This window comes from Halomonas gemina (assembly GCF_023554995.1).
Taxonomy (GTDB): domain Bacteria; phylum Pseudomonadota; class Gammaproteobacteria; order Pseudomonadales; family Halomonadaceae; genus Halomonas; species Halomonas gemina.
In genome coordinates this window covers 1-54,806 of the sequence record NZ_JAMJPK010000009.1, presented here as the reverse complement: position 1 = coordinate 54,806, position 54,806 = coordinate 1, and the positions used below count along the sequence as shown (strand labels likewise).

The window sequence follows — 54,806 nt, the reverse complement described above, 5'->3', positions numbered from 1 at the left end:
CGCTGGAGGAGGGCCGGCTCGACCCCGCCATGACCCTCGGCGCCTGGCTGGATGCCAACGGCTTCGGCGATGACTTCCAGCACCACTACCTGCTGCCCATGGGGGCGGCGATCTGGTCGGCCAGCATCCGCGACCTGCGCGACTTCCCGCTGCTGTTCTTCGTGCGCTTCTTCCGCCACCACGGCCTGCTGTCGGTCAGCGACCGGCCCCAGTGGCACACCCTGGTGGGCGGCTCACGCCGCTATATTCCGGCGCTGACCGCGCCCTACGCCGACCGCATCCACCTGGCCACCCCGATACGCGGCATCCGCCGCCACGCCGACCGGGTCGAGGTGCGCAGCTCGGACGGCGTCCAGGCCTTCGACCAGGTGGTGCTGGCCTGCCACGCCGACCAGGCGCTGGCGATGCTCGACGACCCGAGCGCCGCCGAACGCGAGATCCTCGGCGCCCTGCCCTACGCCGACAACGAGGTAGTGCTGCATACCGACACCCGGCTGCTGCCGCGCCGCCGGCGCGCCTGGGCGAGCTGGAACTACCGCCTCGATGGCCGCGGCGACGACGCCCGGGTCTCGGTGACCTACGACATGAACATCCTGCAGCGCATCGACGCCCCGCACACCTTCTGCGTGACCCTCAACGATAGCGCCGCCATCGACCCGACGAAGGTGCTGGGCCGCTATACCTATGCCCATCCCCAGTTCACCCTGGCCGGCCAGGCGGCCCAGGCCCGCCACGGCGAGATCTCGGGGCCCGAACAGCGCACCCACTACTGCGGCGCCTACTGGCGCAACGGCTTCCACGAGGACGGCGTCTGGAGTGCGCTGCGCGTGGCCCGGGCCCTGGGCTGCGACGAGGACGACCGCCGCGAGACACAGCCGGCCATCTCAGAGCCTCTCGCCGAGGAGCGCGTGGCATGATCCGCTCGCCGCGCTCGCGCATCTATCGTGGCACCCTGCGCCATCGCCGCTTCCTGCCGCGCCCGCACGCCTTCGAGTACGGCCTGTGGATGGCTTGGCTCGACCTCGACGAGCTTCCGGAGCTGTTCGACGGCGTGCCCGGCTTCAGTGCCCGGCGCCCGGCCCTGGCGCGCTTCCGCCGCGAGGACTACCTGGCCCCCCACGACCGCCCCCTCAAGCAGGCGGTGCGCGAGGAGCTCACGCGCCAGCTGGGCAGCGCCCCGGACGGGCGCATCTGCGTGCTGACCCAGCTGCGCACCCTGGGGCTGGGCTTCAACCCGGTGTCGCTCTACTACGCCTTCGATGCCCGCGGCGAGCTGCGCGCCGTGCTCGGCGAGGTGAGCAATACGCCCTGGGGGGAACGCACCCGCTATGCCTGCGCCGTGGCGCCTCGCCGCCATGGCCATGTCGCCGAGTTCGACAAGGTCATGCATGTCTCGCCCTTCAACCCCATGGACATGACCTACCGCTGGCGCTTCGACACCCCGGGCAACGCCCTGTCGATGCACATGGAGAACTGGAAGGACGGCGAGCGCCACTTCGACGCCACCCTGACCCTGCAGGCCCGCCCGGCGACCCGCGGCGTGCTGCTGGCCACCCTGGCCCGCCAGCCGTGGATGAGCCTCAAGACCCTCGCCGGCATCCACTTCGAGGCGCTGCGACTCTGGCTCAAGCGCATTCCCGTCCATGACCACCCCGGCCAGGACCACCCTTCACGTAAGGAGAGCTCGTCGTGAACACCCTTCGCTCCGCCACTGCCCGCCCCCTGGCTCCCGAGGGCGACCGGCTGACCCGCTGGCTCAAGCCCCGGGTGCTGGCCCAGCTCGACCGCCTGGAGGGCGGCAGCATCACCCTGATCGACGGCCACCAGCGCCACCGGCTGGGCCAGGGAGGGCCGCTGCGGGTCACCCTGGTGGTGCGCCACCACCGGGCCTGGAAGCGCCTGGCCCTGGGCGGCACCGTGGGGGCCGCCGAATCCTACATGGAGGGCGACTGGGATGCCGACGACCCGGTGGCCCTGGTGCGGCTGTTCGCCGTCAACCTAGAGCGGGTCAACAAAGAGATCGAGAACGGCTCCGCCCGCCTCGGACGCTGGCTGCTCGGCGCCCTCTACGGCCTGCAGCGCAACAGCCTGCGCGGGTCGAAGCGCAACATCGCCGCCCACTACGATATCGGCAATGCGCTGTTCGCCACCTTCCTCGACCAGGACCACCGCATGTACTCCAGCTCGGTCTTCCCCCACCCCGAGGCGAGCCTGGAGGAGGCCTCGACCCACAAGCTCGAGCTGATGCTCGATAAGCTCGATGTCCAGCCCCATCACCACCTGCTGGAGATCGGCACCGGCTGGGGCGGACTGGCCATCCATGCGGCGAAGACCCGCGGCTGCCGCGTGACCACCACCACCATATCCGCTGAGCAGCACGCCTTCACGGCACGGCGCATCGAGGAGGAGGGGCTGAGCGAGCGCATCACCCTGCTCCAGCAGGACTATCGTGAGCTGTCCGGCCAGTATGACCGGCTGATCTCGGTGGAGATGATCGAGGCGGTGGGCCACCAGTACCTGGGCACCTACCTGGCGACCCTGGACCGGCTGCTCACCGATGACGGCCTGGCGATGCTGCAGGCGATCACCATCCGCGACCAGCGCTACGAGGCGGCCAAGCGCGAGATGGACTTCATCAAGCGCTACATCTTCCCGGGGGGGTTCCTGCCGTCGCACCGCGCCATCCTCGACGGCCTGACGCGCCACACCTCGCTCAACGTCATCGACCTGGACGAGATCGGCCTGCACTACGCCCGCACCCTGCGCGAGTGGCGCCATCGCTTCGAGGCCAGCCTGGAGACCGTGCGCCGGCTCGGCTATGACGAGCGCTTCATCCGCATGTGGCGCTACTACCTCTGCTACTGCGAGGGCGGCTTCCTGGAGCGCACCATCGGCACCTGCCAGCTGCTGCTGGCCAAGCCCGGAGCGCGGCCGGCCCCGCTCACCGGGGCGGCGTGATCCGCGCGATGGCCACCCTGTCCGACGGTCCCGTGAAGCTGCTGGTCAACCTGGCCGCCTTCCAGGCCGGCTGGTTCGCCTGCGTGCTGGGCGGCTCGCGGGTCGGCCTGCTGGTGGCCGCGCTGATCCTCACCCTGCACCTGGCCTGGCTGGCCCGCCCCGGGGAGTGGCGCTGGCTGGCGGGCTTCGCCGCGCTGGGGCTGGTGGTCGACGGCGGCCTGACGCTGGCCGGCGGCTTCACCTTCGCCGAGGGGACGCCCCTGCTCGGGGGCATGCCGACCTGGCTGTGGCTGCTGTGGCCACTGTTCGCCACCCTGATCCACCACTCGCTGGCCTGGCTCTGGCACTACCCCTGGCTGGCCGCGCTCGGCGGCGCCACCAGCGGCCCGCTCTCCTACTATGCCGGCGCCCGCCTCGCCGGGGTCGAGCTGGCTCCCTGGCTGCTGCCCGCCGAGGCCATGGCCTGGGCATTGATCTGCCTGGCCCTAAGCAGACACCTAGGTAAGACTGCGGCCCTGGCCAGGCGGGTCCGCTGAGGCCCGACCTTCCTTCCCCCCGCCCGCGGCGTGCATTCATCATGTGTGGACAGTAGACTAGGCACAGCCGCCCGGCGGCCCCAGGCCGCTCTCGGCACACAATAATCTCGACTCTCGGAACGATTCAGTGACCAAGCAACACTCCTTTGATCGCGAAGAACTGCTGGCCTGCTCACGCGGCGAGCTGTTCGGTCCGGGCAATGCCCAGTTGCCGGCCCCCAACATGCTGATGCTCGATCGCATCATGCACATCCACGAGGAAGGCGGCGATCACGGCAAGGGCGAGCTGATCGCCGAGCTGGATATCCACCCCGACCTGTGGTTCTTCGACTGCCACTTCCCCGGGGACCCGGTGATGCCCGGCTGCCTGGGCCTGGACGCCATGTGGCAACTGGTGGGGTTCTATCTGGGCTGGCTCGGCCATCCCGGCCGCGGCCGGGCCCTGGGCTGCGGCGAGGTCAAGTTCAGCGGCCAGATCCTGCCCGAGGCCAAGAAGGTCACCTACCGCATCAACATCAAGCGCATCATCACCCGGCGCCTGATCCTGGGCATGGCCGACGGCACCGTATGCGTCGACGGCCGCGACATCTACCAGGCCAACGACCTGCGCGTCGGCCTGTTCACCTCCACCGCGAATTTCTGAACAGGAGGCTCCCATGCGACGAGTGGTAGTCACCGGCCTGGGCATCGTGTCTTGCCTGGGCAATGACGCACAACAGGTTCTGGAGGCGCTCAGGAACGGGCGCTCCGGCATTCGCTTCAAGGAAGACTATGCCGAGCGGGGCTTCCGCAGCCAGGTGGCCGGCAGCGTCGATATCGACCTGGACGCCCTGATCGACCGCAAGCTGCGCCGCTTCATGGGTGACGCCGCGGCCTTCGCCTACGTCTCCATGGCCCAGGCCATCGAGGACGCCGGGCTGGCACCGGAGATGGTCTCCAGCGAGCGCACCGGGTTGATCGCCGGCTCCGGCGGTGCCTCCAGTGCCAATCAGGTGGAGGCCGCCGATCTGATGCGCGAGAAGGGGCTGCGCCGCGTGGGTCCCTACCGGGTCACCCGCACCATGGGCAGCACCGTCTCGGCCTGCCTGGCGACCCCGTTCAAGATCAAGGGCGTCAACTACTCCATCTCCTCGGCCTGCGCCACCTCGGCCCACTGCATCGGCAGTGGCGTGGAGCAGATCCAGATGGGCAAGCAGGACGTGGTCTTCGCCGGCGGCGGCGAGGAGGAGCACTGGACCCTCTCCTGCCTGTTCGATGCCATGGGGGCGCTCTCGACCCACTACAACGAGTCCCCCGACAAGGCCTCCCGGCCCTATGACCAGGCCCGCGACGGCTTCGTCATCGCCGGCGGCGGCGGCATGCTGGTGCTCGAGGAGCTAGAGCACGCCCGGGCCCGCGGCGCGAAGATCTATGCCGAGGTGACCGGCTACGGTGCCACCTCCGACGGACACGACATGGTCGCGCCCTCCGGCGAGGGGGCGGTGCGCTGCATGCGCCAGGCCATGGCCACCGTCGACGGCAAGATCGACTACATCAATACCCACGGCACCTCGACGCCGGTGGGTGACGTGGCCGAGCTCAAGGCGATCCGCGAGGTCTTCGGCGACTCCACGCCGGCGATGAGCTCCACCAAGTCGCTGACCGGCCACTCCCTGGGCGCCACCGGCGTACAGGAGGCGATCTACTCGCTGCTGATGATGGAGAACGACTTCATCGCCGCCTCCGCCAACGTCGAGACCCTCGACGAGCAGGCCGACGGCTTCGATATCGTCACCCGGCGCCGCGACGGCGTGTCGGTCGAGCGGGTGCTCTCCAACAGCTTCGGCTTTGGCGGCACCAATGCCTGCCTGGTGCTGGAGAAGTGCCGCGACTGACCCGTCGCACTACAGCCGCAACGCAAGAGGCGCCCCATGGGGCGCCTCTTGCGTTGTCGGGTCGGCCAGCGTCAGGCCAGGGGCTTCTCGGTGGCCGGCGGTGCCGCCGTGGCCGGGCGCGGCACCTCGGAGATCTCGGCCAGCCGAGCCTCGATCCACGCCTCCACCTCGACCAGAACCTCCTCCGAGGTACGCCCGGCGGTCTCGATGGGCTCGCCCACCTCCAGCGACAGGCGTCCCGGGCGCTTGACCCAGTCACGCCCCGGCCAGCGCTCCCCGGCATTGTGGACCACCGGCACCACCGGCACCCCGGCGCGGCAGGCGATCACCGCGCCGCTCTTGTTGTAGCGGCGCCGGCTACCCGGTGCCACCCGGGTCCCCTCGGGAAAGATCAGCACCGAGAGCCCCTCCTCGAGCCGTATCTTGCCCTGGGTGAGCACCTGCTTCATGGCCCGGGCGGGCTTGCTGCGGTCCACGGCGATAGGGTGCAGCAGGCGCAGCCCCCAGCCGAAGACCGGGATGTTCAGCAGCTCCCGCTTTAGCACCGTGCAGACCGGCGGATGCAGCAGCTGCAGGTAGACGGTCTCCCACTCGGACTGGTGGTTGGCGAGGATCACGCAGGGGCCGTCGGGCAGGCGCTCATGGCCGCGGAAGTCATAGCGCACCCCGCAGACCAGGCGGAACCAGGCGATGATGAAGTGGTTGTAGAGGTTGAGCAGGCGATAGCGGGAACGCAGCGGCAGGAAGGGCGCTGGCGGCAGGAAGAGCAGGCCGCAGACCAGCATGGCCAGGAAGTAGCCGGCATAGAAGACCAGGCTGCGGATCATGTTCATCGGGACATCGACTCCTCTGCCGCCTCGCCGTCATCTCTGGCCAGGCACCAGGTATCCAGCATGCGTCCGACCTCCAGGCGCCAGGGCTTCTGGTGGACGCCGAACACGTCCAGCACCCGCCGGCAGTTGAGCACACGACGCAGCGGCTGGTCGTGATGGTGGTTCAACGCCTTGACGCTGCCCAGTTCGACCCGCTCGCCACGCCCCTCGAGCCGCGTGGCGAGCTGGGTACGCACCATGGAGACGAAGGTGTAGGCGCTCACCGGCTCGGTGCCGGCCAGGTGGTAGCTGCCCCAGGCCTCGGCTCCGCAATACTGCTGCTGGAGCATGCCGATCAGCGCCATGGCCACGGCATCCGCCGAGGTCGGGCAGAAGATCACGTCGGACTCGGCCCGCACCTCGCCGCCATCCACCAGGGTGTCGAGCAGCTCGCTGAGCCAGGCCTGGCTGCCCTCCAGGGCGAACAGCGGCCCCAGGCGCACGATCAGGTGCCGGGGGTACTCGGCACGGATCCGGTCGCCGGTGCGGATCAGCCGCCTCAGGCTGTCATCGCGGGGCTCGGGAATCACGTGCTCGTCGATGGGCACCTCGAGGCCGTCCTCGTAGAGCTGGTCGGAGACGCACCACACCAGCGGGATGTCGGCCTCGCGACACGCCTCCATGCAGGCCTCGACCGCCTCGGCATGGGCCGTGACGGTCGCCGGCTCGGCAGTGATCGGCCGCGATAGCGGCGGGATCACCAGCGCATCCGGGCGCAGCTCCTCGAGCAAGCGGGGCCCGGGGGTCAGGCCCGGCTCGATGGTGAGCTCGGTGTCGCTGCGCCGGTTGGCCTCGCGGGCCAGCGCCAGGCTCAGGCAGTGCCCGGCCTCCAGGATCAGCAGCTTCACGGCACCTCCTCGGCTGGCCCCTGCTTAGAACGGGATCTCGTCATCGAAATCGTCGAAGCTGCCCGGGTCCGGGGCACCGTAGTTGCCGCCCTGCTGCTGGCCGCCACCCTGCTGCGGCGGGGCCGGCTGCGGGGCAGGACGCTGGGGCTGGCCACCACCGAAGTTGCCACCCTGCGGCGGGGCGTTGCCGTAGCCGCCCTGCTGGGGCGCCGGGTTGCCGCCGAAGTTGCCGCCCTGCTGAGGCTGACCGCCGTACTGGCCACCCTGCTGGCCGCCGAAGTCGCCGCCGCCGCGGGAGTCGAGCATCTGCATGTCGTTGGCGACGATCTCGGTACTGTACTTGTCCTGGCCGTTCTGGTCCTGCCACTTGCGGGTCTGCAGGCGGCCCTCGATGTAGACCTTGCTGCCCTTCTTGAGGTACTGCTGGGCGATCTCGGCAGTCTTGTTGAACAGCACGACCCGGTGCCATTCGGTGCGCTCCTGGCGCTGGCCGCTCTGCTTGTCCATCCAGGTATCGGTAGTGGCCAGGTTGAGGTTGGCAACGGCGGTGCCGGAGGGCGTGAAGCGCACCTCGGGATCCTGGCCCAGGTTGCCGATGAGTATGACCTTGTTGATGCCACGGGCCATGAGGGACTCCTTGCTGTCATGAATACGTTGTAAGGATCATACGCGGCTCAGGCGCCGCTGTGGTGATTCCCGGAACCGGTAAGGCGGGACAGGGCCTGCTCATCGAGGCGCTGGCGGTCCACCTTGAGGTAGGCCAGGCGCTCCTCGGGGACGACCAGCACGTCCTCCACCCCGGCCACCTCGGCGAAACGCGCCATCAGGGTGTCCAAGGCATCATCCTGCTCGTTGTCGTCCAGCGCCACCACCTCGCTGGTCAGGTGGCGAGGTGGCGCCATGCCGGCCATCACCGCCAGCCAGGCCAGGCCCAACAGGCCGCAGCCGACGAAGACCGCGGAGAGCCCCCACTGCTGCACCAGCGCCCCCCCCAGCACACCGCCCAGGAAGGCTCCCAGGAACTGGCCGGTGGAGTAGATGCCCATGGCGGTGCCCTTGGCCCCGGCCGGGGCCAGCTTGCTGAGCATCGACGGCAGGGTGGCTTCCAGCAGGTTGAAGGCGATGAAGAACAGCAGCAGCCAGCCGAACAGCGCCGGGAACCCCTCGCCCAGGCCGGCCAGCCCGAACAGGCTCAGGGTGATGGCGGTGATCGCCGACAGGCACATGGCCTTCATGCGCCGCCGCTTCTCGGCGATGATCACCAGCGGCACCATGGCCAGGAAGGCCAGCAGCATGATGCCCAGATAGGTGAGGCCATGGCGCTCGACGGCAATGCCCGCCTCGAGCAGCCGGAAGGGCACGGCGACGAAGATCGCCATCAGCACCAGGTGCAGGGCGAAGATCGAGATATCCAGGCGCCACAGGTCGCCGCGCACGAGGATGCCGCGCAGCTGGCCGCGGTCCATGCCCACGTCGCGGTGACGCACCCGACGCGGCGCCGGCGGCACCAGCTTCCACAGCACCGCCAGGCCCAGCGCCGCCAGCGCCGCGGTGAACCAGAACACCCCGGCCAGGCCGAAGCCCGCGGCGAGCCAGGGGCCGAGCACCATGGCCACGGCGAAGGCCACGCCGATGGATAGCCCGATGGTGGCCATGGCGGCGGTGCGTACCTGCTCGCGGGTCTGGTCGGCGAGCAGCGCCATGATCGCCGCGGCCACCGCACCGCTGCCCTGCAGGCAACGCCCCAGGATCACCCCGCCGATGGAGTCGGCGCCGGCGGCCACCACGCTGCCGAGCAGGAACAGGACCAGCCCCGCGGCGATCACCGGCTTGCGCCCCAGGCGGTCGGAGAGCAGGCCGAAGGGGATCTGCAGCAGCGCCTGGGTGAGGCCATAGACCCCCAGCGCCAGGCCGACCAGCAGCGGCGTCGCTCCCCTCAGCTCATCGGCATACAGGGCCAGCACCGGCAGCACCATGAACAGGCCCAGCATGCGCGTGGCATAGAGCCCCGCGAGCCCGGTAATGGCCCGACGCTCGGTGGCTAACAGCAGTCCTGAGACCTTTCGCATGGCGGTTCGAACTTCCGTGGACGGACCCTCGGGCCCGGAGGTGGACCGCATATTCTAGCGGCTCGCCGGCCTGCAGGGAAAGCCGATGGCAAGCCGTGCTTTGCCGCCGGTGCGACCCGCCCCGTATAATCGAGCTTTTGCCGCGTCCGGCGAGGTGGGAATGGACACAATTCTGGTCAGGGGTGCCCGCACCCACAACCTGAAGAACATCGACGTCGATCTGCCCCGCGACAAGCTGATCGTGGTCACCGGGCTTTCCGGCTCGGGCAAGTCATCGCTGGCCTTCGACACCCTCTATGCCGAGGGCCAGCGCCGCTACGTGGAGTCGCTCTCCACCTATGCGCGCCAGTTCCTGTCGATGATGGAGAAGCCCGACGTCGACCATATCGAGGGGCTCTCCCCGGCGATCTCCATCGAGCAGAAGTCCACCTCCCACAACCCGCGCTCCACCGTGGGCACCATCACCGAGATCTACGACTACCTGCGCCTGCTGTTTGCCCGCGCCGGCACCCCGCGCTGCCCGGAGCACGGCGAGGACCTCGAGGCCCAGACCGTCTCGCAGATGGTCGACCAGGTGCTGACCCTGCCCGAGGGCAGCAAGCTGATGCTGCTGGCCCCGGTGGTCAAGGGACGCAAGGGCGAGCACCTGCAGCTGCTCGCCGAGCTGCGCGCCCAGGGCTTCGTGCGTGCCATGGTCGACGGCCAGGTGCTGGAGCTCGACGACATCGCCCCGCTGGACAAGAACAGGAAGCACGACATCAGCGTGGTGGTCGACCGCCTCAAGGTGCGCGAGGGGCTGGAGCAGCGCCTGGCGGAATCCTTCGAGACGGCCCTCAACCTGGCCGACGGTACCGCCGTGATCCACTTCATGGACGGCGAGCAGGAGGAGATCGCCTTCTCGGCGCGCTTCGCCTGCCCGGTGTGCGGCTACTCGATCGCCGAGCTCGAGCCGCGCATGTTCTCGTTCAACAACCCGGCCGGCGCCTGCCCGACCTGCGACGGCCTGGGCGTGCAGCAGTTCTTCGACCCCGACAAGCTGATCAGCCATCCGGAGCTGTCGCTGGCCGAGGGGGTGATCAAGGGCTGGGACCGGCGCAGCGTCTACTACTTCAACCAGCTACAGGCCGTGGCCGACCACTACCGCTTCACCCTGGAAACGCCCTGGCAGGACCTGGCACGCCATGAGCGGGATATCATTCTCTACGGCAGCGGCAGTGACGACATCGCCTTCAGCTACGTCAACGACCGCGGCCGCAAGGTGACCCGCGAGCACCCCTTCGAGGGCGTGCTGCCCAACATGCAGCGTCGCTATCGCGAGACCGAATCGAGCATGGTGCGCGAAGACCTGGCGCGCCACATCGCCGTCCAGCCCTGTCCCACCTGCCACGGCTCGCGGCTGCGCCGGGAGGCACGCCACGTCTACATCGACGACCGCACCCTGCCGCAGCTGGTCCGCCTGCCCATCGGCGAGGCACTGAGCTACTTCGGCGAGCTCAGCCTGCCCGGGCGCAAGGGCGAGATCGCCGTCAAGATCGTCAACGAGATCCACGCCCGCCTGGAGTTCCTGGTCAACGTGGGGCTCGACTACCTGAACCTGGAGCGCAGCGCCGAGACCCTCTCCGGCGGCGAGGCCCAGCGCATCCGCCTGGCCAGCCAGATCGGCGCCGGCCTGGTGGGGGTGATGTACATCCTCGACGAGCCCTCCATCGGTCTGCACCAGCGCGATAACGATCGCCTGCTGCAGACCCTGGAGCGGCTGCGCGACCTGGGCAACACCGTGATCGTGGTCGAGCACGACGAGGAGGCCATCCGCGCCGCCGACCACGTGCTCGACATCGGCCCCGGCGCCGGCGTCCATGGCGGGCGCATCGTCGCCCAGGGCACCCCCCAGGAGATCATCGCCGCACCCGACTCCCTCACCGGCCAGTACCTCGCCGGCACCCGGCGCATCGAGGTTCCGCCGTGGCGCATCCCCGGCAACCCGGAGAAGGTAGTGCGCCTCTCCGGCGCCACCGGCAACAACCTCCAGAATGTCACCCTCGAGCTGCCGCTGGGACTGTTCGTGTGCATCACCGGCGTCTCCGGCTCCGGCAAGTCGACGCTGATCAACGGCACGCTGATGCCCATCGCCGCCCGCGAGCTCAACCGCGCCACCAGCCTGACGCCGGAGGCCCATGAGCGCATCGAGGGGCTCGATCACCTCGACAAGGTGATCGACATCGACCAGAGCCCCATCGGGCGCACCCCGCGCTCCAACCCGGCCACCTACACCGGCATCTTCACGCCGATCCGCGAGCTGTTCGCCGGCACCCAGGAGGCGCGCTCACGGGGCTACAAGCCGGGCCGCTTCTCCTTCAACGTCAAGGGCGGGCGCTGCGAGGCCTGCCAGGGCGAGGGCATGATCAAGGTGGAGATGCACTTCCTGCCGGACATCTACGTGCCCTGCGACGTCTGCAAGGGCAAGCGCTACAACCGCGAGACCCTGGAGATCGCCTACAAGGGCAAGAGCATCCACGAGGTCCTGGAGATGACCGTGGAGGAGGCCCTGGCGTTCTTCTCGCCGGTGCCGGCCATCGCCCGGCGGCTGCAGACGCTGCTCGACGTGGGGCTTTCCTACATCCGCCTGGGGCAGAGCGCCACCACGCTCTCCGGCGGCGAGGCCCAGCGCGTCAAGCTGGCCAGGGAGCTGGCCAAGCGCGACACCGGCAAGACCCTCTACATCCTCGACGAGCCGACGACCGGCCTGCACTTCGAGGATATCCGCCAGCTGCTTACCGTGCTGCACCGGTTGCGCGACCACGGCAACACCATCGTGGTGATCGAGCACAACCTGGACGTGATCAAGACCGCCGACTGGCTGATCGACCTGGGCCCGGAGGGCGGCTCCGGGGGCGGACGCATCATCGCCGAGGGCACCCCCGAGCAGGTAGCGCGCATCGAGGCATCGCACACCGGCCGCTTCCTCAAGCCGCTACTCGAGCGGACCAAGGCCAGCAAGACAGAGCCGGAAACCACCGCCTGACGGCGAGCCGAGAGCTTTACGCTTGAAGTCGTCAAGATGGCGAGCAGCGCCGGGGAAGCTGCGATTTAGGTCGCCGAGGCAGACCCTACAATAAAAAAAAACCGGCTCCCCGAAGGGAGCCGGTTTGGCGTGCCACTGGCGGAGGCCCGGTCGAGGATCACTCCTCGGCGACGGCTTCCTCGACGACCGGACGGTCGACCAGTTCGACGAAGGCCATGGGGGCGTTGTCGCCGGTGCGGTAGCCGCACTTGAGGATTCGGACGTAACCGCCCGGACGCTCGGCGTAACGCGGACCCAGCTCATTGAAGAGCTTGCCGACCGCTTCCTTCGAGCGGGTGCGGCTGAAGGCCAGGCGACGATTGGCAACGCTGTCCTGCTTGGCCAGGGTGATCAGCGGCTCGATGACGCGACGCAGTTCCTTGGCCTTGGGCAGGGTTGTCTTGATCACTTCATGCTCGACCAGCGAGACAGACATGTTCTTGAACATGGCCTGGCGGTGCGAGCTGTTGCGATTCAGGTGACGACCACTCTTACGATGACGCATGGTTGTGATTCCTTACCAAACTGGGGCTCGAGTCGAGGCTCACGCGGAGGCCTTGTCGTCCTTCAGGCTTGCCGGCGGCCAGTTCTCCAGCCGCATGCCCAGGGAAAGACCGCGGGCGGCCAACACGTCCTTGATCTCGTTCAGGGACTTCTTGCCGAGATTGGGGGTCTTCAGCAGCTCCACCTCGGTGCGCTGGATCAGATCCCCGATGTAGTAGATGTTCTCGGCCTTCAGGCAGTTGGCGCTGCGAACGGTCAACTCGAGATCGTCTACGGGGCGCAGCAGGATCGGATCGATATGATCCTCTTCCTCCACCACTTCCTGTTCCTTGTCGGCTTCCAGGTCGACGAAGGCGGCCAGCTGCTCCTGCAGGATGGTCGCGCTGCGACGGATCGCCTCTTCTGGATCCAGGGTGCCGTCGGTTTCCAGGTTGATGATCAGCTTGTCGAGGTCGGTGCGCTGTTCGACACGCGCGGCCTCGACGCTGTAGGAAACCCGGCGCACGGGGCTGAAGGTAGCATCCAGCTGCAGGCGACCGATGGCACGCGACTCGTCGTCGGCATCGCCACGCACGTCCGCCGGCTCGTACCCGCGGCCGCGAGCGACCTTGAGCTGCATCTTCAGCTCGGCGCCCTCGTTGACGTGGGCGATGACATGCTCGGGATTGACGATCTCGACATCATGGTCGAGGGCGATGTCCCCTGCAGTCACGACGGCCGGCCCCTGCTTGTTCAGCGAGAGCACTGCCTCGTCGCGGCTGTGCATCCTGAGCGCCACGTCCTTGAGGTTCAGGAGGATTTCGATGACATCTTCCTGGACGCCCTCGATCGCGCTGTACTCGTGTTCGACACCAGCGATCTCGGCCTCCACCACGGCACAGCCGGGCATGGACGAGAGCAGGATGCGACGCAGGGCATTCCCCAGCGTGTGGCCGAAGCCACGCTCGAAGGGTTCGAGCACGATCTTCGCGTGGTGTGCGCTGATCTCTTCGACCTTGATGTCGCGAGGACGGAGAAACTCTGTCACTGAACGCTGCATATGAACACCTTTCAGGCTGCCAAACGGATTGTCGGTACTCTCCGGCCGCTCCCCGCGAACGGGGAGCGGCACGACGCGGACGCCGCTTACTTGGAGTACAGCTCGACGATCAGGTTTTCGTTGATGTCGGCAGACAGGTCACCGCGTTCGGGCAGGGCCTTGAAAGTGCCTTCCATCTTCTTGGCATCGGTCTCGACCCAGACCACGTCGCCGCGGTTGGCGGCGATGGCCAGGGAAGTCTGGATGCGCGCCTGGTTCTTCGCCTTCTCGCGCACGGCGACCACGTCACCGGGCTTGACCTGGTAGGAGGCCACGTTGACGGTCTTGCCGTTGACGGCGATCGCCTTGTGGCTGACCAGCTGACGTGCCTCGGAACGCGTGGAGCCGAAGCCCATGCGGTAGACGACGTTGTCCAGTCGGGATTCGAGAAGCTGCAGCAACAACTCGCCGGTCGCGCCCTTCAGGCGGGCCGCCTCCTTGTAGTAGTTGCGGAACTGCTTCTCGAGTACGCCGTACATGCGACGTACTTTCTGCTTCTCGCGAAGCTGCAAGCCGTAGTCGGAAAGACGCTGACGGCGCTGGCCGTGCACACCCGGGATCTGCTCGGATTTGCACTTCTTCTCGAAGGGGGTGACACCGCTCTTGAGGAAGAGGTCGGTCCCCTCACGACGAGACAGTTTGCACTTCGGTCCAATGTAACGAGCCATGAATCTGTCTCCTTAAACGCGGCGTTTCTTCGGCGGACGGCAGCCATTGTGGGGGATGGGCGTCGCGTCGGTGATGCTCTGCACGCGGAAGCCGGCGGCATTGAGCGCGCGCACGGCGGATTCACGGCCAGGACCGGGGCCCTTGACCAGCACGTCGACGTTTTTCACACCATACTCGGCTGCAGCGGTCGCTGCACGCTCGCTTGCCACTTGAGCAGCGAACGGGGTGCTCTTGCGAGAACCACGAAAACCCGAACCACCGGCAGTCGCCCAGGAAAGGGCGTTGCCCTGGCGGTCTGTGATCGTAATGATCGTGTTGTTAAAAGAGGCGTGGATATGCGCGATGGCATCCACTACCTGCTTTTTAACCTTTTTACGGTTGCTACGCGGGTTAGCCATGTTGATGTCTATTCCTGTCTTTACGCCAGAACGTGCGTGTTATTTGCGGATCGGCTTGCGCGGGCCCTTGCGGGTACGCGCATTGGTCTTGGTACGCTGACCACGCAGCGGAAGACCACGACGATGACGCAGACCACGATAGCAACCCAGGTCCATGAGACGCTTGATGTTAAGCGTGACATCACGACGCAGGTCACCTTCCACGGTGTACTTGCCGACTTCGGACCGCAGGGTGTCGATCTCTTCAGATGACAGCTCCTGGATCTTGGTGTTCGGCGCGATGCCGGACGCGGCACAGATATCCTGTGCGCGAGTGCGGCCAATCCCGAAGATATAGGTCAGCGAGATCGCCGCATGCTTGTTGTCCGGGATATTGACGCCTGCAATACGGGCCATCAGCTTACTCCGAAATTTGAGCGGCTTGCTCGATTAATCATCTACAAAAGGCGCAACAGCATACCCCTTTCCTCGCTCGAGGACAAGGGATATGCCGGCACCCGGTTCAGTGCAGCGTGGGGATCAACCCTGGCGCTGCTTGTGCCGCGGCTCGATGCAGATGACGCGCACGGCGCCATTGCGACGAATGATCTTGCAGTTGCGGCACATTTTCTTCACGGAAGCTCGAACTTTCATCGTTCCATCTCCAAAGTTGGCTCGCGCCGCGAGCCGAGGCCCGGCTCGCGACGCACCAAATCGCCAGCGGCGCCTCAGCGCATGATGCCGCCGCTACCGTAGCCTTTCAGGTTGGACTTCTTCATCACCGACTCGTACTGGTGCGACATGAGGTGCGACTGCACCTGGGCCATGAAGTCCATGATGACCACCACCACGATCAGCAGCGAGGTACCGCCGAAGAAGAACGGCACGTTCCAGGCCACGATCAGGAACTGGGGCATCAGGGAAACCGCAGTGATGTAGAGGGCACCAAACAGGGTCAGACGGGTCATGACCTTGTCGATGTAGCGAGCGGTCTGCTCGCCAGGGCGAATCCCCGGCAGGAAGGCCCCTGACTTCTTGAGGTTGTCAGCGACATCCTTGGGGTTGAAGACCAGCGCTGTGTAAAAGAAGCAGAAGAATACCACCGCCGCGCCGAAAAGCAAGATGTACAGCGGCTGACCCGGGCCCAGGGCCTGGGAGGCACGCTGCAGCCATTCCATGCCGTCGCCGGCACCGACCCACTGCCCCAGCGAGGCCGGGAACAGCAGGATGCTCGAAGCGAAGATCGCCGGAATCACGCCCGCCATGTTGACCTTCAGCGGCAGGTAGCTGCTCTGGCCAGCATACATCTTGTTGCCCACCTGGCGACGCGGGTAGTTCACCGTGAGGCGACGCTGGCCGCGCTCGATGAACACCACGAAAGCCACGGTGGCCACGCCCAGCACGGTAAGGGCCAGCAGCGGCAGGACGTTCCAGGCCCCTTCGTTGCGGGCCAGCTCGAAGGCCTGCCCCACGGCGCCCGGAAGGCCGGCGACGATACCGGCGAAGATCAGCAGCGAGATGCCATTGCCGATGCCCTTCTCGGTGATCTGCTCGCCCAGCCACATCAGGAACACCGCCCCGGTGACGAAGGTCACTATGGCGGTGAAGTAGAAGCTGAAGTCGGCCGTGTAGGCGATCCCCTGGCTGGCCAGACCCACCGACATGCCGGTGGCCTGAATCAGGGCCAGCAGCACGGTGCCGTAGCGCGTGTACTGGCTGATCTTGCGGCGGCCGGCCTCGCCTTCCTTCTTCAACTGCTCGAGATGCGGCGAGACCGCGGTCATCAGCTGCATGATGATCGACGCCGAGATGTAGGGCATGATGCCCAGCGCCATGATGCTCATGCGCTCCAGGGCGCCACCCGAGAACATGTTGAACATGCCCAGGATGGTGCCCTGCTGCTCCCTGAACAAGGCAGCAAGCTGGTCAGGATTGATACCGGGAACGGGGATGTGGGCACCGATACGGTAGACCACGATGGCGAGGAGCACGAAGCGCAGACGCGCCCAGAGTTCACCCAGACCGCTGCCCATCGCCGGCATGTTTCCTGACTTGGCCATTTAGTCCTCTACCTTGCCGCCGGCGGCTTCGATCGCGGCACGGGCACCCTTGGTGACCTTGATGCCGCGGACCGTGACCGCCTTGTTCAGTTCGCCGGACAGGATCACCTTGGCATGCTTGGTGGCGTCCTTCAGCACGTTGGCTTCCTTGAGGGTGTCCAGGGTGACTTCGTCACCCGCGACCCGGGCCAGCTCGGCCAGGCGGACTTCCTCGGAAACCAGCGACTTCGCAGAGGTGAAGCCGAACTTGGGCAGGCGCCGCTGCAGCGGCATCTGACCGCCCTCGAAACCGGGCTTCACGCTGCCGCCGCTGCGCGACTTGAGGCCCTTGTGGCCACGGCCGCCGGTCTTGCCCAGACCGGAGCCGATGCCACGGCCGACGCGCTTCTCGGCGTGCTTGGAACCCGGTGCCGGGCTCAGGCTATTGAGTTTCATGGATTACTCTCCCTCAACACGCACAAGGTAGTTGACCTTGTGGATCATGCCGCGGACGGCAGGGGTGTCTTCCAGTTCAACCGTGTGACCGATGCGACGCAGGCCGAGGCCCTTCATGGTGGCCTTGTGCTTGGCCAGTACGCCGATGGTGCTGCGGGTCTGGGTAACCTTGATCGTTGCTGACATGGTGCTTACCCCGTGATCGCTTCGACAGGCAGACCGCGCTTGGCGGCCACGTCTTCCGGCGACTGCAGGGAGGCCAGACCATTGACGGTCGCCCGCACCACGTTCACCGGGTTGGTGGAGCCGTAGCACTTGGCCAGGACGTTATGCACGCCAGCCAGTTCGAGCACGGAGCGCATGGCACCGCCGGCGATGATCCCGGTACCCTCGGAGGCGGGCTGCATGTACACCTTGGAGGCGCCGTGACGGGCCTTGACCGGGTACTGCAGGGTGCCACCGGTGAGGTTCACCTTGACCATGTTGCGACGCGCCTGGTCCATGGCCTTCTGGATCGCCACCGGCACTTCACGTGCCTTGCCGCGACCGAAGCCCACACGACCGTTACCGTCACCCACGACGGTCAGAGCGGTGAAACCGAAGATTCGGCCACCCTTGACCACCTTGGCGACACGGTTGATCTGCACGAGCTTTTCCTGCAGATCGCCGCTTTGCTGTTCATTCTTCGCCATCGTAAAACCCTTTAGAATTCCAGGCCGCCTTCACGAGCGGCGTCGGCCAAGGCCTTCACACGACCGTGGTACTTGAAGCCGGCACGATCGAAGGCCACCTGGGTGATGCCAGCCTGCTTGGCGCGTTCGGCAATCAGTGCGCCCACCTTGGCGGCGGCGTCGGCATTGCCGGTCGCACCCTCGCGCAGGGCCTTGTCCAGCGTGGAAGCGCTGGCGAGGACCTTGCCACCATCCGGCGAGATGATCTGCGCGTAGATGTGGCGGGGGGTACGGTTGACGCACAGGCGATACACGCCCAACTCGCGGATCTTGGCGCGAGCACGGCGGGCACGACGGAGACGAGATTCTTTCTTCGCGTTCATAACCCTGCCTTACTTCTTCTTGGCTTCTTTGCGACGCACCTGCTCGTCGGCGTACCGAACACCCTTGCCCTTGTAGGGCTCGGGCGGACGGAAGGCGCGGATTTCCGCAGCACACTGGCCGAGCTGCTGCTTGTCCGCGCTTTTCAGCACGATGACGGTGTTCTTGGGCGTTTCCGCCGTGACACCTTCAGGCAGCGTGTAGTCGATCGGGTGCGAGAAGCCCAGTGTAAGATTGAGCGTCTGGCCCTTGGCCTGGGCACGATAACCGACGCCGATGATTTCGAGGCTCTTGGTGAAGCCCTCGCTGACACCGGTGACCAGGTTCTGGACCAGGGCACGGGTGGTACCGACCATTGCCCAGCTCTTGGCGGACTCGCTCGGCTGGAAGGTCAGCTGCCCCTCTTCCTGGCCGATCACCACATCGGGGTGAACGGTCTGGGACAGGGTGCCCTGGCTGCCCTTGACGGACAGCTGGTCACCGTCGAGCTTGACCTCGACGCCTGCGGGCAATTTGACCGGATATTTGGCTACGCGGGACATTCCAAACTCCTAGAATACGGTGCAGATGACTTCACCACCGACACCCGCCTGACGCGCCGCCCGATCGGTCATCACCCCATTGGAGGTGGTGACGATGGCGATGCCCAGACCTTCGGCGACCTTCGGCAGCGCGTCCTTGCCCTTGTACTGGCGCAGGGACGGCTTGGAAACTCGCTGCAGGTGCTCGATGACCGGCTTGCCCTCGAAGTACTTGAGGGTCACGGTCAGCTCGGGCTTGGCGGTCTCGCTGACGGCGAAGTCGCTGATGTAGCCCTCTTCCTTCAGCACGCGGGCCACCTCGACCTTGAGCTTGGAGGACGGCATGGAAACCGTCTCCTTGGTGGCCATCTGCGCATTGCGGATACGGGTAAACATATCCGCCAGAGTGTCTTGCATGCTCATTTACGTTGCGCTCCTGATGATTCTACGTGGCGTTACCAGCTGGACTTCTTGAGTCCGGGCACGTCGCCACGCATGGCGGCTTCACGCAGCTTGTTGCGGCCGAGGCCGAACTTGTTGTAGTAGCCGTGCGGACGACCAGTGATACGGCAGCGGTTGCGCTGACGCACCGGGCTGGAGTCGCGCGGCAACTGCTGCAGCTTGAGCTGCGCGTCGAAGCGCTCTTCGTCAGAAGCGTTGACGTCCTGGATGACCGCCTTGAGCTCGGCACGCTTGGCGGCGTACTTCGCCACCATCTTGGTGCGCTTGAGCTCGCGCTCTACCATGCTTTTCTTTGCCATGATCCCACCCTTATTTCTTGAACGGGAAGTTCAACGCGCTGAGCAGCGCGCGACCTTCTTCATCGGTTTTGGCGGTGGTGGTGATGGTGACATCCAGACCACGGATCCGATCGATCTTATCATACTCGATCTCAGGGAAGATGATCTGCTCACGCACCCCCATGGAGTAGTTGCCACGACCGTCGAAGGACTTCGGGTTGAGACCACGAAAGTCACGAACGCGGGGGATCGCGATATTCACCAGGCGATCGAGGAAGTCCCACATGCGCTCGGAGCGCAGGGTCACCTTGATCCCGATCGGCCAGCCTTCACGCACCTTGAAGCCCGCGATGGACTTGCGTGCCTTGGTCACCAGCGGCTTCTGACCGGAGAGCTTCTCCAGGTCGCCGATGGCATTGTCGATCAGCTTCTTGTCGCTGGTCGCTTCGCCGATACCCATGTTCAGGGTCACCTTGGTGACTCGCGGTACCTGCATCACGTTGGCGTAGCTGAACTGCTCTCGGAGTTGAGCCACCACCTCGTTCTGATAACGTTCTTTCAAGTTCGCCATTTTGCTATCCGACTCGCGTTAGGCGTCGATCTGCGACTGCGTCGACTTGTAGATACGTACCTTGGTACCGTCTTCCTGAACCTGGAAGCCGACGCGATCCGCCTTGCCGGTCTCCTGGTTGAAGATGGCCACGTTGGACGCGTGAATCGGTGCCTCGCGCTCGACGATACCGCCCTGGTTGCCCGCCATCGGGTTAGGCTTGGTGTGACGCTTGATCATGTTCACACCGGACACCACGAAGCGGTTTTCGAGAACCCGCTTGACGGTGCCGCGCTTGCCCTTGTCCTTGCCGGCGATGACGATCACTTCATCGTCACGTTTGATTTTTTGCATATCCGCCTCGCTCCTTACAGCACTTCAGGCGCCAAGGAAATGATCTTCATGAACTTCTCGTTGCGAAGCTCACGCGTCACCGGCCCGAAGATACGGGTACCGATCGGCTGATCGTTGGTGTTGTTCAACAGCACAGCCGCATTTCCATCGAAGCGGATCAGCGAACCGTCGTTACGACGGACGCCACTACGGGTGCGAACCACCACCGCCTTGAGGACCTGGCCCTTCTTGACCTTGCCACGCGGAATGGCTTCCTTCACCGTGACCTTGATGATGTCACCGATGCGAGCGTAGCGACGGTGAGAACCGCCCAACACCTTGATGCACTGCACCCGGCGCGCTCCGCTGTTGTCGGCGACATCCAGCATTGTCTGAGTCTGAATCATCGGTTTTCTCCAAACCTAATCTGACTGCACTGGATTGACCGGCCTGAGCCGATCAACCCTTGGCCTGTTCGACGACTTCGATCAGGGTCCAGGCCTTGTTCTTCGACAGCGGACGGCATTCCTGAATGGACACCGTGTCGCCGGCCTTGGCCTGATTCGACTCGTCGTGGGCGTGCAGCTTGGTGGAGCGCTTGACGTATTTGCCGTAGATCGGGTGGCGCTCACGACGCTCGATCATCACAACGATGGACTTGTCCATCTTGTCGCTCACCACCTTGCCGGTGAGCGTACGGGCTTTCTTCTCTTCGGCCATCTCAGTCACCTGCCTTCTCGTTGAGCACAGTCTTCACGCGGGCAATGTCCCGACGAACCTGCTTGAGCAGATGAGTCTGGCTCAGCTGACCGGTGGCCTTCTGCATGCGCAGGTTGAACTGCTCGCGGAGGAGTTCGAAGAGCTGCTCCTGGAGCTGCTCGGCTGACTTCTCACGAATTTCCTGGGCTTTCATCACATCACCGTCCGTTTCACAAAGGTGGTGGAGACCGGGAACTTCTGGGCAGCCAGGGCGAATGCCTCGCGAGCCAGCTCCTCGGAAACGCCTTCGATCTCGTACAGGACCCGGCCCGGCTGGATCTGCGCGACCCAGTACTCGACGGAGCCCTTGCCCTTACCCATGCGGACTTCCAGCGGCTTCTTGGAAATCGGCTTGTCCGGGAAGACACGGATCCAGATCTTGCCGCCACGCTTGACGTGACGGGTGATGGCACGACGACCTGCCTCGATCTGACGGGCGGTGACACGGCCCCGGCCAGTGGCCTTGAGGCCATACTCGCCGAAGCTTACCTTGCTTCCGCGATGCGCCAGGCCACGGTTGCGGCCCTTCTGCATCTTGCGGAACTTCATACGCTTGGGTTGTAACATCGACTCGCTCTCCCCTTACCTGGAACCTTTCTTCTTGGAGGGCGCGGCCTGCGGCTGTTTCGCCTTGGCGCGGACCTCCTCGATGCCCCCGAGGATTTCACCCTTGAAGACCCAGACCTTGACACCGATGATGCCGTAGGTGGTCTTGGCTTCGTAGGTGGCGTAGTCGATGTCCGCGCGCAGGGTATGCAGCGGGACGCGACCTTCGCGGTACCACTCGGTGCGGGCGATTTCCGCGCCGCCGAGACGACCGGAGAGCTGCACCTTGATGCCGCCGGCGCCCAGGCGCATGGCGTTCTGCACCGCACGCTTCATGGCACGACGGAACATCACGCGACGCTCGAGCTGGCCGGCGATGTTCTGCGCGACGAGCTTGGCGTCGAGTTCCGGCTTGCGGACTTCCTCGATGTTGACGTGCACGGGCACGCCCATCATCGCGGTGACGTCACGACGCAGCCGGTCGACGTCCTCGCCCTTCTTGCCAATCACGATGCCCGGACGGGCGGTGTGAATGGTGATGCGGGCGTTATTGGCCGGGCGCTCGATATGAATGCGGCTCACGGAGGCATTCTTCAGGCGCTCTTCCAGGAAGCGACGCACTTCGAGGTCGCTGTTCAGCTTGTCGGCATAGGCGCCGCGCTCGGCATACCACACCGAGGTATGGTCCTTGACGATACCCAGGCGAATGCCTGTGGGATTGACTTTCTGACCCATCTGGTCGACTCCTACTTCTCGGCTACCTTGACGGTGATGTGGCAGGTGCGCTTCAGGATGCGGTCCGCACGGCCCTTGGCGCGCGGACGGATGCGCTTGAGCGTCATGCCCTCATCGACGCAGATGGTCGAGACACGCAGCTCGTCGATATCCATGCCGTCGTTTTCTTCCGCGTTCGCGATGGCGGACTGCAGCACCTTCTTGACCAGCTTCGCGGCCTTCTTCGGGGAGAAGGTCAGCAGGTCGAGCGCCTCGGCGACCGGTTTACCGCGCACCTGGTCAGCCACCAAACGGGCCTTCTGGGCGGATAAACGAGCGCCACGCAGCTTTGCTGTGACTTCCATCTCTCAATCCTCTCTGGCTTACCGTTTGGCTTTCTTGTCCGCCACATGACCGCGATAAAGGCGGGTAGCAGCGAATTCGCCCAGTTTGTGGCCAACCATTTCCTCGGATACGTGCACCGGGACGTGTTGGCGACCGTTATGGACTGCAATGGTGAGCCCGACCATGTTGGGCAGGATCATCGAGCGACGCGACCAGGTCTTGATCGGTTTGCGGTCGCTCTTCTCCACTGCAGTCTCAACCTTCTTCAGCAGATGAAGGTCAATAAAGGGACCTTTCTTCAGTGAACGTGGCACAGCCGTTACCTCTTGATGTCTTGGCGTTGGATCTTATTTCCGGGCCTTGCGGCGACGGATGATCAGCTTGTCGGTGCGCTTGTTCTTGCGGGTCTTGTGGCCCTTGGTGGGGATGCCCCACGGAGACACCGGGTGACGTCCGCCACTGCTGCGGCCTTCACCGCCGCCGTGCGGGTGATCCACCGGGTTCATGGCCACGCCGCGAACGGTCGGGCGCACCCCTCTCCAGCGCTTCGCACCGGCCTTGCCAAGCTGACGCAGGCTGTGCTCGGAGTTGCTCACTTCCCCCAGGGTCGCGCGGCACTCGGCCAGCACCTTGCGCATCTCGCCGGAGCGCAGACGCAGGGTGGCGTAGTTGCCTTCACGGGCGACCAGCTGGGCGCTGGTGCCGGCGCTGCGTGCAAGCTGGGCGCCCTTGCCGGGCTTGAGCTCGATGCAGTGCACGGTGGAACCCAGCGGGATGTTGCGCAGCGGCAACGCATTGCCCTTCTTGATGGGCGCGTTGACGCCGGACTCGAGGCGGTCGCCGGCGCTCACGCCCTTGGGCGCGATGATGTAGCGACGCTCGCCATCGAGGTACTTGAGCAGGGCAATGTGTGCGCTGCGGTTCGGGTCATGCTCCAGGCGCTCGACGGTGGCCGGGATGCCATCCTTGGTGCGCTTGAAGTCGATGATCCGGTAGTGATGACGGTGCCCACCGCCCACGTGGCGGGTGGTGATGCGACCGTAGTTGTTACGGCCACCGGACTTGGACTGCTTCTCGAGCAACGGCGCGAAGGCGCGGCCCTTGTACAGTTCCTCACCAACGATCTTGACGACGTGGCGACGACCGGCGGATGTGGGTTTAGTCTTGACGATTGCCATGATCCGTACTCCTGCCCTTATTCGGCGCCAGAGAAGTCTTCAAGCGTCTCGCCGGCGGCCAGTGTCACGTACGCCTTGCGATAACCCTTGCGGTGACCCAGACCCTGCGCGGTGCGCTTGGTCTTGCCCTTCATGTTCAGCACCTGAACACGGTCGACCTTCTTGCCGAACAGCTCCTGGACGGCAGCCTTGATCTCGGGCTTGGTCGCGTCGCCTGCCACCTTGAACACGTACTGGTTGCGCTCGGCGGCCATGGCGGCCTTCTCGGTCACGTGCGGACCGAGCAGAACCTTGAATACACGCTCCTGGTTCATGCCAGCTTCTCCTCGAATTTACGCAGAGCAGAGACGGTGACCAGCACCTTGTCGAAGGCGACCAGGCTCACCGGGTCGGCGGCGGCGACGTCCACCACATCCACGTTGGGGATGTTGCGGGCGGCGAGGTACAGGTTCTCGTCGACTTCCTCGGTGACGATCAGCACCTTCTCCAGGCCCAGCTCCTCGAGCTTGGCGACCAGCTGCTTGGTCTTGGGGGCCTCGACGGCGAAGCCATCGACGGCCACCAGGCGCTCCTGGCGGACCAGCTCGGAGAGGATCGAGCGCATGGCCGCACGGTACATCTTGCGGTTGACCTTCTGGGAATGGTCCTGCGGACGGGCCGCGAAGGTCACGCCGCCGCTGCGCCAGATCGGCGAGCGGATGGTACCGGCGCGGGCACGACCGGTGCCCTTCTGGCGCCACGGCTTCTTGCCGCCGCCACGCACGTCGGAACGGTTTTTCTGGGCACGGGTACCCTGGCGACCACCGGCCAGATAGGCGGTGACGACCTGGTGTACGAGGGCCTCGTTGAATTCTTTGCCAAAGGTGGCATCGGATACTTCGACAGTACCGGCGCCTGCACCTGCAAGATTCAGATTCATCGGTAAGTTCCCCTTCAGCCTGCTTTGACGGCGCTGCGCACGATGACATCACTGCCGGTGGCACCGGGTACGGCACCCTTGATCAGCAGCAGGTTGCGTTCGGCGTCGACACGGACGACTTCCAGGCTCTGCACGGTGCAGCGAACATTGCCCATCTGGCCGGCCATCTTCTTGCCCTTGAACACGCGGCCCGGCGTCTGGCACATGCCGATGGAACCCGGCGCACGATGCGACAGGGAGTTACCGTGAGTGTTGTCCTGGGTGCGGAAGTTCCAGCGCTTGACGGCGCCCTGGAAACCCTTGCCCTTGGAGGTGCCGGTCACGTCGATCATCTGACCAGCTTCGAAGAGGGATACGGTGAGTTCGCCGCCCACTTCCGGAGCCTCGTCGCCTGCTGCCAGGCGGAACTCCATCAGCGAACGACCGGCCTCGACACCTGCCTTGGCGAACTGCCCGGCCTGGGCTTTCGACAGATGCTTGGCCTTGCGGGAGCCGGTTGTCACCTGAACCGCGGCGTAACCGTCAGACTCGACGGACTTCACGCGTGTCACGCGGTTGGGCTCAACCTCGATCACGGTCACGGGCACGGATGCGCCATCTTCGGTGAAGACGCGGGTCATACCGGCCTTCCTACCGACTAAACCGATAGTCATTCTCAGTCTCCTATAGTGTACGGGGCTGTCACCCGCTATGGCTGCCCTTTCCAGAGCATTCCACTAGCACGTTGTATGACGCCATCCCGGCGTGGCGGCTGCTGCTTGGCGCTGCCTTTTCGGTGGACAGACCAGGCGCTGGGCCGCGAGTGTCTAGTGTGGTGTCAGTCGAGCTTGATCTGCACGTCAACGCCGGCGGCGAGGTCGAGCTTCATCAGGGCATCAACGGTCTTTTCGGTGGGCTCGACGATATCGAGCACCCGCTTGTGGGTACGAATCTCGTACTGGTCGCGCGCGTCCTTGTTGACGTGCGGAGAGATCAGCACGGTGTAACGCTCGCGATTGGTCGGCAGAGGGATCGGACCACGGACCTGGGCGCCTGTACGCTTGGCGGTTTCTACGATCTCCGCGGCGGACTGGTCGATCAGGCGATGGTCGAAGGCCTTCAACCGAATGCGAATCTTCTGGTTCTGCATTTGCCCTAACTCCAATGGATTCTGACGGCGCGAGCCGTCAACCCACGCATTCAAAGGATGCGCATTATAGGCACGCCGGTGACGAGAGTCAAACACTCGCTTCCGGTGCGCAGAAAGGGGGCTCCGCCAGGAGCCCCCTTCGATCGGCCAAGCAGCGGGACGCTTACTCGATGATCTTGGCCACGACGCCGGCGCCGACGGTACGGCCGCCTTCACGGATGGCGAAGCGCAGGCCGTCATCCATGGCGATCGGGGCGATCAGGGTGACAACCATCTTGACGTTGTCGCCCGGCATGACCATCTCGACGCCTTCCGGCAGCTCACAGGTACCGGTGATGTCGGTGGTACGGAAGTAGAACTGCGGACGGTAGCCCTTGAAGAACGGGGTGTGACGACCACCCTCGTCCTTGGACAGCACGTACACCTCGGCCTCGAACTTGGTGTGCGGGGTGATGGTGCCCGGCTTGGCCAGGACCTGGCCACGCTCGACGTCGTCACGCTTGGTGCCGCGCAGCAGGGCGCCGACGTTCTCACCGGCACGACCTTCGTCGAGCAGCTTGCGGAACATCTCGACGCCGGTCACGACGGTCTTGACGGTGTCCTTGATACCGACGATCTCGACTTCCTCGCCGGCCTTGACCACGCCACGCTCGACGCGGCCGGTAACCACGGTGCCGCGGCCGGAGATGGAGAACACGTCCTCGATCGGCATCAGGAACGGCTGGTCGATGGCACGCTCCGGCTCCGGGATGTACTCGTCCAGGGCCTTGATCAGGTTGGCAACGGCGGTGGTACCCATGCCGTTGTCGTCCTTGCCTTCCAGGGCCATCAGGGCGGAGCCGGTGATGATCGGAGTGTCGTCACCCGGGAAGTCGTACTCGTCGAGGAGTTCGCGAACCTCCATCTCGACCAGCTCGAGCAGCTCCTCATCATCGACCATGTCGGCCTTGTTCAGGAACACGACGATGTACGGCACGCCGACCTGGCGAGACAGCAGGATGTGCTCGCGAGTCTGCGGCATGGGGCCGTCGGCGGCGGACACGACCAGGATAGCGCCGTCCATCTGGGCGGCACCGGTGATCATGTTCTTGACGTAGTCGGCGTGCCCCGGGCAGTCGACGTGCGCGTAGTGGCGCGACTCGGACTGGTACTCGACGTGAGAGGTGGCGATGGTGATGCCGCGCTCACGCTCTTCCGGCGCATTGTCGATGGCGTCGAACTCGCTCCAGTCGCCACCGAACACCTCGGCGGAGACGCGAGTCAGGGCCGCAGTCAGCGTGGTCTTGCCGTGGTCGACGTGACCGATGGTACCGACGTTGACGTGCGGTTTGGAACGTTCAAATTTTTCCTTAGCCACTGCTATAACCTCTTTACGTTAGCTAACGGTTAACCGTTCTGGTTGATGACGGCTTCAACGACGCTGGACGGCGCCTCTTCGTAGTTCGCAAACTCCATCACGTAGCTTGCGCGGCCCTGGGTCTGAGAGCGCAGGTCGGTTGCATAACCGAACATCTCAGCCAGCGGTACCGTGGCGCGGATGATCTTGCCCATGGAGGAGTCATCCATGCCCTGGACGAGACCCCGACGACGGTTCAGGTCGCCCATGACGTCACCCATGAACTCCTCGGGGGTCACGACCTCGACCTTCATCACCGGCTCGAGGAGCACGGCCTTGGCCTTCTTGGCACCTTCCTTGACCGCCATGGAAGAGGCAACCTTGAACGCGGTCTCGTTAGAGTCCACGTCATGGTAGGAACCGTCGAACAGCGTGACCTTGACGTCAATCATCGGGTAGCCCGCGATGACACCGTTCTGCAGCTGCTCGTAGGCCCCTTTCTCGACGGCCGGCACGTATTCCTTGGGAACCACGCCGCCAACGATCTCCGAGGCGAACTTGAAGTGCATGTCCTCGTCTTCGCCCTTGTCCTCTGCGGTGAGCGGCTCGATGCGCAGGTGCACATGACCGTACTGGCCGCGACCGCCGGACTGGCGAACGAACTTGCCTTCCTGCTCAACCTTGGCGCGGATGGTCTCGCGATAGGCCACCTGCGGCTTGCCGATATTGGCGTCGACCTTGAACTCGCGACGCATGCGGTCGACGAGGATGTCGAGGTGCAGTTCACCCATGCCGGAGATGATGGTCTGTCCGGTCTCCTCGTCGGTGCGGACCTGGAAGGAGGGGTCCTCCTGGGCCAGCTTGCCCAGTGCCACGCCCATCTTCTCCTGGTCGGCCTTGGACTTCGGCTCCACGGCCACGGAGATCACCGGATCCGGAAACTCCATGCGCTCCAGCACGATCTTGTCGTTCAGGTCGCACAGGGTGTCACCGGTGGTGACGTCCTTGAGGCCGATGCAGGCGGCGATGTCGCCGGCCAGCACTTCCTTGATCTCCTCGCGGGAGTTGGCGTGCATCTGGACGATACGGCCGACGCGCTCCTTCTTCTCCTTGACGGAGTTGTAGATGCTGTCGCCCGACTTCAACACGCCCGAATAGACGCGGATGAAGGTCAGGGTACCGACGAAGGGATCGGTGGCGATCTTGAAGGCCAGCGCGGAGAAGGGGGCACTGTCGTCCGCCTCACGGGTCGCGATGGTGCCGTCCTTGTCGTCCAGCTCACCCTCGATGGCCTTGACCTCGGTGGGTGACGGCATGTACTCGATGACGCCATCCAGCACGGCCTGGACGCCCTTGTTCTTGAAGGCGGAGCCGCAGGTGACCAGCACGATCTCGTTGTCCAGGGTGCGACGACGCAGGCCGGCCTTGATCTCCTCGATGGTGAGCTCACCCTCCTCGAGGTACTTGTCCATCAGTTCCTCGGAGGCCTCGGCGGCGGCCTCGACCATCTCCTCGCGGTACTTCTCGGCGGTCTCCTGGAGCTCGGCGGGGATATCCACCAGCTCGTAGTTCATGCCGAGGCTCTCCTCGTCCCACAGGATCGCCTTCATCCTGATCAGGTCGACGACACCCTTGAACTCTTCCTCGGTGCCCCAGTTGATCTGGATCGGGACAGCGTTGGCTCCCAGCTTCTGCTTGAGCTGGTCGACGACCATGAAGAAGTCGGCGCCGGTACGGTCCATCTTGTTGACGAACACCATGCGCGGGACTTCGTACTTGTTGGCCTGGCGCCAGACGGTCTCGGTCTGCGGCTGGACGCCGGACGAGCCGCACAGCACCACGACGGCACCGTCGAGCACGCGCAGGGAACGCTCCACCTCGATGGTGAAGTCGACGTGCCCCGGGGTATCGATGATGTTGATGCGATGCTCGTCGAACTGCTTGTCCATGCCCTGCCAGAAGCAGGTGGTCGCCGCGGAGGTGATGGTGATGCCACGCTCCTGCTCCTGCTCCATCCAGTCCATGGTGGCGGCGCCATCATGGACCTCGCCGACCTTGTGGGACAGGCCGGTGTAAAACAGGACGCGCTCAGTCGTGGTGGTCTTGCCGGCATCGACGTGCGCCACGATGCCGATGTTGCGATAGCGCTTTAGTGGAGTCTTGCGAGCCACGTTGGAACTCCCCTGTGGTTGGCGATGCGTTTAGAAGCGGTGCACTTAGAAACGATAATGAGAGAAGGCCTTGTTGGCCTCTGCCATGCGATGCACGTCTTCCCGCTTCTTGACGGCCGAGCCCTTGCCTTCGGCGGCATCGAGCATCTCGCCGGCGAGGCGCAGCACCATGGTCTTCTCACCACGGCGACGGGCCGCATCGACCAGCCAGCGCATGGCTAGCGCATGGCGGCGCGAGGGGCGAACTTCCACGGGCACCTGATAGGTCGCGCCGCCGACGCGGCGGGACTTGACCTCGACCATGGGCTGGATGGCTTCCAGCGCCTTGTCGAAGATCTCCAGCGGCTCTTCCTTGCTACGCTCGGCAACCCTGTCCAGCGCACCATAGACGATACGCTCAGCTACGGACTTCTTGCCGCCGATCATCAGGTGGTTCATGAACTTCGCCAGGCGCTCGCTTCCGAACTTGGGATCCGGGAGGATCTCGCGCTTGGCCGCAACTCTTCTTCTAGGCATGATAAGCCCTCATCAAAGGATCCTTCAGGTAAACCCGAGACTCCTGCCGCTGGCAGCGCTCGACCTTACTCTTATCAGACCGTGGTCAAAATGGTGTGACTGCTGCGTACCGCGGCCGGTCAGACCTTGGGACGCTTGGTGCCGTACTTGGAACGGCCCTGCTTGCGGTTCTGCACGCCGGAGGTGTCCAGGGCGCCACGCACGGTGTGATAGCGCACACCGGGAAGGTCCTTGACGCGACCGCCGCGGATCAGGACCACGGAGTGCTCCTGAAGGTTGTGGCCTTCACCGCCGATGTACGAGGAGACCTCGTAGCCGTTGGTCAGGCGAACACGGCACACCTTGCGCAGTGCGGAGTTCGGCTTCTTCGGGGTGGTGGTGTAGACGCGGGTGCAGACGCCGCGCTTCTGCGGGCAGGCCTGCAGCGCAGGCACGTCGCTCTTGGCGGCCTGGCGCTTGCGCGGCTTGCGCACGAGCTGATTGATCGTTGCCATGGTGTGTAGCTGACTCCAATGGGTTGCCTTGCCTTGCCAGCGGGTGCGGGCGCACCCGCCCCACTGTTAAAGGCTGCGCATTCTAATGGCTGACGCGGCGCGTCGTCAAGCACCGCGCCCCGGGGAGGCGCGGTGCCGTGACGCTGGCATCAGATCTCGTCGTCGTCCGTGTCCAACGCGGTGAGCTGGGCGCCCAGCTCCTGCTCGACATCGTAGGCCGACGGGTGGAGCAGCCGCTCGGCGTCTTCACGCTTGCGGCGACGCTCCGCGTGGTGGGTCAGGCCGGTACCGGCCGGGATCAGGCGTCCCACCACCACGTTCTCCTTCAGGCCACGCAGGTAGTCGCGCTTGCCGGTCACCGCCGCCTCGGTCAGCACCCGCGTGGTCTCCTGGAAGGAGGCCGCGGAGATGAACGACTCGGTGGCCAGGCTGGCCTTGGTGATCCCCAGCAGCAGCCGCTGGTACTTGGCCGGGAACTTCTCTTCCTTCTCCAGGCGCGCGTTCTGCTCTAGCACACGGACCAGTTCGGCCTGGTCGCCCGTGATGAAGTCGCTGTCACCCGCGTCGGTGATCTCCACCTTGCGCAGCATCTGACGCACGATCACCTCGATATGCTTGTCGTTGATGCCCACGCCCTGCAGGCGATAGACGTCCTGCACCTCGGTGGTGATGTACTTGGCCAGCTCGGCGATGCCCAGCAGGCGCAGGATGTCGTGCGGGTTGCTCGGGCCGTCCGAGATCACCTCGCCCTTCTCGACCGACTCGCCCTCGAAGACCGCGATCTGGCGCCACTTAGGGATCAGCATCTCGAAGGGATCGCCGTCTTCCGGGGTGATGGTCAGGCGCCGCTTGCCCTTGGTCTCCTTGCCGAAGCTGATCACGCCGCTGATCTCGGCGAGTATCGCCGGCTCCTTCGGCTTGCGCGCCTCGAACAGGTCGGCGACGCGCGGCAGGCCGCCGGTAATGTCCTTGTTGCCGGTGGCCTCCACCGGGATACGGGCCACCACCTCACCGACGCCGATCGTCGAACCGTTGTCGACGGTGATGATCGCCTTGCCGGGCAGCGGGTACTGCACCGGCGTGTCGGTGCCCTCGACGGTGACCTGGTTACCGGCAGCATCGGTCAGCTGGATCATCGGACGCTTGTCGCGGCCGGCCATGGGCCGCGCCGCCGACTCGATCACCTCGATGGAGGAGAGGCCGGTCATCTCGTCCACGCTGCGGTGCATGGTGACGCCCTCGTCGAGGTCGCTGTACTGCACCTGCCCTTCGGCCTCGGCGATGATCGGGTGGGTGTGCGGGTCCCACTTGGCCACGGCCTGGCCGGCCTCGACGCTGTCGCCGTCGCGGACGTCCAGCTCGGCGCCGTAGGGCAGCTTGTAGTACTCGCGCTCGCGGCCGTGATCATCGGCCACGGCCAGGGCGCTGGAGCGGGAGACCACCACCAGCTTGCCGTCGCTGCGCTCGACGTGCTTGATGTTGTGCAGGCGCACCTTGCCACCGTGCTTGACCTGGACGCTGTCCACCGCGGAGGCCCGGGAGGCCGCACCGCCGATGTGGAAGGTGCGCATGGTCAGCTGGGTGCCCGGCTCACCGATCGACTGGGCGGCGATGACGCCCACGGACTCGCCGATGTTCACCTGGTGGCCGCGCGCCAGGTCACGACCGTAGCAGGACGAGCAGACACCATGGGGGGTCTGGCAGGTGATGGTCGAGCGCACCACGATCTCGTCGACGCCCATGGTGTCGAGCTCGGCACACCACTTCTCGTCGAGCAGGGTGTCGCGCGGGATCAGCACCTCCTCGCTGGCCGGGTCGATGACGTCCTGAGCCACCACGCGCCCCAACACGCGCTGGGCCAGGGAGACGATGATGTCGCCGCCCTCGATGACCGGGTGCAGCGTCAGGCCGCGGTCGGTGCCGCAGTCGGGCTCGGTGATCACCATGTCCTGGGCCACGTCGACCAGGCGGCGAGTCAGGTAACCGGAGTTGGCGGTCTTGAGTGCCGTGTCCGCCAGGCCCTTCCGCGCGCCGTGGGTCGAGATGAAGTACTGCAGGACGTTGAGGCCCTCGCGGAAGTTGGCGACGATCGGCGTCTCGATGATCGAGCCATCCGGCTTGGCCATCAGGCCGCGCATGCCCGCCAGCTGGCGGATCTGGGCGGCGCTACCCCGGGCACCCGAGTCGGCCATGATGAAGACGCTGTTGAAGGAGTCCTGCTCGACTTCCTTGCCGTCGCGGTCCACCACGGTCTCCTTGGAGATCCCGGCCATCATCGCCTTGGCCACTTGGTCGTTGGCCCGCGCCCAGATGTCGATGACCTTGTTGTACTTCTCGCCGGCGGTGACCAGGCCGGAGGAGAACTGGTCCTCGATCTCCTTCACCTCGTCCTCGGCGGCCTCGACGATCTCGGCCTTGGCATCCGGGATGACGAAGTCGTTGACGCCGATGGAGGCGCCGGACCAGGTGGCCAGGCGGAAGCCGGTAAACATCAGCTGGTCGGCGAAGATCACCGTCGGCTTGAGGCCGGCGCGGCGATAGACCTCGTTGATCAGCGTCGAGATCGCCTTCTTCTTCATCGGCTGGTCGACCAGCTCGAAGGGCACGCCTTCGGGCAGGATGCGGAACAGCAGCGCACGGCCCACGGTGGTGTCGTAGATGCGGCGATGGTGGCTCTTCTCGCCGGTCTCCTCGTCGATGTCCACCTCGTCGAGGCGCACCTTGACGCGGGCATGCATCGACACGCTCTGGGTGCCGAAGGCGCGCTCCACCTCGTCGAGGCCGGAGAACACCATGCCCTCGCCCTTGTCGTTGATGCGCTCGCGGGTCATGTAGTACAGGCCCAGCACCACGTCCTGGGAGGGCACGATGATCGGCTCGCCGTTGGCCGGTGACAGCACGTTGTTGGTGGCCATCATCAGCGCGCGGGCCTCGAGCTGGGCCTCCAGGGTCAGCGGCACGTGTACCGCCATCTGGTCACCGTCGAAGTCGGCGTTGTAGGCGGCACACACCAGCGGGTGCAGCTGGATCGCCTTGCCCTCGATCAGCAGCGGCTCGAAGGCCTGGATGCCGAGGCGGTGCAGGGTCGGGGCACGGTTGAGCAGCACCGGGTGCTCGCGGATGACGTCGGCGAGGATGTCCCACACCTCCGCCGTCTCGCGCTCGACCATCTTCTTGGCCGCCTTGATGGTGGAGGCGTAGCCGAGGCTCTGCAGCTTGGAGTAGATGAACGGCTTGAACAGCTCCAGCGCCATCTTCTTGGGCAGGCCGCACTGGTGCAGGCGCAGGGTCGGGCCGACGGTAATCACCGAGCGGCCGGAGTAGTCGACGCGCTTGCCCAGCAGGTTCTGGCGGAAACGGCCCTGCTTGCCCTTGATCATGTCGGCCAGCGACTTCAGCGGGCGCTTGTTGGAGCCGGTGATGGCCCGGCCGCGGCGGCCGTTGTCGAGCAGGGCGTCCACCGACTCCTGCAGCATGCGCTTCTCGTTGCGCACGATGATGTCGGGCGCATTGAGGTCGAGCAGCCGCTTGAGGCGGTTGTTGCGGTTGATCACCCGGCGATACAAGTCATTGAGGTCCGAGGTCGCGAAGCGGCCACCGTCCAGCGGCACCAGCGGGCGCAGGTCCGGCGGCAGTACCGGCAGCACCTCCATGACCATCCACGCCGGGTCGTTGCCGGAGCCCTGGAAGGCCTCCAGCAGCTTGAGCCGCTTGGAGAGCTTCTTGATCTTGGTCTCGGAGTTGGTCTGCGGGATCTCCTCGCGCAGGCGGTCGATCTCCTCGCCCAGGTCGATGTCCTTGAGCAGCGCCTGGACGGCCTCGGCGCCCATGCGGGCGTCGAAGTCGTCACCGAACTCCTCGAGGGCCTCGAAGTACTGCTCGTCGTTGAGCAGCTGGCCTCGCTCGAGGGTGGTCATGCCCGGGTCGATGACCATGAAGCTCTCGAAGTAGAGCACGCGCTCGATGTCGCGCAGGGTCATGTCCAGGAACATGCCGATGCGCGACGGCAGCGACTTGAGGAACCAGATGTGGGCGACAGGGCTTGCCAGCTCGATGTGGCCCATGCGCTCGCGGCGCACCGCCGCCTTGGTGACCTCGACGCCGCACTTCTCGCAGATGATGCCGCGGTGCTTCATGCGCTTGTACTTGCCGCACAGGCACTCGTAGTCCTTCACCGGGCCGAAGATCTTGGCACAGAACAGGCCATCCCGCTCCGGCTTGAAGGTGCGGTAGTTGATGGTCTCCGGCTTCTTGACCTCGCCGAAGGACCAGGAGCGAATCATGTCCGGCGACGCCAGCGTGATCTTGATCGCATCGAACTCTTCTGACTGAGACTGCGATTTGAGGACTTTCACCAAATCTTTCATGGGGTCGGCTCCGTTGCGGAGTTGTCATGGGCAGGGGCGTTGCCACCCCCGCGGACCGTCATTCTGTGAAGCGCAGGCGCTGCAGCCTCAGCTTTCCAGTTCGATATCGATGCCCAGCGAGCGGATTTCCTTCACCAGCACGTTGAAGGATTCCGGCATGCCCGCCTGCATGACGTGGTCGCCATCCACGATGCTCTTGTACATCTTGGTGCGCCCCTCCACGTCGTCGGACTTGACTGTGAGCATCTCCTGGAGCGTGTAGGCCGCGCCGTAGGCCTCCAGGGCCCAGACCTCCATCTCGCCGAAGCGCTGGCCACCGAACTGCGCCTTGCCGCCCAGCGGCTGCTGGGTGACCAGGGAGTAGGAGCCGGTGGAACGCGCGTGCATCTTGTCATCCACCAGGTGGTTGAGCTTGAGCATGTACATGTAGCCCACGGTCACCGAACGGTCGAAGGCGTCGCCGGTACGGCCGTCGTAGAGCGTCATCTGGCCCGAATCCGGCAGGTCGGCGAGGCGCAGCAGGTGCTTGATCTCGTGCTCCTGGGCACCGTCGAACACCGGCGTGGACATCGGCACGCCGCCCTTGAGGTTCTTCGCCAGGGCGATCACCTCCTCGTCGGAGAGCGAGTCGATGTCCTCGACGCGGGTCCCCTGGGTGGTGTTGTAGACCTGCCCCAGGAAGTCGCGGATCTCGGCCACCTGCTGCTCGCGGGCATCGCGAAGCAGCCCCTCGATCTTGACGCCGAGGCCGCGTGCCGCCATGCCCAGGTGGGTCTCGAGGATCTGTCCCACGTTCATCCGCGAGGGCACGCCCAGCGGGTTCAACACCACGTCGATGGGCTCACCGTTGTCGTCGAAGGGCATGTCCTCGATGGGCATGATCGCCGAGATGACGCCCTTGTTGCCGTGGCGGCCGGCCATCTTGTCGCCGGGCTGCATGCGACGCTTGATCGCCAGGTAGACCTTGACGATCTTCAGCACGCCCGGCGCCAGGTCGTCGCCCTGGGTGAGCTTGCGCTTCTTGTCCTCGAAGCGCTCGTCCATCTCCTTGCGACGGTTCTCCAGCTGCTCGTCGGCCTGGGCCAGCAGCTCGTTGAAGGTCTCGTCCTGCAGGCGCAGCTTGAACCACTGCTGGCGCGGCAGCTCCTCGAGGTAGCTGTCGGAGAGCACGTCGCCCTTCTTCAGCTTGGGGCCGCCGTTGACGACCTGGCCAGAGAGGGTGCGCTTGAGGCGCTCGAAGGTGGCATCCTCGGCGATGCGGTAGGTCTCCTGGAGGTCCTTGCGCACCTCGTCGAGCTGCATCTGCTCGATGGAGAGCGCCCGGGAGTCCTTCTCCACCCCGTCGCGGGTGAACACCTGGACGTCGATGACGGTGCCCTTCATGCCGGTCGGGGCACGCAGCGAGGTGTCCTTCACGTCGGACGCCTTCTCGCCGAAGATGGCGCGCAGCAGCTTCTCTTCCGGGGTCAGCTGGGTCTCGCCCTTGGGCGTCACCTTGCCCACCAGGATGTCGCCGGCGCCGACCTCGGCGCCGATGTAGACCACCCCGGCCTCGTCCAGCTTGCCCAGCGCCGACTCGCCGACGTTGGGAATGTCGGAGGTGATCTCCTCCGGCCCCAGCTTGGTGTCGCGGGAGACGCAGGTCAGCTCCTGGATGTGGATGGTGGTGAAGCGGTCCTCCTGGACCGTCCGCTCGGAGAGCAGGATGGAGTCCTCGAAGTTGTAGCCGTTCCACGGCATAAAGGCGATGCGCATGTTCTGGCCCAGGGCCAGGTCGCCCATGTCGACGGAGGGGCCGTCGGCCAGGATGTCACCGCGGTGCACCTGGTCACCGGGGCGCACGATGGGCCGCTGGTTCATGCAGGTGTTCTGGTTGGAACGCAGGTACTTGGTCAGGTTGTAGATATCGACGCCGGCCTCGCCGCCGATGATCTCGTCCTCGCTGACCCGCACCACGATGCGCTTGGCGTCGACCGAGTCGATCACTCCGCCGCGGCGGGCCACCTCACAGACGCCGGAGTCGCGCGCCACGAAGCGCTCCATGCCGGTGCCCACCAGCGGCTTGTCGGCCCGCAGGGTCGGCACGGCCTGACGCTGCATGTTCGCCCCCATCAGGGCGCGGTTGGCATCGTCATGCTCGAGGAACGGGATCAGCGCCGCGGCCACGGAGACCACCTGACGGGGCGACACGTCCATCAGCGTGACCTGCTCGGGACGCATGAAGGTGGTCTCGCCGCGGTGGCGGACCTGCACCAGGTCGTCGACCAGCCTGTTCGACTCGTCCACGGTGGCGGAAGCCTGGGCGATGACGAAGTCGCCCTCCTCGATGGCCGAGAGGTGCACCACGTCATCGGTCACCTGGCCCTCCACGACCTTGCGGTACGGCGTCTCGAGGAAGCCGTAGCTGTTGGTGTGGCTGTAGGTGGCCAGGGAGTTGATCAGGCCGATGTTGGGACCTTCCGGCGTCTCGATCGGACACAGGCGGCCGTAGTGGGTGGCGTGGACGTCGCGCACCTCGAAGCCGGCCCGCTCACGGGTCAGGCCGCCCGGACCGAGCGCCGAGACGCGGCGCTTGTGGGTGACCTCGGAGAGCGGGTTGTTCTGGTCCATGAACTGCGAGAGCTGGCTGGAGCCGAAGAACTCCTTGACCGCGGCCGCCACCGGCTTGGCATTGATCAGGTCCTGGGGCATCAGGCCTTCGCTCTCGGCCATGGAGAGGCGCTCCTTGACCGCGCGCTCGACGCGCACCAGGCCCACGCGGAACTGGTTCTCGGCCATCTCGCCGACGCAGCGGATGCGGCGGTTGCCCAGGTGGTCGATATCGTCAACGTCGCCGAAGCCGTTGCGGATCGCGATCATCTCGCGCAGCACATCGAGGATGTCCTGCTGGTCGAGGACCCCGGAGCCGGTGTCACTGTCGCGACGCAGGCGGCGATTGAACTTCATGCGACCGACGCCCGACAGGTCGTAGCGGTCCTCGCTGAAGAACAGATTGTTGAACAGCGTCTCGGCGGCCTCCTTGGTGGGCGGCTCGCCGGGACGCATCATGCGGTAGATCTCGACCAGCGCCTCGAGACGGGACCCGGTGGTATCCAGCTTGAGGGTGTCGGAGATGAAGGGGCCACAGTCGAGATCGTTGGTATAGAGCGTCTCGAGGGTGGTGATGCCCGCCTGGCCGATCTTCTCCAGCAGCTCGGGAGTGATCTCGGTATTGCAGGGGCAGATCAGCTCGCCGGTGTTCGGGTCGACCTGATCCTTGGCCAGGGTCTTGCCGAACAGGTAGTCCATCGGCACGTCGAGGCGCTCGAGACCGGCCTTTTCCAGCTGGCGGATGTGCTTCTGGGTGATCCGGCGACCTTCCTCGACGATGACGTTACCGTCGCCGTCCTTGATGTCGAAGGTGGCGGTCTCACCGCGCAGGCGCGACGGCACCAGCTCCACGGAGAAGCCGGACTTCTCGATGTGGAAGGTGCTGAGCTCGAAGAAGTTGTCGAGGATCTCCTCGGCGCTCATGCCCAGGGCGCGCAGCAGCACCGTGGCCGGCAGCTTGCGGCGACGGTCGATGCGCACGAAGACGCTGTCCTTGGGATCGAACTCGAAGTCGAGCCAGGAGCCGCGATAGGGAATGACCCGCGCAGAATAGAGCAGCTTGCCCGAGGAGTGGCTCTTGCCCTTGTCGTGGTCGAAGAACACGCCGGGCGAGCGGTGCAGCTGGGAAACGATGACGCGCTCGGTACCGTTGATGACGAAGGTACCGTTCTCGGTCATCAGGGGGATCTCCCCCATGTAGACTTCCTGCTCCTTGATGTCCTTGATCGCCTTGTTGGACGAATCCTTGTCATAGATGATCAGGCGAACCTTGACGCGCAGGGGAGCCGAATAGGTGACGCCACGCAGCTGGCACTCCTTGACGTCGAAGGCCGGAGTGCCGAAACGGTAGCTGACATACTCCAGGGCAGCGTTGCCGGAGAAGCTCGCGATCGGGAAGACCGACTTGAAGGCGGCGTGCAGGCCGATTTCCAGGCGTTCTTCGGGTGAGCGATCCTGCTGGAGAAACTCGTAGTAGGAATCAAGCTGGATGGCCAGCAGGTAGGGCACATCCATCACTTGGGGCAGTTTGCCGAAATCCTTGCGGATGCGTTTTTTCTCAGTGTATGAGTAAGCCATCTGTATTCCCCAGCTTGTTCACCATGGGTGACCGATGCGTGTCGGCGTCACCCGACGGGTACGGCTCCGTCAGGCGCTGACGGCAAGCCACCACCAGGAGGCTCGCCGTCGGAATTCGGCTAGCGGTGGCCCGAGGGCGACCGGCTAGTGACAACAGAAAAAGGCCGGCAGCGGGTGTCCCGCCACCAGCCGTGGAAGCTTACGCAGCGCGTGAAGCCATGGGCACAAGGGTTACTTGAGCTCCACGCTCGCGCCGGCGTCTTCCAGCTTCTTCTTTGCCTCTTCGGCGTCGTCCTTGGACAGGCCTTCCTTGATGGTCGCCGGTGCGCCGTCGACGGCACCCTTGGCTTCCTTGAGACCCAGGCCGGTGATCTCGCGGACCGCCTTGATCACGTTGACCTTCTTGTCGCCGGCGCCGGTCAGCACGACGTCGAATTCGGTCTGCTCTTCCTCGACAGCGGCTTCACCGCCACCCGGGCCGGCCACGACGGCAGCGGCAGCAGAGACACCGAACTTCTCTTCCATGGCCTCGATCAGCTCGGCCACTTCCATGACGGACATGTCGGCGACAGCGTTGATGATGTCTTCTTTGGTCAGTGCCATTGTCTAGATTCCTAACTTTGCGGGAGCCTCGGCATCGCGATGGCTCGGGGATTCAATGTTCGATTCGGGCTGAGCGCAAGAGTTCGCCGGTCAGGCGGCCTCCTCCTGCTTCTGGTCACGCAGCGCAGCGAGGGTACGGACCAGCTTGCCGGCAGACGCTTCCTTCATGACGGACATCAGCTTGGCGATCGCCTCATCGTAGGTCGGCAGGGTTGCCAGACGGTCGATGTCGCTTGCCGGGATCAGCTCACCTTCGTAGGCCAGCGCCTTGACCTCGAACTCCTTCTGACCCTTGCCGAACTCCTTGAACAGACGGGCGGCAGCGCCCGGATGCTCGTAGGAGAAGGCCAGCATGGTCGGACCGGAGAAGGTCTCGTCCAGAATCTCCCAGGGAGTTCCGGACAGGGCGCGGCGTGCCAGGGTGTTGCGGACAACACGGATCTGCACGCCATTCTCGCGGGCCTGCTTGCGCAGGTCGGTCATCGCGCTGACCGCGACGCCACGAGAGTCGGCAACTACGACGGAGAGCGCATCCTTGGCCGCTTCACTGACCTCGGCAACGATTGCCTTCTTGCCTTCGAGTGCTAGTGGCACAGTGATCACTCCTTCGTGCCGGAACCTCGCGAGAGGATTCCGGTGGTTACCATCTCTCCCGACCGGAGGTCGGGAGTCCTGGGTGATGGTGCTCACCAGAGATCTGGCGGCCACACCATCTGCGCAGGCCTTCCCGGGGGAAGATTAAGCCGCGCTCGCGAGAGAGACGGCACCTGCGGTCTTTGACGATGCCCCGCCGGCGAGGATAGCCCGGCACGGGGACCGCAAAGTTCCTGCAATCGTCTCGATCGCCGCCCGATCAGGCCAGGGCGGAATGATCGATGGTCAGCCCCGGGCCCATGGTGGTGGACAGGGTGACCTTCTTGAGATAGATACCCTTGGAGGTGCTCGGCTTGAGCTTCTTCAGGTCGGCGACCAGCGCCTCCAGGTTGCCCTGGATGGCAGACGCATCGAAGTCGACCTTGCCAAGGGTAGTATGGATGATGCCGTTCTTGTCGGTACGGAAGCGCACCTGACCGGCCTTGGCATTCTTGACGGCGGTGGCCACGTCGGGCGTCACGGTACCGACCTTGGGGTTCGGCATCAGGCCGCGCGGACCGAGGATCTGGCCCAGCTGGCCGACGACGCGCATGGCGTCCGGCGAGGCAATGACCACGTCGAAGTCCAGCTGGCCCTTCTTGACCTGCTCGGCCAGGTCGTCCATGCCGACGATATCGGCACCGGCTTCCTTGGCCGCATCGACATTGGCACCCTGGGTGAAGACCGCGACACGCACGTCCTTGCCGGTACCGTTAGGCATGACGGTGGCGCCACGCACGACCTGGTCGGACTTACGCGGGTCGACGCCCAGGTTGATGGCGACGTCCAGGGATTCCTTGAACTTGACGGTGGACAGCTCGGAGAGCAGGGCCACGGCCTCGTCGAGAGAGTAGGTCCGGTTGGCGTCGACCTTCTCGCGAATCTGCTGTGCACGCTTGGTAAGCTTGGCCATGATCAGAGACCCTCCACGTTCAGGCCCATGCTGCGGGCACTACCGGCAATGGTACGCACCGCGGCGTCGAGATCGGCAGCCGTCAGGTCGGGCTCCTTGGTCTTGGCGATCTCCTCAAGCTGCTCGCGGGTCACGGTGCCGACCTTGGTCTTGTTCGGTTCACCGGAGCCGGACTTGATGCCGGCCGCCTTCTTCAGCAGGACCGCGGCGGGCGGGGTCTTGGTGATGAAGGTGAAGCTGCGGTCGGAGTAGACGGTGATGACCACGGGGGTCGGCAGGCCCGGCTCGATGTCCTGGGTCGCGGCGTTGAACGCCTTGCAGAACTCCATGATATTGACACCGTGCTGACCCAGCGCGGGACCCACGGGGGGACTCGGGTTGGCCTTGCCAGCTGCGACCTGCAGCTTGATGTAAGCCTGTACTTTCTTGGCCATGTTGGACTCCAGTTGGGTAGTAGCGCCTTGCGGCTCCCCGGGTTACACAACCACCCGCGGGTGGTTGCCACGAAACAGTCAGGCCCGGAAGGCTATTCCTTCTCGACCTGGGCAAACTCCAGCTCGACGGGCGTGGAGCGGCCGAAGATCAGCACGCTGACCTGCACACGGCTCTTGTCGTAGTTGACCTCCTCGACGACTCCGTTGAAGTCGGCGAAGGGTCCGTCGATGACGCGCACCGACTGGCCCGGCTCGAAGAGCGTCTTGGGCTTCGGCTTGTCGGTACCGTCCTTGACCCGGCTGAGGATGGCATCCGCCTCCTTGCGGGTGATCGGGGCCGGCTTCTCCTTGGTGCCACCGATGAACCCCATGACGCGCGGGGTCTCGTTGACCAGGTGCCAGGTCTCGTCATCCATCTCCATCTCGACCAGCACATAGCCGGGATAGAACTTGCGCTCGCTCTTGCGACGCTTGCCGTCCCGCACCTCGACGACCTCTTCGGTCGGCACCAGGATCTCGCCGAAGCGATCCTCCATGCCGTACATCTTCACGCGCTCGATGAGCGAGCGCATGACATGCTTCTCGAAGCCGGAGTAGGCATGGACGACATACCAACGCTTGGACATGAAAACTCCTAACCGATGACGCCGGACATCGCCCAGCCAAGAAGGGTGTCGATCAGCCAGAGCATCAGCCCGACCACCAGCACGGCCACCAGCACGATGGCGGTGGTCTGCACGGTCTCGGGCCGGGTCGGCCAGACGACACGCTGGATCTCCTTCTTTGCACTCCTGGCGAGCTCGACCAGATCACGACCCTTGGTCGTGGTCAGCGCCACCAGTGCCGCTGCCACGCTGAGCACGACGACACCGAGCACACGATAGAGAAGCGCCTGGTCGGCGAAATAGGTATTGCCGACCACGGCAAGGACCAGCAGAGTGACGACAACCGCCCACTTGAGCCCGTCGTGGCGCGACTCCTGCACCTCGGCGCTATGCTTCATGAAAACGAGACTCCTCAGGGTGCAGCAATCGAAACATGAAAGTATATGAGATCTCGCCAGCCTGGGGAAGACTGGCAGGCCAGGAGGGAATCGAACCCCCAACCTGCGGTTTTGGAGACCGCTGCTCTGCCAATTGAGCTACTGGCCTGTATCTGCTTCCGAGACCACCCTTTGCAAGCGGCCTGTACGACAGCGGGCGCCATGATAGCGAAATCCGCTTCTCCTGGCAACCCCTTCCCTGCAGGAGAGCCTGCTAGGAAGAAAAAGAAAAGGCGAGCCGTGGCTCGCCTTCTCGATATGGAGCTCATGGACGGATTTGAACCGTCGACCTCACCCTTACCAAGGGTGTGCTCTACCCCTGAGCTACATGAGCGCAACCTGGCGGCATCAAGACGCGATACCTGGAGCGGGCAGCGGGGATCGAACCCGCATCATCAGCTTGGAAGGCTGAGGTTCTACCATTGAACTATGCCCGCCGACCCACTCTTGCTTGCCATCACTCGACGCATCGGGTGCGGCTGAACCTGGTGGAGGGGGAAGGATTCGAACCTTCGAAGCTTTCGCGGCAGATTTACAGTCTGCTCCCTTTGGCCACTCGGGAACCCCTCCAACTGGCGATGCATTCTATCGCCTCTGTTACCGGTGTCAAGTGCCTGTTTTCTCTGACACTTGAGCAAGCGCAACGAACCTGCCGGCCGCGCCTCTCCGGAACGCGGCGCATTGTGTCAAAGCAGCATGGAGAATGCAAGTGCGGCCCGGATCTTTTCCAGCGCCACCGGCGAGGGCACCCGCGGCGCCCCGGACATGCGCCCCGCCCGCTCGGCCGCGGTCAGCGGGAAGCAGGCCTCCAGCCCGCCGTAGACCATGTCCGGCCAGACCGCATGGGGGACCTGGATGCCCCGTGACACCACCCGGGCGTCACCACCGGTCAACATCATCGGCAGCGCCACGCCCTGCTGGTCGCACACCTCGCTGTAGATACGATTGACGGCACTCACCGCCGCCATGAAGATGCCATGATTGACGGCCTCCACGGTGCGCCTGCCGGGCTCCAGCAGCTCCTCGGCCTCGCTGTCCGGGTCGATGGCCACGTTGCGGGTACCCAGTTTCAGGCTCTCCTTCATCAGCCGCAGCCCGGGCAGGATATAGCCGCCCAGGTGTCGTCCGCCGGGCAGCACGAAGTCGACGGTGATGGCGCTGCCGCAGTCCACGGCACAGCAGCCGCCGGCCAGCTGGTAGCCCGCCAGGGCCCCCATCCAGCGATCGACGCCCAGCCGGCCGGGCTCCTCGTAGCCGTTGGTGACCCCCAGGGCCTCGGCCGTCGAGCGCGCCACGTGGACGGTACCGACGCGTCGGCGCAGCAGCCCCACCGTCTCCTCCAGCACCGCCTTGCGCGCCACGCTGGAGATGCGCACTGCCTCGACCACGTCGAGGTCCGGGATATCCGCACCCGGGCGCCACTCTTCACGGGTCCAGACCGCCCCGCGGGAACGGATCTCGCTGCTGTCGGCATCCTTGAGCCGCCACTTGGAGAGGGTGTTGCCGATATCCAGATCCAGGATCATGCGCGTCTCCGCACGCTGATCTCGCCACCGGCAAGCCGCACCGGCCGCCCCTCCTGCTGCACCCAGAGGTTGCCGGCCTCGTCCACCTCACCGGCGGTCGCCAACGCCCGTGTTCCCCGCTGCAGGACCTCTACCTCGCAGCCGGCGAAGGCGTGACGGGCGTTCCAGTCGTCACGCCAGGCGGCGAACCCCTGCTGCTCGAAGCCCGCCAGCAGGGGCAGCAGCTCGTCCAGCAGCTCGACGGCCAGGGCATTGCGGGAGAGCCCCGGCGCCTGGTCATGGACCGCCGCGACGGCCTGGTCGATGCCCCCTCGGAACGCCGCCGGCAGGTCGACATTGATCCCCATGCCCACCACCACCTCGCAGGGGCCCGTGGCATCGCCGCTGATCTCCACCAGGATGCCCGCCAGCTTGCCGAGCGACCCGTCGTCGTCCTCCAGCAGCACATCATTGGGCCACTTGAGGCGGGGCCTTAGCCCGTGGCGCTCGAGCACCCTGGCGAGGACTACCCCCAGTGCCAGGCTCAGCCCCTCCAGCGCGGCCACCCCGGCCTCGACCCGCCAGCCCAGAGACAGCATCAGGGTGCGCCCCCAGGGGGTCACCCAGGTGCGCCCTCGGCGCCCGCGCCCCTCGCTCTGCTGCTCGACCAGGCAGACCTCCCCGTGCCCCGCCCCCCGAGCGAAACGCTCGCGCAGGAAGGCGTTGCTGGACGGCAGGCTCTCCTCGACGAACAGCCGCGTCAGGTGCGAGCGCGCATCTCGCGAGAGACCGGCCACGATGGTGCCTCCATCAAGCAGCTCCAGGCGCTCGACCAGGCGATAGCCCTGGCCCTTGACCGCCTCCATGGCAATGCCCAGGGACTCCAGCTTGCGCAACTGCTTCCATACTGCCGCCCGCGACACCCCCAGCCGTTCGCCCAGCTGCTCGCCGGAGTGGAAGTCGCCATCGCTCAGCAGGCGGATCAGGTCAACGATGGTCATGCTCATGCCCCTGACGGGAAATGTGCCATTCTAGCGGATGGCGCCGTGCCCCGGAAATCGCCTCGACCAATTCGCTAGGCCGGCCACTCGTCGGACCGCCTCAGGTGTCGGACAGCACCCAGGTCTGCAGCGCATGCGCCGGGGTCGTCAGGGCATGGGCCGCGTCGCCGATGCGCAGCGACCAGTCGACCGCCGCCTCGGGCTCGTTCTGCACGGTCACGCCCCACACCGAGAAGCCTTCCTCGCGCAAGGCCTGGACGAACCGGACGAAGTATTGCGCCCACTGTGCCCGGCAGTCCTGCCTCAGCCGCCTCCTCGGTAAAGGCCCCACCCGTGCCGAGGTAGCGCTGATAGCGCACCGCCGGGCCCGCAGCGGTGCATCAGCGGATGGTCCGCGGAGGTTTCGAATCCTGTAAGCGACATGGCATCGGCTCCTGGGCAGTGGACAAGAAATCATACCTGAAACGGCTGAAATGAAATCGCTTTCACGATCGCTCGGCAACCTCGCGACCAAAGTCGTATATTTTTATGAAACCGCTTTCATGACCATGGCACCCAGAATCCCGCGGGCCCAACAAGGAACATGCCTTCCCATGCAACGAATCGAACTGCCGAAATCGTCACGACTGCTCACCCCGGACTTCACCTTCGGTGTCGCGACGGCGGCCTTCCAGGTCGAGGGAGCCACCCAGGCCGATGGCCGCCTGCCGTCCATCTGGGACGACTTCTGCGCCATCGAGGGGCGAGTCAAGAACGGTGACAGCGGCATGCCCGCCTGCGACCATTACCATCGCTGGCAGGAAGACCTGGAGCTGATCCAGGGCCTGGGGGTGGACGCCTACCGCCTGTCGATCGCCTGGCCGCGCGTGATGACCAAGGATGGCCAGGCGAACGCCAGGGGGCTGGATTTCTATAAGCGCCTCCTCGACAGCCTGCTGGAGCGTTGCATCACGCCCTTCGTGACGCTCTACCACTGGGACCTTCCCCAGCACCTGCAGGAGCGCGGCGGCTGGCTCAACCGCGACACGGCCTATCGCTTCCAGGAGTACGCCGACCTGGTCTCCCGCGAGTTCGGTGACCGCGTCCACTCCTATGCCACCCTCAACGAGCCCTGGGTCAGCGCGATCCTCGGCCACGAGGTCGGCATCCACGCGCCGGGGCTGGAAGACGCCCGCCTCGCCCGCCAGGCCGGGCATCACCTCCTGCTGGCCCATGGCCTGGGCATGCAGGCCCTGCGCGCCAACGTCCCCGACGCCCAGGCCGGCCTGGTGCTCAACATGGGCCCGAACACGCCCCACAGCCGACGCTACGACGACCGGGTGGCCGCCCTGGTGGGCGAGGCGAGCATGAACCACTGGTTCCTGGAGCCAGTGCTCGAGGGCCGCTACCCGGCGCTCTACACCCGCCTCTATCCGGAGCAGGCTCCCCAGGTGCTGCCGGGCGACATGGCGCTGATCTCCCAGCCGGTGGACTTCGTCGGCATCAATTACTACACCCGCAGCGTCGTCTCCTATGACGAGCAGCGCCTGGTCAAGGACCACCCGCCCGAGGACGTGGAGGTCACGGACTTCGGCTGGGAAGTCTACCCGCAAGGCCTGACCGACCTGCTGGTCGACCTGAACGCGCAGTACCGGCTGCCTCCCCTGATGGTGACCGAGAACGGCATGGCCGGTGACGACCGCCTGGTGGAGGGAGAGGTCCATGACGAGCAGCGCTGCCGCTACCTCAACAGCCATCTCAATGCCGTCCACGAGGCGATCGAGCAGGGCGTCGATGTCCGGGGCTACTTCGCCTGGAGCCTGATGGACAACTTCGAGTGGGCGGAGGGTTACAGCAAGCGCTTCGGCATGGTGTACATCGACTACGAGACCCAGCGGCGCACGCTCAAGGACAGCGCCAAGGCATTTGCCGACTTCCTCTGGGCACGGCAGGCGCGGCGTTGAGCCCCTCCCCACGCTCACCACGACAGCATCACGACGACAACAATAGACAACAGAAGGTAACGCCAATGAAATCGTTCTCCATGATGGCACTGACCGCCGCCGTGGCCGCCACCTCCTTCCCCACGATGGCCGACCCCGCCCAGGGCGGCACCCTGACCGTGCCCGTCATCACCACGGCCTTCACCAAGAGTTTCAATCCCTACATCGACAACCTCAACATCGTCGGCGGGATGACCTTCGAGACCCTGGCCTTCACCAACGTCTTGCAGGGGGAAACCAGCCTGCGGCTGGCCGAAGGCTACGAGTATGCGGAGGACTACCGGAGCATCACCTACACCCTCCGCGAGGATCTCAAGTGGTCTGACGGCGAGCCGCTAACCGCCGACGACGTCGTCTACACCTTCGAGCTGGCCCGCGAGGTGCCCGTGTACGACCTCGCCGGCGTTCTGGCCAACGGCCTCGTCACCGGGGTCACCCGGGTGTCCGACCGCGAGATCCGCTTCGACCTGGCGAAGCCCGACAGCACCGTGCACTGGGACCTGAACCGCTACATGCCGCTTCCCCGGCATGTCTGGGAGCAGGCCGGCGATCCCGCCACCTTCACCAACCCCGAGGCGATCGGCTCGGGCCCGGTGACGGAAATCGAGTACGTGCGGCCCCAGCAGATGGAGATCTGCCGCAACCCGCACTACTACCAGGAGGACCGCCCCTACCTGGATTGCATCAGGTACCGCGCCTTCAATGACAACTCCCAGATTCAGCCGGCCCTGATGAATGGCGAGATCGACTGGGGGTCCAACTTCATCGCCGACGTCGAGAAGACCTTCGTCGCCACCAACCCCGAGAATCACCATTACTGGTACCCGGCCAATGATGCCATCCACCTCTACCTGAACACCAGGCAAGCGCCCTTCGACGACCTGACGTTCCGCCAGGCGGTCTCCGTGGCGCTGGACCGTGAGGCGATCGTCGACCTGGCGGCCTACGGCTACCCCACGGCGAACTTCTTTCCAGGTGGCATCGGCGACTACTACGCCGACTACATGGATGAGTCGGTCATGAAAGAGTACGGCTGGCTGACCCAGTACGATCCGGACAAAGCCCGCCAGTTGCTGGATGAGGCCGGCTACCGGGACGTCGACGGCGATGGCCAGCGCGAACTGCCAGACGGCTCGGAGCTCTCGTTCGACATTCAGGTCGTCAACGGCTGGACCGACTGGGTGCAGACCGTGCTGATGATTACCGAGTACCTCCAGGACGTCGGCATCGAGGCCAACGTCAATGCCGTGGAGTGGGGCGTCTACGACCAGTCGCTCAAGGAGGGCGACTATCAGGCCGCCATCAACTGGTCCCTGCTGTCGACACACCCCATCCAGACCTTCAAGGAGTACTACCACACCAGCCGCGTCGGCCAGATCTGGCACGCCGGGCACGGCATGCACTCGGAGCGGGTCGATGAACTGATCGAGGACTTCGGCTCCCTGACCGAGGCCGACGCCAAGCAGGATAGCCTCGCTCAGCTGCAACGCTTCACCGCCGAGAAGCTGCCGTTCGTCCCGCTGTTCTCCAACGCCACCTGGTTCCAGTACAACACCAGTGAATTCGTGGGCTGGCCGAACGCCGAAGATCCCTACGTGCACCCGGTATTCTACTCCACGGGCAACAACACCCTGATCTTCAACAACCTCCACCGGAAGTAACCGACCCTTAGCGTGAGGGGAGTCGGACCCGCTCCGACTCCTCGTCGAACCCGAGCCAGAGGCGACCTCCATGCGGTACATCACCAGTCGATTCCTGTTCTATTTCGTCGCGTTCCTGATCGCCATCTCCTTCAACTTCCTGCTGCCTCGCATCATGCCGGGCGATCCCGTCGATGCGCTCTTCGCCGGCTCCGCGGGGCAGCTCGACCCCTCCCAGATGGAGGCCATTCGCGCCATGTACGGCTTTTCCGAGGGGCCGCTGTGGTCGCAATACCTCCAGTACGTGAAGAGCGTCTTCACCGGTGACCTGGGCCCCTCCGTCCTGATGTATCCGACCGACGTGACCACCGTGCTCGGTTTTACCTTCCCCTGGACCCTGTTCCTGATCGGGCTGGGGGTCACGACCGCCATCATCCTCGGCCTGATCCTGGGGACCATTGCCGCCTACAAGCGCGGCAACTGGTTCGCCTCCCTGTTTCCGCCGATGGCCGCGGTGCTCTCCTCGATGCCTGCCGTCGTCACCGCCCTGCTGGTCTTCTACATCTTCGGCTTGCAGCTGCAGTGGTTCCCGATGAGCTATGCCGCCGACCCTTCCCTGGAGCCGGGCTGGACGGCCGAGTACCTGGGCAGTGTCGCCCACCATGCCGTGCTGCCCCTGCTGGTGATCGTCCTGGTCAGCCTCGCCCAGTGGGTCATGACCATGCGCAACGCCATGATCAACGTGCTCGGCGAGGACATCATCACCATGGCCGAGGCCAAGGGCCTCAGTCAGACCCGCATCATGCTGCGCTATGCCTCGCGCAACGCCGTCCTGCCGGTGGTGACCTCGGTGGCCATGGGCCTCGGCTTCGCCGTCGCCGGCCAGATCTTCATCGAGATCGTCTTCAACTACCCGGGAGTGGGCAACACCCTGCTCAAGGCGATCAATGCCCGCGACTACCCCCTGGTGCAGGCCCTGCTGCTGTTGATCGTCGCCTTCGTGCTGATCGGCAACTTCATTGCCGACCTCACCTACCTGTGGCTCGACCCGCGTCTGCGCAAGTAACCGAAGGGCTTACCGATGACTGACTACTCCATGCCAATTGACCACTCCAGGAAGGCCACCATGGTGAACGCACCCCGCTGGCGGCGACTGCGCAATATCGCCGCCTTCTTCCAGGGCAACCTGTCGGCGACCATCGGCGGCGGCCTGATGGCGCTGGTGATCGTGGCCTGCCTGATCGGCCCCTGGTTCACGGCACATGCACCCGACGAACGCGTCGCCCGTCCCCACGTCGAGCCCAGTGCCGAGCATGTGCTCGGCACGACCCGCCAGGGGCGGGACGTGTTCAGCCAGCTGCTGCATGGCGGACGCGCCTCGCTGGGCGTGGCCTTCATCGCCGGAGCCATTTCCACGGTCATCTCCATCCTGGTCGGCATCTCCGCCGGCTACTTCGGTGGCCGAATCGATCAGTGGCTGAACTTCGCCATGAACGTGGTGCTGGTCTTCCCGCAGCTGCCCCTGCTGATCGTCCTGGCGGCCTTTCTCGGGCAGGTGGGGCCTGTCGTGATCGCCCTGCTGATCGGTATCACCAGCTGGCCATGGGGGGCACGCGTCGTGCGCTCCCAGACCATGGCCATCCGGCAGAAGGAATTCATCCTCTCGGCGGAGTGCATGGGCGAGAGCCGCCTGCGCATCGTGCTGGTGGAAATTCTGCCCAATCTGATCTCGATCGTCGCCGGCAGCTTCGTCGGGGTGGTCATGTACGCCCTGATCAACGAGGCCGGCCTCGAGTTCCTGGGGCTGGGGGATCCCACCGTGGTGACCTGGGGCACCATGCTGTACTGGGCCCAGTCGTCTGCCGCCCTCTACACCGGCGGCTGGTGGGAGATGATCGTGCCGGCCGTGACCATCGCGCTGGTCGGTGGCGCCATGGCCCTGATCAACATGTCCATCGACCAGGTCAGCAATCCCAAGCTCAAGACCGGCCCGCACATCAAGCGCTGGCGCAAGCTCAACCGCATCATTCAAGCCAAACGCCTGCGAGGTGCTTCCTGATGGCAATCCCTGCCTTTCAACCCGCCCGCGACGAGGACACCAGCGAGCTGCTGGAGATTCGCAACCTGTGTGTCGACTATGTCTCACCGAAGGGCATGGTCCGGGCCGTCAACGACGTCAGCCTAAGCATTCGACCGGGGGAGACCCTGGGCCTGGCCGGCGAGTCGGGCTGTGGCAAGTCGACCCTGGCCTTCTCCATCGCTCGCCTGCACAAGGCCCCGGCGCTCATCTCCGAGGGCGAGATCCGCTACCGCGGCCGCGACGTGCTGAGCATGAACAAGCGCACCCTGCGCCAGTTCCGCTGGAATGAGGTCAGCGTGGTCTTCCAGAGCGCGATGAACTCCCTCAATCCCGTCATCACGGTCGGCGAGCAGATCATCGATGTCATCCTCGCCCACCGCAGGGTCCGCAAGAAGGAGGCCTGGCGCCAGGGAGAGGAGCTCCTCCAGACCGTGGGGCTGCATCCCAGCCGCATGGACAGCTTTCCCCATCAGCTCAGTGGCGGGATGCGCCAACGGGTGGTGATCGCCATCGCCCTGGCGCTCAGGCCTCGCCTGATCATCATGGATGAACCGACCACCGCCCTGGATGTGGTCGTGGAGCGGGAGATCATGGATGAGCTGTATCAGCTGAAGGACAGGTTCGGCTTCTCCATCCTCTTCATCAGCCACGATCTCAGCCTCATGGGCGAGATCGCCGACCGCATCGGCATCATGTATGCCGGCAAGCTGGTCGAGCTGGGCACTGCCGACGAGGTCTTCTATCGCCCCCAGCATCCCTACACCCGGGGCCTGCTCAACTCCTTCCCGACCATCCATGGCCCCAGGGAGCGGCTGTATGGCATTCCCGGCAACCCGCTCAACCTCCTCGAAGCCCCCCAGGGGTGCTACTTCCAGGACCGTTGCGAGCGCTGCTTCTCCCCCTGTCGGACGCACGACCCGGAAATGATTCAGGTGTCACCCGCTCACCGGGCCGCCTGCCACGAACTTGCCGAGAGGACCGCGGGATGAACATGACCACCGAAGCCAACGCCCCCATCGTGTCGGCGCGCGACCTGACCAAGGACTTCACCCTGGGCGGGTCGCTGATGGAGCGCACCACCATGCGTGCCCTGAATGCCGTGTCCTTCGACCTCTTCCCGGGAGAGGCGCTGGCCATCGTCGGCGAGTCGGGCAGCGGCAAGAGCACCAGCGCGCGGATTCTCTCCCAGGTCCACGAGGCCACCTCGGGTGAGGTGACCTTTCGCGGCCAGCAGATGCATGAACTGATCGCCCAGGGCGGCAAGCGGGGCTTCGCCAACCGCGTGCAGATGATCTTCCAGGACCCGTTCGGCAGCCTCAATCCGGTCCACCGCATCTTCTACCAGATCGCCCGGCCCCTGCAGATCCATGGCAAGGTCCGCGGCAAGGCGGCCTTGCGGGCGCGGGTGCTCGAACTGCTCGAGACCGTGGGCCTGACGCCGGCCGCCGAGACGGCCGACAAGTTTCCCTATGAGCTCAGTGGCGGCCAGCGTCAGCGGGTGGCGATCGCGCGGGCACTGGCCGTGGAACCCGACGTCATCCTGGCCGACGAGCCGATCTCGATGCTCGATGTGTCCATCCGGCTCGGTATCCTCAACCTGATGATGGACCTGAAGGACCAGCACGACATCGCCTTCATGTACATCACCCACGACATCGCCACCGCCCGCTATTTCGCCGAACGGACGGCGGTGATGTATGTCGGCCACATGGTGGAGTGGGGCAACAGTGATGCCGTCACCCAGAACCCCCAGCACCCCTATACCCAGCTGCTGCTCGCCGCGGTTCCCCAGCCCGGAGCACAGAAGCACCGGGACATGAGCCAGTACCAGCACAAGGCCGACATCCCCATGTGGCAGCCCGAGAGTACCGGTTGCCCCTTCGCACAGCGCTGCCCCCATGCCCGTGAGGAATGCAGCACCCGCCTGCCTGAGGTCACCCGGATCGCGAAGGACCACTTCGTGCGCTGCTACCTGTACGAATGACGCAGTCCACCCAAAGCCCTTGGATCAGGTCACCTGCTTGTTCTGGATGACGAGCATGAAATCGATTGCATTGGCGACTATAGTCTTCGATCATCGACATTTCTGTACTCCCTGGCTTACCAGGTGATTGAGTTTCATCCATTGCGTCGACTCACCAAGCCACGTCCTTGGTGAGCTCGAAGGGCATCAGGAGCAAGCATGTCTACCATCAAGGAGGTTGCCAGGCTGGCACGGGTCTCGCCCGCGACGGTCTCCCGCGTCATGAATGGCGAAGTGCCGGTGGCGGAGGAGACGCGCCGACGGGTGGAAGACGCCATGAAGCAGCTTGGCTACCGCCCCAACTCCTTTGCCCGCTCCCTGGCCTCCAACCGTTCCGATTGCATCGGCCTGGTGATCTCCCACCTTGCAGGCCCCTTCATGGGCACCTTGATGGTGAACCTGGAAGAAAAGCTTCGCCTGCACCGGAAGTCGCTTCTGGTCGCCTCGGGACATAACGAGCTGATCCGCGAGCAGGAGTCGATCGACTTCCTGATGTCGCGTCGCTGCGATGGCCTCCTGGTCCAGTCGGATCGCCTGCACGATGACGCCCTTGTGGCGCTGGCCGCGCAGATTCCCCTGGTCGTCATCAACCGCCGGGTGCCCGGACTGGAGGGGCAGTGCAGTTATGTCGACAACCAGCAGGGCGGCTATCTCGCCACTCGCCACTTGATCGAGCAGGGCCACCGACACATCGCCTGCATTACCGGCCCGCGCTGGAAGCAGGATGCCACCCAGCGACTGGCGGGCTATCACCAGGCCATGGAGGAAGCCGGGCTGGCCGTACCGGAAGGTGCCGTGGTGGAAGGAACCTGGCAGGAGTCGAGCGGGCGAGAGGCCGTGGATACCCTGCGGCGGCGCGGCGTGCCTTTCACGGCCCTGGCGGTGGGCAACGACGACATGGCCATCGGGGCCATGCTGCACCTGAAGGAGCTCGGCTTGAGCGTACCCGAGGATGTCTCGCTGGTGGGCTTCGACGATGAGGTATATGCACACTATGTCACGCCAGGGCTGACGTCGGTCCACGTCCCCGTGGACCGGATGGCGCAGGCAGCCAGCGGCAGGGTGATCTCCCTGGCCTATGACGACCCCTGGCAAGGACCGCTCTGCTTCTCGACTCACCTGGTGGAACGCGGCACGGTGGCGCCACCGTCATCGGCTCACGTCACCCATCCATAAACACATAAACAGGATCGACTGGACAGCCTGACATGCAAACGTCCCCCACCTCGAGTGCGGCGGGGCAGCCCACCGGCAATGTGAGATTTCCACTACCTTTACCCTGAGGGCGAGATACGAAAAAACCCCGAGCTCTGGTGAACTCGGGGTTTTTTCTGAATAGGTGCCTGACGATGACCTACTCTCGCATGGGGAGGCCCCACACTACCATCGGCGCTGAGCGGTTTCACTGCTGAGTTCGGCATGGGATCAGGTGGTTCCCGCACGCTATGGTCGTCAGGCGAAAAACGGTGAATCATGCTGACGCTACGTCTCGTCGTATCCGGCTGTCGGTCGCCATCGGCAGACCGCTTGGGTGTTATATGGTCAAGCCTCACGGGCCATTAGTACCGGTTAGCTCAACGCCTTGCAGCGCTTCCACACCCGGCCTATCAACCAGCTGGTCTCGCTGGGCCCTTCAGGAGGCTCAAGGCCTCGGGGATGTCTCATCTTGAAGGGGGCTTCCCGCTTAGATGCTTTCAGCGGTTATCCCGTCCGCACATAGCTACCCGGCAATGCCACTGGCGTGACAACCGGAACACCAGAGGTGCGTCCAC

Annotated in this window: 61 protein-coding genes, 4 tRNA genes and 2 rRNA genes (1 of these 67 running past the window's edge); 14 read left to right on the top strand and 53 right to left on the bottom strand. The window is 65.0% G+C overall.

What is annotated here, in order from left to right; translation table 11 throughout:
- The 6 genes from M8009_RS17205 to fabB form a co-directional block, all read left to right on the top strand.
- Positions 1-917, top strand: partial view of an NAD(P)/FAD-dependent oxidoreductase gene (locus tag M8009_RS17205; RefSeq protein ID WP_250063443.1) — the 3' portion only. 454 nt of this gene lie to the left of the window's left edge; only the last 917 of its 1,371 coding nucleotides appear in the window; the start codon falls outside the window, past its left edge; it ends in the stop codon at positions 915-917.
- Complete coding sequence (locus tag M8009_RS17200) at positions 914-1,693, top strand: DUF1365 domain-containing protein (protein ID WP_250063441.1); 780 nt, start codon at positions 914-916, stop codon at positions 1,691-1,693. Before M8009_RS17205 ends, M8009_RS17200 begins: the two co-directional genes overlap by 4 nt.
- On the top strand, positions 1,690-2,958 hold the full coding sequence (locus tag M8009_RS17195; protein ID WP_250063440.1) for a class I SAM-dependent methyltransferase: 1,269 nt from the start codon (positions 1,690-1,692) through the stop codon (positions 2,956-2,958). Before M8009_RS17200 ends, M8009_RS17195 begins: the two co-directional genes overlap by 4 nt.
- A gap of 8 nt (positions 2,959-2,966) precedes the next feature.
- Complete coding sequence (locus tag M8009_RS17190; RefSeq protein ID WP_250063438.1) at positions 2,967-3,494, top strand: DUF2878 domain-containing protein; 528 nt, start codon at positions 2,967-2,969, stop codon at positions 3,492-3,494.
- Positions 3,495-3,621: 127 nt separating this feature from the next.
- Complete coding sequence (fabA, locus tag M8009_RS17185) at positions 3,622-4,137, top strand: 3-hydroxyacyl-[acyl-carrier-protein] dehydratase FabA (protein WP_250063436.1); 516 nt, start codon at positions 3,622-3,624, stop codon at positions 4,135-4,137.
- A 13-nt stretch (positions 4,138-4,150) separates the two neighbouring features.
- Positions 4,151-5,368 carry a beta-ketoacyl-ACP synthase I gene (gene fabB, locus M8009_RS17180; protein WP_250063434.1) on the top strand — a complete coding sequence of 406 codons (1,218 nt, stop codon included), beginning with the start codon at positions 4,151-4,153 and terminating at the stop codon, positions 5,366-5,368.
- Positions 5,369-5,439: 71 nt separating this feature from the next.
- Here fabB and M8009_RS17175 read toward each other — a convergent pair whose 3' ends face one another.
- The 4 genes from M8009_RS17175 to M8009_RS17160 are packed head-to-tail and all read right to left on the bottom strand — an operon-like array spanning position 5,440 to position 9,157.
- The gene (locus M8009_RS17175) at positions 5,440-6,201 is read right to left on the bottom strand and encodes a lysophospholipid acyltransferase family protein (RefSeq protein WP_250063432.1); all 762 of its coding nucleotides are present in this window, start codon (positions 6,199-6,201) and stop codon (positions 5,440-5,442) included.
- On the bottom strand, positions 6,198-7,088 hold the full coding sequence (locus M8009_RS17170) for a sugar nucleotide-binding protein (protein ID WP_250063430.1): 891 nt from the start codon (positions 7,086-7,088) through the stop codon (positions 6,198-6,200). Before M8009_RS17170 ends, M8009_RS17175 begins: the two co-directional genes overlap by 4 nt.
- Positions 7,089-7,112: 24 nt before the next feature.
- Entirely contained in the window at positions 7,113-7,715 is a 603-nt protein-coding gene (gene ssb / locus M8009_RS17165; RefSeq protein ID WP_250063428.1) for a single-stranded DNA-binding protein, read from the bottom strand.
- A gap of 47 nt (positions 7,716-7,762) precedes the next feature.
- Positions 7,763-9,157 (bottom strand): MFS transporter, encoded by a 1,395-nt coding sequence (locus M8009_RS17160; protein ID WP_250063426.1) that lies wholly within the window; start codon positions 9,155-9,157, stop codon positions 7,763-7,765.
- A 160-nt stretch (positions 9,158-9,317) separates the two neighbouring features.
- On the opposite strand from M8009_RS17160, the gene uvrA reads away from it, so the two are divergent.
- Positions 9,318-12,179, top strand: coding sequence for an excinuclease ABC subunit UvrA (uvrA, locus tag M8009_RS17155; protein ID WP_250063424.1), 2,862 nt, complete (start codon positions 9,318-9,320; stop codon positions 12,177-12,179).
- Positions 12,180-12,336: 157 nt separating this feature from the next.
- On the opposite strand, the gene rplQ is transcribed toward uvrA, so the two are convergent.
- The 47 genes from rplQ to M8009_RS19150 form a co-directional block, all read right to left on the bottom strand.
- A complete protein-coding gene (gene rplQ / locus M8009_RS17150) occupies positions 12,337-12,723 on the bottom strand; it encodes a 50S ribosomal protein L17 (protein WP_250063422.1) in 387 nt (128 codons plus the stop codon).
- A gap of 39 nt (positions 12,724-12,762) precedes the next feature.
- Entirely contained in the window at positions 12,763-13,761 is a 999-nt protein-coding gene (locus tag M8009_RS17145; RefSeq protein WP_040183102.1) for a DNA-directed RNA polymerase subunit alpha, read from the bottom strand.
- A gap of 86 nt (positions 13,762-13,847) precedes the next feature.
- Positions 13,848-14,468 carry a 30S ribosomal protein S4 gene (rpsD, locus tag M8009_RS17140; protein ID WP_106232387.1) on the bottom strand — a complete coding sequence of 207 codons (621 nt, stop codon included), beginning with the start codon at positions 14,466-14,468 and terminating at the stop codon, positions 13,848-13,850.
- A 12-nt stretch (positions 14,469-14,480) separates the two neighbouring features.
- Positions 14,481-14,867, bottom strand: a complete 387-nt coding sequence (gene rpsK / locus M8009_RS17135) for a 30S ribosomal protein S11 (RefSeq protein WP_040183105.1) — start codon at positions 14,865-14,867, stop codon at positions 14,481-14,483.
- Between the two features lie 39 nt (positions 14,868-14,906).
- Positions 14,907-15,263, bottom strand: a complete 357-nt coding sequence (gene rpsM, locus M8009_RS17130) for a 30S ribosomal protein S13 (protein WP_250063420.1) — start codon at positions 15,261-15,263, stop codon at positions 14,907-14,909.
- Between the two features lie 123 nt (positions 15,264-15,386).
- Entirely contained in the window at positions 15,387-15,500 is a 114-nt protein-coding gene (gene rpmJ / locus M8009_RS17125) for a 50S ribosomal protein L36 (RefSeq protein ID WP_009099023.1), read from the bottom strand.
- Positions 15,501-15,574: 74 nt separating this feature from the next.
- The gene (gene secY / locus M8009_RS17120; RefSeq protein ID WP_250063418.1) at positions 15,575-16,906 is read right to left on the bottom strand and encodes a preprotein translocase subunit SecY; all 1,332 of its coding nucleotides are present in this window, start codon (positions 16,904-16,906) and stop codon (positions 15,575-15,577) included.
- Positions 16,907-17,341, bottom strand: a complete 435-nt coding sequence (gene rplO, locus M8009_RS17115; RefSeq protein ID WP_250063416.1) for a 50S ribosomal protein L15 — start codon at positions 17,339-17,341, stop codon at positions 16,907-16,909.
- A gap of 3 nt (positions 17,342-17,344) precedes the next feature.
- Positions 17,345-17,527, bottom strand: coding sequence for a 50S ribosomal protein L30 (gene rpmD, locus M8009_RS17110; protein WP_013331010.1), 183 nt, complete (start codon positions 17,525-17,527; stop codon positions 17,345-17,347).
- A 5-nt stretch (positions 17,528-17,532) separates the two neighbouring features.
- Entirely contained in the window at positions 17,533-18,033 is a 501-nt protein-coding gene (rpsE, locus tag M8009_RS17105; protein ID WP_133636904.1) for a 30S ribosomal protein S5, read from the bottom strand.
- An 11-nt stretch (positions 18,034-18,044) separates the two neighbouring features.
- Complete coding sequence (rplR, locus tag M8009_RS17100; protein WP_102626746.1) at positions 18,045-18,395, bottom strand: 50S ribosomal protein L18; 351 nt, start codon at positions 18,393-18,395, stop codon at positions 18,045-18,047.
- A 9-nt stretch (positions 18,396-18,404) separates the two neighbouring features.
- Entirely contained in the window at positions 18,405-18,935 is a 531-nt protein-coding gene (gene rplF / locus M8009_RS17095; protein ID WP_250063415.1) for a 50S ribosomal protein L6, read from the bottom strand.
- A gap of 9 nt (positions 18,936-18,944) precedes the next feature.
- Positions 18,945-19,337 carry a 30S ribosomal protein S8 gene (gene rpsH, locus M8009_RS17090; protein ID WP_133636908.1) on the bottom strand — a complete coding sequence of 131 codons (393 nt, stop codon included), beginning with the start codon at positions 19,335-19,337 and terminating at the stop codon, positions 18,945-18,947.
- Positions 19,338-19,369: 32 nt separating this feature from the next.
- Complete coding sequence (gene rpsN, locus M8009_RS17085) at positions 19,370-19,675, bottom strand: 30S ribosomal protein S14 (RefSeq protein WP_089714396.1); 306 nt, start codon at positions 19,673-19,675, stop codon at positions 19,370-19,372.
- A gap of 10 nt (positions 19,676-19,685) precedes the next feature.
- Entirely contained in the window at positions 19,686-20,225 is a 540-nt protein-coding gene (rplE, locus tag M8009_RS17080) for a 50S ribosomal protein L5 (protein WP_250063414.1), read from the bottom strand.
- An 18-nt stretch (positions 20,226-20,243) separates the two neighbouring features.
- Entirely contained in the window at positions 20,244-20,558 is a 315-nt protein-coding gene (gene rplX, locus M8009_RS17075) for a 50S ribosomal protein L24 (RefSeq protein ID WP_040183125.1), read from the bottom strand.
- 14 nt (positions 20,559-20,572) lie between these two features.
- Positions 20,573-20,944 (bottom strand): 50S ribosomal protein L14, encoded by a 372-nt coding sequence (rplN, locus tag M8009_RS17070; protein ID WP_106232380.1) that lies wholly within the window; start codon positions 20,942-20,944, stop codon positions 20,573-20,575.
- A 52-nt stretch (positions 20,945-20,996) separates the two neighbouring features.
- On the bottom strand, positions 20,997-21,257 hold the full coding sequence (gene rpsQ / locus M8009_RS17065) for a 30S ribosomal protein S17 (RefSeq protein ID WP_106232379.1): 261 nt from the start codon (positions 21,255-21,257) through the stop codon (positions 20,997-20,999).
- Between the two features lies 1 nt (position 21,258).
- Positions 21,259-21,450, bottom strand: a complete 192-nt coding sequence (gene rpmC / locus M8009_RS17060) for a 50S ribosomal protein L29 (RefSeq protein WP_040183129.1) — start codon at positions 21,448-21,450, stop codon at positions 21,259-21,261.
- Positions 21,450-21,863, bottom strand: coding sequence for a 50S ribosomal protein L16 (gene rplP, locus M8009_RS17055; RefSeq protein WP_021819610.1), 414 nt, complete (start codon positions 21,861-21,863; stop codon positions 21,450-21,452). Before rplP ends, rpmC begins: the two co-directional genes overlap by 1 nt.
- A 15-nt stretch (positions 21,864-21,878) precedes the next feature.
- On the bottom strand, positions 21,879-22,577 hold the full coding sequence (gene rpsC / locus M8009_RS17050; RefSeq protein ID WP_250063413.1) for a 30S ribosomal protein S3: 699 nt from the start codon (positions 22,575-22,577) through the stop codon (positions 21,879-21,881).
- An 11-nt stretch (positions 22,578-22,588) separates the two neighbouring features.
- A complete protein-coding gene (gene rplV, locus M8009_RS17045) occupies positions 22,589-22,921 on the bottom strand; it encodes a 50S ribosomal protein L22 (protein ID WP_040183132.1) in 333 nt (110 codons plus the stop codon).
- An 18-nt stretch (positions 22,922-22,939) separates the two neighbouring features.
- On the bottom strand, positions 22,940-23,215 hold the full coding sequence (gene rpsS / locus M8009_RS17040; protein ID WP_089714455.1) for a 30S ribosomal protein S19: 276 nt from the start codon (positions 23,213-23,215) through the stop codon (positions 22,940-22,942).
- A gap of 33 nt (positions 23,216-23,248) precedes the next feature.
- The gene (rplB, locus tag M8009_RS17035) at positions 23,249-24,079 is read right to left on the bottom strand and encodes a 50S ribosomal protein L2 (RefSeq protein WP_250063412.1); all 831 of its coding nucleotides are present in this window, start codon (positions 24,077-24,079) and stop codon (positions 23,249-23,251) included.
- A 17-nt stretch (positions 24,080-24,096) separates the two neighbouring features.
- Positions 24,097-24,393 (bottom strand): 50S ribosomal protein L23, encoded by a 297-nt coding sequence (gene rplW / locus M8009_RS17030; protein WP_133484155.1) that lies wholly within the window; start codon positions 24,391-24,393, stop codon positions 24,097-24,099.
- Positions 24,390-24,998 carry a 50S ribosomal protein L4 gene (rplD, locus tag M8009_RS17025; protein ID WP_106232376.1) on the bottom strand — a complete coding sequence of 203 codons (609 nt, stop codon included), beginning with the start codon at positions 24,996-24,998 and terminating at the stop codon, positions 24,390-24,392. Before rplD ends, rplW begins: the two co-directional genes overlap by 4 nt.
- 14 nt (positions 24,999-25,012) lie before the next feature.
- Positions 25,013-25,651: a 50S ribosomal protein L3 gene (rplC, locus tag M8009_RS17020; protein ID WP_250063411.1), complete on the bottom strand. Its 639-nt coding sequence runs from the start codon at positions 25,649-25,651 to the stop codon at positions 25,013-25,015.
- 164 nt (positions 25,652-25,815) lie between these two features.
- A complete protein-coding gene (rpsJ, locus tag M8009_RS17015) occupies positions 25,816-26,127 on the bottom strand; it encodes a 30S ribosomal protein S10 (protein WP_021819602.1) in 312 nt (103 codons plus the stop codon).
- Between the two features lie 163 nt (positions 26,128-26,290).
- Entirely contained in the window at positions 26,291-27,484 is a 1,194-nt protein-coding gene (gene tuf, locus M8009_RS17010) for an elongation factor Tu (protein ID WP_250063410.1), read from the bottom strand.
- 29 nt (positions 27,485-27,513) lie between these two features.
- Positions 27,514-29,634 (bottom strand): elongation factor G, encoded by a 2,121-nt coding sequence (gene fusA / locus M8009_RS17005; protein WP_250063409.1) that lies wholly within the window; start codon positions 29,632-29,634, stop codon positions 27,514-27,516.
- 45 nt (positions 29,635-29,679) lie between these two features.
- A complete protein-coding gene (gene rpsG / locus M8009_RS17000) occupies positions 29,680-30,150 on the bottom strand; it encodes a 30S ribosomal protein S7 (protein ID WP_040183143.1) in 471 nt (156 codons plus the stop codon).
- Between the two features lie 119 nt (positions 30,151-30,269).
- Positions 30,270-30,644, bottom strand: a complete 375-nt coding sequence (gene rpsL, locus M8009_RS16995; protein ID WP_071943783.1) for a 30S ribosomal protein S12 — start codon at positions 30,642-30,644, stop codon at positions 30,270-30,272.
- A 149-nt stretch (positions 30,645-30,793) separates the two neighbouring features.
- On the bottom strand, positions 30,794-35,011 hold the full coding sequence (gene rpoC, locus M8009_RS16990; protein WP_250063407.1) for a DNA-directed RNA polymerase subunit beta': 4,218 nt from the start codon (positions 35,009-35,011) through the stop codon (positions 30,794-30,796).
- Between the two features lie 87 nt (positions 35,012-35,098).
- On the bottom strand, positions 35,099-39,178 hold the full coding sequence (gene rpoB / locus M8009_RS16985) for a DNA-directed RNA polymerase subunit beta (RefSeq protein ID WP_250063405.1): 4,080 nt from the start codon (positions 39,176-39,178) through the stop codon (positions 35,099-35,101).
- Positions 39,179-39,409: 231 nt separating this feature from the next.
- On the bottom strand, positions 39,410-39,781 hold the full coding sequence (gene rplL / locus M8009_RS16980; RefSeq protein ID WP_151442468.1) for a 50S ribosomal protein L7/L12: 372 nt from the start codon (positions 39,779-39,781) through the stop codon (positions 39,410-39,412).
- A gap of 90 nt (positions 39,782-39,871) precedes the next feature.
- Positions 39,872-40,375: a 50S ribosomal protein L10 gene (gene rplJ, locus M8009_RS16975; RefSeq protein ID WP_250063403.1), complete on the bottom strand. Its 504-nt coding sequence runs from the start codon at positions 40,373-40,375 to the stop codon at positions 39,872-39,874.
- A gap of 259 nt (positions 40,376-40,634) precedes the next feature.
- Positions 40,635-41,327, bottom strand: a complete 693-nt coding sequence (rplA, locus tag M8009_RS16970) for a 50S ribosomal protein L1 (protein ID WP_133636918.1) — start codon at positions 41,325-41,327, stop codon at positions 40,635-40,637.
- Positions 41,328-41,329: 2 nt separating this feature from the next.
- A complete protein-coding gene (gene rplK, locus M8009_RS16965; RefSeq protein WP_133484167.1) occupies positions 41,330-41,761 on the bottom strand; it encodes a 50S ribosomal protein L11 in 432 nt (143 codons plus the stop codon).
- A gap of 92 nt (positions 41,762-41,853) precedes the next feature.
- The gene (nusG, locus tag M8009_RS16960; protein WP_250063401.1) at positions 41,854-42,387 is read right to left on the bottom strand and encodes a transcription termination/antitermination protein NusG; all 534 of its coding nucleotides are present in this window, start codon (positions 42,385-42,387) and stop codon (positions 41,854-41,856) included.
- Positions 42,388-42,395: 8 nt separating this feature from the next.
- Complete coding sequence (gene secE, locus M8009_RS16955; RefSeq protein WP_250063398.1) at positions 42,396-42,764, bottom strand: preprotein translocase subunit SecE; 369 nt, start codon at positions 42,762-42,764, stop codon at positions 42,396-42,398.
- Positions 42,765-42,836: 72 nt separating this feature from the next.
- Positions 42,837-42,912, bottom strand: a tRNA-Trp gene (locus M8009_RS16950).
- 150 nt (positions 42,913-43,062) lie between these two features.
- Positions 43,063-43,137, bottom strand: a tRNA-Thr gene (locus M8009_RS16945).
- A gap of 29 nt (positions 43,138-43,166) precedes the next feature.
- A tRNA-Gly gene (locus M8009_RS16940) sits at positions 43,167-43,240 on the bottom strand.
- A gap of 49 nt (positions 43,241-43,289) precedes the next feature.
- A tRNA-Tyr gene (locus tag M8009_RS16935) sits at positions 43,290-43,373 on the bottom strand.
- 116 nt (positions 43,374-43,489) lie between these two features.
- Positions 43,490-44,329 (bottom strand): type III pantothenate kinase, encoded by an 840-nt coding sequence (locus tag M8009_RS16930; protein ID WP_250063396.1) that lies wholly within the window; start codon positions 44,327-44,329, stop codon positions 43,490-43,492.
- The gene (locus tag M8009_RS16925) at positions 44,326-45,309 is read right to left on the bottom strand and encodes a biotin--[acetyl-CoA-carboxylase] ligase (RefSeq protein ID WP_250063394.1); all 984 of its coding nucleotides are present in this window, start codon (positions 45,307-45,309) and stop codon (positions 44,326-44,328) included. The genes M8009_RS16930 and M8009_RS16925 overlap by 4 nt, the downstream gene beginning before the upstream one ends.
- A 100-nt stretch (positions 45,310-45,409) precedes the next feature.
- Complete coding sequence (locus M8009_RS19150; protein WP_284047886.1) at positions 45,410-45,766, bottom strand: hypothetical protein; 357 nt, start codon at positions 45,764-45,766, stop codon at positions 45,410-45,412.
- Between the two features lie 136 nt (positions 45,767-45,902).
- On the opposite strand from M8009_RS19150, the gene M8009_RS16920 reads away from it, so the two are divergent.
- The 7 genes from M8009_RS16920 to M8009_RS16890 all read left to right on the top strand — a co-directional run bounded on the left by M8009_RS16920 (position 45,903) and on the right by M8009_RS16890 (position 54,210).
- Positions 45,903-47,252 carry a GH1 family beta-glucosidase gene (locus tag M8009_RS16920; RefSeq protein WP_250063392.1) on the top strand — a complete coding sequence of 450 codons (1,350 nt, stop codon included), beginning with the start codon at positions 45,903-45,905 and terminating at the stop codon, positions 47,250-47,252.
- Positions 47,253-47,317: 65 nt separating this feature from the next.
- Positions 47,318-48,952, top strand: a complete 1,635-nt coding sequence (locus tag M8009_RS16915) for an ABC transporter substrate-binding protein (RefSeq protein ID WP_250063391.1) — start codon at positions 47,318-47,320, stop codon at positions 48,950-48,952.
- 70 nt (positions 48,953-49,022) lie between these two features.
- Positions 49,023-49,997, top strand: coding sequence for an ABC transporter permease (locus M8009_RS16910; RefSeq protein ID WP_250063389.1), 975 nt, complete (start codon positions 49,023-49,025; stop codon positions 49,995-49,997).
- Positions 49,998-50,057: 60 nt separating this feature from the next.
- Complete coding sequence (locus tag M8009_RS16905) at positions 50,058-50,990, top strand: ABC transporter permease (protein ID WP_250063387.1); 933 nt, start codon at positions 50,058-50,060, stop codon at positions 50,988-50,990.
- Entirely contained in the window at positions 50,990-52,000 is a 1,011-nt protein-coding gene (locus M8009_RS16900) for an ABC transporter ATP-binding protein (protein ID WP_250063385.1), read from the top strand. The genes M8009_RS16905 and M8009_RS16900 overlap by 1 nt, the downstream gene beginning before the upstream one ends.
- A complete protein-coding gene (locus tag M8009_RS16895; protein ID WP_250063383.1) occupies positions 51,997-52,995 on the top strand; it encodes an ABC transporter ATP-binding protein in 999 nt (332 codons plus the stop codon). Before M8009_RS16900 ends, M8009_RS16895 begins: the two co-directional genes overlap by 4 nt.
- Positions 52,996-53,193: 198 nt before the next feature.
- Positions 53,194-54,210, top strand: a complete 1,017-nt coding sequence (locus M8009_RS16890; RefSeq protein ID WP_250063381.1) for a LacI family DNA-binding transcriptional regulator — start codon at positions 53,194-53,196, stop codon at positions 54,208-54,210.
- Positions 54,211-54,375: 165 nt separating this feature from the next.
- On the opposite strand, the gene rrf is transcribed toward M8009_RS16890, so the two are convergent.
- Both rrf and M8009_RS16880 read right to left on the bottom strand, forming a co-directional pair.
- A 5S ribosomal RNA gene (gene rrf, locus M8009_RS16885) occupies positions 54,376-54,491 on the bottom strand.
- Positions 54,492-54,572: 81 nt separating this feature from the next.
- Positions 54,573-54,806 (bottom strand): 23S ribosomal RNA (locus M8009_RS16880); the annotation flags it as partial.

What these genes read in the sequence shown, in the direction of transcription:
- M8009_RS17175 (WP_250063432.1), bottom strand. Translation starts at nt 6,201, where the DNA reads ATGAACATGATCCGCAGCCTGGTCTTCTATGCCGGCTACTTCCTGGCC.
- rplB (WP_250063412.1), bottom strand. Translation starts at nt 24,079, where the DNA reads ATGGCAATCGTCAAGACTAAACCCACATCCGCCGGTCGTCGCCACGTC.
- rplQ (WP_250063422.1), bottom strand. Translation starts at nt 12,723, where the DNA reads ATGCGTCATCGTAAGAGTGGTCGTCACCTGAATCGCAACAGCTCGCAC.
- rpsE (WP_133636904.1), bottom strand. Translation starts at nt 18,033, where the DNA reads ATGGCGAAGAATGAACAGCAAAGCGGCGATCTGCAGGAAAAGCTCGTG.
- rplC (WP_250063411.1), bottom strand. Translation starts at nt 25,651, where the DNA reads ATGACTATCGGTTTAGTCGGTAGGAAGGCCGGTATGACCCGCGTCTTC.
- rpsD (WP_106232387.1), bottom strand. Translation starts at nt 14,468, where the DNA reads ATGGCTCGTTACATTGGACCGAAGTGCAAACTGTCTCGTCGTGAGGGG.
- M8009_RS16930 (WP_250063396.1), bottom strand. Translation starts at nt 44,329, where the DNA reads ATGATCCTGGATCTGGATATCGGCAACACCCTCTCCAAGTGGCGGCTC.
- rplK (WP_133484167.1), bottom strand. Translation starts at nt 41,761, where the DNA reads ATGGCCAAGAAAGTACAGGCTTACATCAAGCTGCAGGTCGCAGCTGGC.
- rpsJ (WP_021819602.1), bottom strand. Translation starts at nt 26,127, where the DNA reads ATGCAGAACCAGAAGATTCGCATTCGGTTGAAGGCCTTCGACCATCGC.
- rpsC (WP_250063413.1), bottom strand. Translation starts at nt 22,577, where the DNA reads ATGGGTCAGAAAGTCAATCCCACAGGCATTCGCCTGGGTATCGTCAAG.
- fabB (WP_250063434.1), top strand. Translation starts at nt 4,151, where the DNA reads ATGCGACGAGTGGTAGTCACCGGCCTGGGCATCGTGTCTTGCCTGGGC.
- rplW (WP_133484155.1), bottom strand. Translation starts at nt 24,393, where the DNA reads ATGAACCAGGAGCGTGTATTCAAGGTTCTGCTCGGTCCGCACGTGACC.
- rplN (WP_106232380.1), bottom strand. Translation starts at nt 20,944, where the DNA reads ATGATTCAGACTCAGACAATGCTGGATGTCGCCGACAACAGCGGAGCG.
- rplV (WP_040183132.1), bottom strand. Translation starts at nt 22,921, where the DNA reads ATGGAAGTCACAGCAAAGCTGCGTGGCGCTCGTTTATCCGCCCAGAAG.
- M8009_RS16895 (WP_250063383.1), top strand. Translation starts at nt 51,997, where the DNA reads ATGAACATGACCACCGAAGCCAACGCCCCCATCGTGTCGGCGCGCGAC.
- rplE (WP_250063414.1), bottom strand. Translation starts at nt 20,225, where the DNA reads ATGGCGAACTTGAAAGAACGTTATCAGAACGAGGTGGTGGCTCAACTC.
- rplD (WP_106232376.1), bottom strand. Translation starts at nt 24,998, where the DNA reads ATGAATCTGAATCTTGCAGGTGCAGGCGCCGGTACTGTCGAAGTATCC.
- M8009_RS19150 (WP_284047886.1), bottom strand. Translation starts at nt 45,766, where the DNA reads ATGATTTCTTGTCCACTGCCCAGGAGCCGATGCCATGTCGCTTACAGG.
- rpoB (WP_250063405.1), bottom strand. Translation starts at nt 39,178, where the DNA reads ATGGCTTACTCATACACTGAGAAAAAACGCATCCGCAAGGATTTCGGC.
- rpmD (WP_013331010.1), bottom strand. Translation starts at nt 17,527, where the DNA reads ATGTCAGCAACGATCAAGGTTACCCAGACCCGCAGCACCATCGGCGTA.
- rpsH (WP_133636908.1), bottom strand. Translation starts at nt 19,337, where the DNA reads ATGAGCATGCAAGACACTCTGGCGGATATGTTTACCCGTATCCGCAAT.
- M8009_RS16925 (WP_250063394.1), bottom strand. Translation starts at nt 45,309, where the DNA reads ATGACCATCGTTGACCTGATCCGCCTGCTGAGCGATGGCGACTTCCAC.
- rpsK (WP_040183105.1), bottom strand. Translation starts at nt 14,867, where the DNA reads ATGGCTAACCCGCGTAGCAACCGTAAAAAGGTTAAAAAGCAGGTAGTG.
- M8009_RS17200 (WP_250063441.1), top strand. Translation starts at nt 914, where the DNA reads ATGATCCGCTCGCCGCGCTCGCGCATCTATCGTGGCACCCTGCGCCAT.
- rpsN (WP_089714396.1), bottom strand. Translation starts at nt 19,675, where the DNA reads ATGGCAAAGAAAAGCATGGTAGAGCGCGAGCTCAAGCGCACCAAGATG.
- secY (WP_250063418.1), bottom strand. Translation starts at nt 16,906, where the DNA reads ATGGCCAAGTCAGGAAACATGCCGGCGATGGGCAGCGGTCTGGGTGAA.
- M8009_RS16915 (WP_250063391.1), top strand. Translation starts at nt 47,318, where the DNA reads ATGAAATCGTTCTCCATGATGGCACTGACCGCCGCCGTGGCCGCCACC.
- M8009_RS17160 (WP_250063426.1), bottom strand. Translation starts at nt 9,157, where the DNA reads ATGCGAAAGGTCTCAGGACTGCTGTTAGCCACCGAGCGTCGGGCCATT.
- uvrA (WP_250063424.1), top strand. Translation starts at nt 9,318, where the DNA reads ATGGACACAATTCTGGTCAGGGGTGCCCGCACCCACAACCTGAAGAAC.
- rplX (WP_040183125.1), bottom strand. Translation starts at nt 20,558, where the DNA reads ATGCAAAAAATCAAACGTGACGATGAAGTGATCGTCATCGCCGGCAAG.
- M8009_RS16905 (WP_250063387.1), top strand. Translation starts at nt 50,058, where the DNA reads ATGGTGAACGCACCCCGCTGGCGGCGACTGCGCAATATCGCCGCCTTC.
- M8009_RS17190 (WP_250063438.1), top strand. Translation starts at nt 2,967, where the DNA reads ATGGCCACCCTGTCCGACGGTCCCGTGAAGCTGCTGGTCAACCTGGCC.
- M8009_RS16920 (WP_250063392.1), top strand. Translation starts at nt 45,903, where the DNA reads ATGCAACGAATCGAACTGCCGAAATCGTCACGACTGCTCACCCCGGAC.
- rplF (WP_250063415.1), bottom strand. Translation starts at nt 18,935, where the DNA reads ATGTCCCGCGTAGCCAAATATCCGGTCAAATTGCCCGCAGGCGTCGAG.
- M8009_RS16900 (WP_250063385.1), top strand. Translation starts at nt 50,990, where the DNA reads ATGGCAATCCCTGCCTTTCAACCCGCCCGCGACGAGGACACCAGCGAG.
- M8009_RS16910 (WP_250063389.1), top strand. Translation starts at nt 49,023, where the DNA reads ATGCGGTACATCACCAGTCGATTCCTGTTCTATTTCGTCGCGTTCCTG.
- rpoC (WP_250063407.1), bottom strand. Translation starts at nt 35,011, where the DNA reads ATGAAAGATTTGGTGAAAGTCCTCAAATCGCAGTCTCAGTCAGAAGAG.
- M8009_RS16890 (WP_250063381.1), top strand. Translation starts at nt 53,194, where the DNA reads ATGTCTACCATCAAGGAGGTTGCCAGGCTGGCACGGGTCTCGCCCGCG.
- rplR (WP_102626746.1), bottom strand. Translation starts at nt 18,395, where the DNA reads ATGAACGCGAAGAAAGAATCTCGTCTCCGTCGTGCCCGCCGTGCTCGC.
- rplA (WP_133636918.1), bottom strand. Translation starts at nt 41,327, where the DNA reads ATGGCCAAGCTTACCAAGCGTGCACAGCAGATTCGCGAGAAGGTCGAC.
- rpsG (WP_040183143.1), bottom strand. Translation starts at nt 30,150, where the DNA reads ATGCCTAGAAGAAGAGTTGCGGCCAAGCGCGAGATCCTCCCGGATCCC.
- rplO (WP_250063416.1), bottom strand. Translation starts at nt 17,341, where the DNA reads ATGAAACTCAATAGCCTGAGCCCGGCACCGGGTTCCAAGCACGCCGAG.
- rpsL (WP_071943783.1), bottom strand. Translation starts at nt 30,644, where the DNA reads ATGGCAACGATCAATCAGCTCGTGCGCAAGCCGCGCAAGCGCCAGGCC.
- nusG (WP_250063401.1), bottom strand. Translation starts at nt 42,387, where the DNA reads ATGTCCAAGCGTTGGTATGTCGTCCATGCCTACTCCGGCTTCGAGAAG.
- secE (WP_250063398.1), bottom strand. Translation starts at nt 42,764, where the DNA reads ATGAAGCATAGCGCCGAGGTGCAGGAGTCGCGCCACGACGGGCTCAAG.
- rplP (WP_021819610.1), bottom strand. Translation starts at nt 21,863, where the DNA reads ATGTTACAACCCAAGCGTATGAAGTTCCGCAAGATGCAGAAGGGCCGC.
- rpmJ (WP_009099023.1), bottom strand. Translation starts at nt 15,500, where the DNA reads ATGAAAGTTCGAGCTTCCGTGAAGAAAATGTGCCGCAACTGCAAGATC.
- rpmC (WP_040183129.1), bottom strand. Translation starts at nt 21,450, where the DNA reads ATGAAAGCCCAGGAAATTCGTGAGAAGTCAGCCGAGCAGCTCCAGGAG.
- rplL (WP_151442468.1), bottom strand. Translation starts at nt 39,781, where the DNA reads ATGGCACTGACCAAAGAAGACATCATCAACGCTGTCGCCGACATGTCC.
- ssb (WP_250063428.1), bottom strand. Translation starts at nt 7,715, where the DNA reads ATGGCCCGTGGCATCAACAAGGTCATACTCATCGGCAACCTGGGCCAG.
- rpsQ (WP_106232379.1), bottom strand. Translation starts at nt 21,257, where the DNA reads ATGGCCGAAGAGAAGAAAGCCCGTACGCTCACCGGCAAGGTGGTGAGC.
- rpsM (WP_250063420.1), bottom strand. Translation starts at nt 15,263, where the DNA reads ATGGCCCGTATTGCAGGCGTCAATATCCCGGACAACAAGCATGCGGCG.
- M8009_RS17145 (WP_040183102.1), bottom strand. Translation starts at nt 13,761, where the DNA reads ATGCAGCGTTCAGTGACAGAGTTTCTCCGTCCTCGCGACATCAAGGTC.